General features: G+C 72.4%; 49 protein-coding genes and 2 tRNA genes (2 of these 51 cut by a window edge). 34 read left to right on the top strand and 17 right to left on the bottom strand.

Going from position 1 to position 56,709, the window contains the following annotated elements:
- The 4 genes from ACGFYY_RS02030 to moeZ all read left to right on the top strand — a co-directional run.
- Positions 1–506 carry the 3' end of a hypothetical protein gene (locus tag ACGFYY_RS02030; protein WP_393706596.1) on the top strand. It extends 676 nt beyond the left edge of the window, so only the last 506 of its 1,182 coding nucleotides appear in the window; its start codon lies off the left edge, out of view; it ends in the stop codon at positions 504–506.
- Positions 507–644: 138 nt separating this feature from the next.
- The gene (locus ACGFYY_RS02025) at positions 645–1,655 is read left to right on the top strand and encodes an NAD-dependent epimerase/dehydratase (protein WP_033218566.1); all 1,011 of its coding nucleotides are present in this window, start codon (positions 645–647) and stop codon (positions 1,653–1,655) included.
- A complete protein-coding gene (locus ACGFYY_RS02020; RefSeq protein ID WP_393706595.1) occupies positions 1,643–2,398 on the top strand; it encodes a spherulation-specific family 4 protein in 756 nt (251 codons plus the stop codon). The genes ACGFYY_RS02025 and ACGFYY_RS02020 overlap by 13 nt, the downstream gene beginning before the upstream one ends.
- 85 nt (positions 2,399–2,483) lie before the next feature.
- Positions 2,484–3,662, top strand: coding sequence for an adenylyltransferase/sulfurtransferase MoeZ (moeZ, locus tag ACGFYY_RS02015; protein ID WP_030011110.1), 1,179 nt, complete (start codon positions 2,484–2,486; stop codon positions 3,660–3,662).
- A 117-nt stretch (positions 3,663–3,779) separates the two neighbouring features.
- Here moeZ and ACGFYY_RS02010 read toward each other — a convergent pair whose 3' ends face one another.
- From ACGFYY_RS02010 to ACGFYY_RS02000, 3 genes are all read right to left on the bottom strand, one after another.
- The gene (locus tag ACGFYY_RS02010; protein ID WP_393706594.1) at positions 3,780–5,372 is read right to left on the bottom strand and encodes an alpha/beta hydrolase; all 1,593 of its coding nucleotides are present in this window, start codon (positions 5,370–5,372) and stop codon (positions 3,780–3,782) included.
- 73 nt (positions 5,373–5,445) lie between these two features.
- On the bottom strand, positions 5,446–6,708 hold the full coding sequence (locus tag ACGFYY_RS02005; RefSeq protein ID WP_393706593.1) for an SUKH-4 family immunity protein: 1,263 nt from the start codon (positions 6,706–6,708) through the stop codon (positions 5,446–5,448).
- Between the two features lie 378 nt (positions 6,709–7,086).
- Positions 7,087–9,933, bottom strand: a complete 2,847-nt coding sequence (locus ACGFYY_RS02000; RefSeq protein ID WP_393706592.1) for a YbhN family protein — start codon at positions 9,931–9,933, stop codon at positions 7,087–7,089.
- Between the two features lie 167 nt (positions 9,934–10,100).
- Between ACGFYY_RS02000 and ACGFYY_RS01995 the strand changes: the two genes are divergently transcribed.
- The 5 genes from ACGFYY_RS01995 to nudC all read left to right on the top strand — a co-directional run bounded on the left by ACGFYY_RS01995 (position 10,101) and on the right by nudC (position 20,546).
- Positions 10,101–10,460 (top strand): MGMT family protein, encoded by a 360-nt coding sequence (locus ACGFYY_RS01995; RefSeq protein WP_393706591.1) that lies wholly within the window; start codon positions 10,101–10,103, stop codon positions 10,458–10,460.
- A gap of 195 nt (positions 10,461–10,655) precedes the next feature.
- Complete coding sequence (locus ACGFYY_RS01990) at positions 10,656–14,330, top strand: ATP-dependent helicase (protein ID WP_393706834.1); 3,675 nt, start codon at positions 10,656–10,658, stop codon at positions 14,328–14,330.
- A 92-nt stretch (positions 14,331–14,422) separates the two neighbouring features.
- Positions 14,423–18,118 carry a UvrD-helicase domain-containing protein gene (locus ACGFYY_RS01985; RefSeq protein ID WP_393706590.1) on the top strand — a complete coding sequence of 1,232 codons (3,696 nt, stop codon included), beginning with the start codon at positions 14,423–14,425 and terminating at the stop codon, positions 18,116–18,118.
- Positions 18,119–18,128: 10 nt separating this feature from the next.
- Entirely contained in the window at positions 18,129–19,535 is a 1,407-nt protein-coding gene (locus ACGFYY_RS01980; RefSeq protein WP_393706589.1) for a dipeptidase, read from the top strand.
- A gap of 54 nt (positions 19,536–19,589) precedes the next feature.
- Positions 19,590–20,546: an NAD(+) diphosphatase gene (nudC, locus tag ACGFYY_RS01975; RefSeq protein ID WP_365272492.1), complete on the top strand. Its 957-nt coding sequence runs from the start codon at positions 19,590–19,592 to the stop codon at positions 20,544–20,546.
- 107 nt (positions 20,547–20,653) lie between these two features.
- Here the strand turns inward: nudC and ACGFYY_RS01970 are convergent, their stop codons facing one another.
- A complete protein-coding gene (locus tag ACGFYY_RS01970; protein WP_030011087.1) occupies positions 20,654–20,914 on the bottom strand; it encodes a mycoredoxin in 261 nt (86 codons plus the stop codon).
- A gap of 110 nt (positions 20,915–21,024) precedes the next feature.
- On the opposite strand from ACGFYY_RS01970, the gene ACGFYY_RS01965 reads away from it, so the two are divergent.
- The 5 genes from ACGFYY_RS01965 to ACGFYY_RS01945 all read left to right on the top strand — a co-directional run bounded on the left by ACGFYY_RS01965 (position 21,025) and on the right by ACGFYY_RS01945 (position 24,955).
- The gene (locus ACGFYY_RS01965) at positions 21,025–23,259 is read left to right on the top strand and encodes an ATP-dependent DNA helicase UvrD2 (RefSeq protein WP_393706833.1); all 2,235 of its coding nucleotides are present in this window, start codon (positions 21,025–21,027) and stop codon (positions 23,257–23,259) included.
- A 167-nt stretch (positions 23,260–23,426) separates the two neighbouring features.
- Positions 23,427–23,750 carry a hypothetical protein gene (locus ACGFYY_RS01960; RefSeq protein ID WP_371588414.1) on the top strand — a complete coding sequence of 108 codons (324 nt, stop codon included), beginning with the start codon at positions 23,427–23,429 and terminating at the stop codon, positions 23,748–23,750.
- A 197-nt stretch (positions 23,751–23,947) separates the two neighbouring features.
- Positions 23,948–24,319: a WhiB family transcriptional regulator gene (locus ACGFYY_RS01955; protein ID WP_365272487.1), complete on the top strand. Its 372-nt coding sequence runs from the start codon at positions 23,948–23,950 to the stop codon at positions 24,317–24,319.
- The gene (locus tag ACGFYY_RS01950; protein WP_365272484.1) at positions 24,316–24,645 is read left to right on the top strand and encodes a hypothetical protein; all 330 of its coding nucleotides are present in this window, start codon (positions 24,316–24,318) and stop codon (positions 24,643–24,645) included. The genes ACGFYY_RS01955 and ACGFYY_RS01950 overlap by 4 nt, the downstream gene beginning before the upstream one ends.
- A gap of 103 nt (positions 24,646–24,748) precedes the next feature.
- Positions 24,749–24,955 carry a hypothetical protein gene (locus ACGFYY_RS01945; protein ID WP_030711716.1) on the top strand — a complete coding sequence of 69 codons (207 nt, stop codon included), beginning with the start codon at positions 24,749–24,751 and terminating at the stop codon, positions 24,953–24,955.
- Between the two features lie 13 nt (positions 24,956–24,968).
- On the opposite strand, the gene ACGFYY_RS01940 is transcribed toward ACGFYY_RS01945, so the two are convergent.
- Both ACGFYY_RS01940 and ACGFYY_RS01935 read right to left on the bottom strand, forming a co-directional pair.
- Positions 24,969–26,297, bottom strand: coding sequence for an AarF/ABC1/UbiB kinase family protein (locus ACGFYY_RS01940; protein WP_365272481.1), 1,329 nt, complete (start codon positions 26,295–26,297; stop codon positions 24,969–24,971).
- Positions 26,298–26,369: 72 nt separating this feature from the next.
- Positions 26,370–27,503 (bottom strand): ThiF family adenylyltransferase, encoded by a 1,134-nt coding sequence (locus ACGFYY_RS01935; protein WP_393706587.1) that lies wholly within the window; start codon positions 27,501–27,503, stop codon positions 26,370–26,372.
- 228 nt (positions 27,504–27,731) lie between these two features.
- Between ACGFYY_RS01935 and ACGFYY_RS01930 the strand changes: the two genes are divergently transcribed.
- The 4 genes from ACGFYY_RS01930 to ACGFYY_RS01915 all read left to right on the top strand — a co-directional run bounded on the left by ACGFYY_RS01930 (position 27,732) and on the right by ACGFYY_RS01915 (position 31,542).
- Positions 27,732–28,271, top strand: a complete 540-nt coding sequence (locus ACGFYY_RS01930; protein WP_365272475.1) for a M48 family metallopeptidase — start codon at positions 27,732–27,734, stop codon at positions 28,269–28,271.
- Between the two features lie 162 nt (positions 28,272–28,433).
- Positions 28,434–30,068, top strand: coding sequence for a TerD family protein (locus tag ACGFYY_RS01925; protein ID WP_393706586.1), 1,635 nt, complete (start codon positions 28,434–28,436; stop codon positions 30,066–30,068).
- 20 nt (positions 30,069–30,088) lie between these two features.
- Positions 30,089–30,769, top strand: a complete 681-nt coding sequence (locus ACGFYY_RS01920) for an AIM24 family protein (protein WP_393706832.1) — start codon at positions 30,089–30,091, stop codon at positions 30,767–30,769.
- Positions 30,770–30,786: 17 nt separating this feature from the next.
- Positions 30,787–31,542, top strand: a complete 756-nt coding sequence (locus tag ACGFYY_RS01915; RefSeq protein WP_365281210.1) for an AIM24 family protein — start codon at positions 30,787–30,789, stop codon at positions 31,540–31,542.
- A 99-nt stretch (positions 31,543–31,641) separates the two neighbouring features.
- Here ACGFYY_RS01915 and ACGFYY_RS01910 read toward each other — a convergent pair whose 3' ends face one another.
- Together ACGFYY_RS01910 and ACGFYY_RS01905 are read right to left on the bottom strand one after the other, a co-directional pair.
- Positions 31,642–32,172 carry an NUDIX hydrolase gene (locus tag ACGFYY_RS01910; RefSeq protein ID WP_393706585.1) on the bottom strand — a complete coding sequence of 177 codons (531 nt, stop codon included), beginning with the start codon at positions 32,170–32,172 and terminating at the stop codon, positions 31,642–31,644.
- The gene (locus tag ACGFYY_RS01905; protein WP_393706584.1) at positions 32,169–33,575 is read right to left on the bottom strand and encodes a zinc-dependent metalloprotease; all 1,407 of its coding nucleotides are present in this window, start codon (positions 33,573–33,575) and stop codon (positions 32,169–32,171) included. Before ACGFYY_RS01905 ends, ACGFYY_RS01910 begins: the two co-directional genes overlap by 4 nt.
- Positions 33,576–33,767: 192 nt before the next feature.
- On the opposite strand from ACGFYY_RS01905, the gene ACGFYY_RS01900 reads away from it, so the two are divergent.
- From ACGFYY_RS01900 to ACGFYY_RS01885, 4 genes are all read left to right on the top strand, one after another.
- A complete protein-coding gene (locus tag ACGFYY_RS01900; protein ID WP_393706583.1) occupies positions 33,768–34,934 on the top strand; it encodes an SDR family oxidoreductase in 1,167 nt (388 codons plus the stop codon).
- Positions 34,935–35,078: 144 nt separating this feature from the next.
- Complete coding sequence (locus ACGFYY_RS01895; protein WP_365281083.1) at positions 35,079–35,540, top strand: molybdenum cofactor biosynthesis protein MoaE; 462 nt, start codon at positions 35,079–35,081, stop codon at positions 35,538–35,540.
- A 169-nt stretch (positions 35,541–35,709) separates the two neighbouring features.
- The gene (locus ACGFYY_RS01890) at positions 35,710–35,925 is read left to right on the top strand and encodes a hypothetical protein (protein WP_393706582.1); all 216 of its coding nucleotides are present in this window, start codon (positions 35,710–35,712) and stop codon (positions 35,923–35,925) included.
- 146 nt (positions 35,926–36,071) lie between these two features.
- Positions 36,072–37,145 (top strand): PDZ domain-containing protein, encoded by a 1,074-nt coding sequence (locus ACGFYY_RS01885; RefSeq protein ID WP_393706581.1) that lies wholly within the window; start codon positions 36,072–36,074, stop codon positions 37,143–37,145.
- Between the two features lie 25 nt (positions 37,146–37,170).
- Here ACGFYY_RS01885 and ACGFYY_RS01880 read toward each other — a convergent pair whose 3' ends face one another.
- Positions 37,171–37,740 carry a PPA1309 family protein gene (locus tag ACGFYY_RS01880; protein ID WP_030385939.1) on the bottom strand — a complete coding sequence of 190 codons (570 nt, stop codon included), beginning with the start codon at positions 37,738–37,740 and terminating at the stop codon, positions 37,171–37,173.
- 130 nt (positions 37,741–37,870) lie between these two features.
- Here ACGFYY_RS01880 and ACGFYY_RS01875 point away from each other — a divergent pair, with 130 nt between their 5' ends.
- The 3 genes from ACGFYY_RS01875 (at position 37,871) to ACGFYY_RS01865 (ending at position 42,922) form a co-directional block, all read left to right on the top strand.
- Complete coding sequence (locus tag ACGFYY_RS01875; protein WP_365281086.1) at positions 37,871–40,750, top strand: UPF0182 family protein; 2,880 nt, start codon at positions 37,871–37,873, stop codon at positions 40,748–40,750.
- 49 nt (positions 40,751–40,799) lie between these two features.
- Positions 40,800–40,873: transfer RNA gene (locus ACGFYY_RS01870), tRNA-Met, on the top strand.
- 336 nt (positions 40,874–41,209) lie between these two features.
- The gene (locus ACGFYY_RS01865) at positions 41,210–42,922 is read left to right on the top strand and encodes a tetratricopeptide repeat protein (protein WP_393706830.1); all 1,713 of its coding nucleotides are present in this window, start codon (positions 41,210–41,212) and stop codon (positions 42,920–42,922) included.
- An 18-nt stretch (positions 42,923–42,940) separates the two neighbouring features.
- Here the strand turns inward: ACGFYY_RS01865 and ACGFYY_RS01860 are convergent, their stop codons facing one another.
- Positions 42,941–44,017 carry an FAD-dependent monooxygenase gene (locus ACGFYY_RS01860; RefSeq protein ID WP_393706580.1) on the bottom strand — a complete coding sequence of 359 codons (1,077 nt, stop codon included), beginning with the start codon at positions 44,015–44,017 and terminating at the stop codon, positions 42,941–42,943.
- 107 nt (positions 44,018–44,124) lie between these two features.
- Here ACGFYY_RS01860 and ACGFYY_RS01855 point away from each other — a divergent pair, with 107 nt between their 5' ends.
- On the top strand, positions 44,125–44,721 hold the full coding sequence (locus ACGFYY_RS01855; protein ID WP_393706579.1) for a TetR/AcrR family transcriptional regulator: 597 nt from the start codon (positions 44,125–44,127) through the stop codon (positions 44,719–44,721).
- Between the two features lie 47 nt (positions 44,722–44,768).
- Positions 44,769–44,842: transfer RNA gene (locus ACGFYY_RS01850), tRNA-Met, on the top strand.
- A gap of 136 nt (positions 44,843–44,978) precedes the next feature.
- Here ACGFYY_RS01850 and ACGFYY_RS01845 read toward each other — a convergent pair.
- On the bottom strand, positions 44,979–45,395 hold the full coding sequence (locus ACGFYY_RS01845; RefSeq protein ID WP_393706578.1) for a Fur family transcriptional regulator: 417 nt from the start codon (positions 45,393–45,395) through the stop codon (positions 44,979–44,981).
- A 129-nt stretch (positions 45,396–45,524) separates the two neighbouring features.
- Between ACGFYY_RS01845 and ACGFYY_RS01840 the strand changes: the two genes are divergently transcribed.
- The gene (locus ACGFYY_RS01840) at positions 45,525–46,994 is read left to right on the top strand and encodes a catalase (protein WP_393706577.1); all 1,470 of its coding nucleotides are present in this window, start codon (positions 45,525–45,527) and stop codon (positions 46,992–46,994) included.
- Positions 46,995–47,063: 69 nt separating this feature from the next.
- On the opposite strand, the gene ACGFYY_RS01835 is transcribed toward ACGFYY_RS01840, so the two are convergent.
- Both ACGFYY_RS01835 and hisN read right to left on the bottom strand, forming a co-directional pair.
- Entirely contained in the window at positions 47,064–47,456 is a 393-nt protein-coding gene (locus ACGFYY_RS01835) for a CBS domain-containing protein (RefSeq protein WP_365266708.1), read from the bottom strand.
- A gap of 170 nt (positions 47,457–47,626) precedes the next feature.
- Complete coding sequence (gene hisN / locus ACGFYY_RS01830; protein WP_365266706.1) at positions 47,627–48,430, bottom strand: histidinol-phosphatase; 804 nt, start codon at positions 48,428–48,430, stop codon at positions 47,627–47,629.
- Between the two features lie 125 nt (positions 48,431–48,555).
- Here hisN and ACGFYY_RS01825 point away from each other — a divergent pair, with 125 nt between their 5' ends.
- Positions 48,556–49,098, top strand: coding sequence for a TetR/AcrR family transcriptional regulator (locus tag ACGFYY_RS01825; RefSeq protein WP_393706576.1), 543 nt, complete (start codon positions 48,556–48,558; stop codon positions 49,096–49,098).
- Here ACGFYY_RS01825 and ACGFYY_RS01820 read toward each other — a convergent pair.
- The 4 genes from ACGFYY_RS01820 to ACGFYY_RS01805 all read right to left on the bottom strand — a co-directional run bounded on the left by ACGFYY_RS01820 (position 49,064) and on the right by ACGFYY_RS01805 (position 52,667).
- Positions 49,064–49,387: a multidrug efflux SMR transporter gene (locus tag ACGFYY_RS01820; RefSeq protein WP_030711657.1), complete on the bottom strand. Its 324-nt coding sequence runs from the start codon at positions 49,385–49,387 to the stop codon at positions 49,064–49,066. The two genes, ACGFYY_RS01825 and ACGFYY_RS01820, sit on opposite strands and share 35 nt — an antisense overlap.
- A 103-nt stretch (positions 49,388–49,490) precedes the next feature.
- The gene (gene rsgA / locus ACGFYY_RS01815) at positions 49,491–50,501 is read right to left on the bottom strand and encodes a ribosome small subunit-dependent GTPase A (RefSeq protein WP_365266701.1); all 1,011 of its coding nucleotides are present in this window, start codon (positions 50,499–50,501) and stop codon (positions 49,491–49,493) included.
- An 8-nt stretch (positions 50,502–50,509) separates the two neighbouring features.
- Complete coding sequence (gene aroA / locus ACGFYY_RS01810; RefSeq protein ID WP_365266699.1) at positions 50,510–51,889, bottom strand: 3-phosphoshikimate 1-carboxyvinyltransferase; 1,380 nt, start codon at positions 51,887–51,889, stop codon at positions 50,510–50,512.
- A gap of 64 nt (positions 51,890–51,953) precedes the next feature.
- Entirely contained in the window at positions 51,954–52,667 is a 714-nt protein-coding gene (locus ACGFYY_RS01805) for a M50 family metallopeptidase (protein ID WP_365266698.1), read from the bottom strand.
- Between the two features lie 53 nt (positions 52,668–52,720).
- Between ACGFYY_RS01805 and ACGFYY_RS01800 the strand changes: the two genes are divergently transcribed.
- The 5 genes from ACGFYY_RS01800 to ACGFYY_RS01780 form a co-directional block, all read left to right on the top strand.
- Positions 52,721–53,539 (top strand): SOS response-associated peptidase, encoded by an 819-nt coding sequence (locus ACGFYY_RS01800; RefSeq protein ID WP_365266696.1) that lies wholly within the window; start codon positions 52,721–52,723, stop codon positions 53,537–53,539.
- 19 nt (positions 53,540–53,558) lie between these two features.
- Entirely contained in the window at positions 53,559–54,209 is a 651-nt protein-coding gene (locus tag ACGFYY_RS01795) for an alpha/beta family hydrolase (protein ID WP_365266694.1), read from the top strand.
- A 288-nt stretch (positions 54,210–54,497) separates the two neighbouring features.
- Complete coding sequence (locus ACGFYY_RS01790) at positions 54,498–55,142, top strand: sigma-70 family RNA polymerase sigma factor (RefSeq protein ID WP_030385954.1); 645 nt, start codon at positions 54,498–54,500, stop codon at positions 55,140–55,142.
- Positions 55,139–55,444 (top strand): mycothiol system anti-sigma-R factor, encoded by a 306-nt coding sequence (gene rsrA, locus ACGFYY_RS01785; protein WP_030012982.1) that lies wholly within the window; start codon positions 55,139–55,141, stop codon positions 55,442–55,444. The genes ACGFYY_RS01790 and rsrA overlap by 4 nt, the downstream gene beginning before the upstream one ends.
- 199 nt (positions 55,445–55,643) lie before the next feature.
- On the top strand, positions 55,644–56,709 hold the 5' portion of the coding sequence (locus tag ACGFYY_RS01780; RefSeq protein ID WP_393706575.1) for an HD-GYP domain-containing protein. 476 nt of this gene lie beyond the right edge of the window; the window shows 1,066 of its 1,542 coding nt (coding positions 1–1,066); the start codon lies at positions 55,644–55,646; the stop codon falls past the right edge of the window.

Below are 56,709 nucleotides of genomic sequence, written 5' to 3'. Positions count from 1 at the left end.
CCGCCGCCCTGGTGTGGCCCGGGCGGGCCACCGGGGGCCGATTCCCTTACCTGGCGCACCTGTTGACCGCGGCCGTCGCCGGCTGGGCCGTGTACCGCTACGGCACCGCCCTCGCCGTCGGCCTCGCGCTGGCCGTCGTCCCCGGGCACCTGGCCACCGTCGCCTTCGCCGCCGGGGCCCGGGCCCGGCTCGACGGCAGCCGCGCCCTGGAGGACTTCGCGGACCGGGCCCGTCCGCTGCTGCTGGCGGCCGTCGCCCTGTTCACCGGGGGCGCCGCCGCGGCCGCCGCGCTCGCGGGCACGCCGCTGTCCGTGGCCGTTCCGCTCGCGCTGCTGCTGTTCCTCACCCGGCTCCTGCTGCGGCACGGAGCACACCGCGCACCCCTCGGTGCGGCGCTCGCCCTCGCCCTGGTCCCCGTCCCCGCGGCGGCCCTCGCCGCCGCGGCCGGACTCCTCGTACACGCCGTACTCGCCCTGGCCCGCGCCTCCGCGCATGCGCGGCCCTGACGTCCCCGGACGTCCCCGGACCTTCGGAGCCGACGCCGAAGCGCTTTACCCGTACCCCGCCCCACCCATCCGTCCATCCGTCCGTCCACAAGGAGAAACAGACATGACCGGCCAGCCAACCAACCAAGGGGTCACGCGATGAGGGTGCTGCTGATCGGAGCCAACGGATACCTCGGCCGCTACGTCGCCGACCGGCTGCTCGCCGACCCCGCCGTCCAGCTCACCGCGCTCGGCCGCGGCGACGACGCCGACGTCCGTTTCGACCTCGCCACCGGCAGCCCCGGCGCGCTCACCCGCTTCCTCGACGCCGTCCACCCCGGCGTCGTCATCAACTGCGCCGGAGCCACCCGGGGCGGGGCCCGGGAACTCACCCGGCACAACACCGTCGCCGTCGCGACGATCTGCGAGTCGCTGCGCCGCAGCGGCTGCGGGGCCCGGTTGGTGCAGCTCGGCTGCGCCGCCGAGTACGGGCCCAGTCAGCCCGGATCGTCCACGGCCGAGGACGCCGTGCCGAGACCGGGTGGACCGTACGGCGTGAGCAAACTGGCCGCCACCGAGCTGGTCCTGGGCTCCGGGCTGGACGCCGTCGTCCTGCGGATCTTCTCGCCCGTCGGCCCCGGCACCCCCGCCGGCTCCCCGCTCGGCCGGCTCGCCGAGGCCATGCGCCGCGCGATGCAGGCGGGCGACGGGGAGCTCAAGCTCAGCGGGCTCGGCGTGCAGCGCGACTTCGTGGACGTACGGGACGTGGCGCGGGCCGTGCACGCCGCCTCGCTGTCGGCCGCCCAAGGCGTGGTCAACATCGGCACGGGCCGCGCGGTCCGGCTGCGCGACGCGGCCGCCGTCCTCGCCCGGGTCGCCGGATACGGCGGAGCCCTGCACGAGCTGGACGTCCCGCACGGCGGACCCCAGCAGGCGCACGGGCACCCCGGCCGACCGGCCGGACTCGCCACCATCGGCTCACCGCGCTCCGAGGCCACCGCCGAACAGATGGCCGCCGCGGCCCCCCAGCCGTACCCCTACCCGGACGGCTGCGGAGCCTGGCAGCAGGCGGACGTCCGTACCGCCCGGGACCGGCTGGGCTGGCGGCCCCGGATCAACCTGGAGGAATCCCTCGCGGACATCTGGATGGAGGCGGCGTGCCGCATCTGACGACGCCGCCGGGATCCATGACCGCCGCCGCGACCGAGGCCGGTCGCCTCGGTCTCGGCATCCCCGGATACGCGCACCCGCTGCTCGCCCCCGTCGAGTGGGCCGAGCTGACCCGCCCTGGCACCCCGCTGCACTGGGCCGTGCTCAACGTGGCGGACGGGCCGGGCGGGCGTCCCGATCCGCACTGCACGGAGGCGGCCGCCAAGCTGCGGCGCGCGGGCGGCACGGTCCTCGGTCATCTCGCGATGCGAGACGGAGCACGGTCCTTCGGGGAGTTGATCTCCGACGCCCACCGCTTCCGGGACTGGTACGGCGTCGGCGGTTTCTACCTCGCCGGAGCTCCGGCCGGCAAGGCGGAGCTGGCCTCGGTGTGCCGGGTCGTGGACACCCTGCGCAGCCTGGGCGTGGACCTGCGGATCGTGCTCGGACACGGCACGCACCCCTACGAGGGCTACGCGGACATCGCCGACCAACTGGTCACCTTCTCCGGGTCCTGGGCCGACTACCGCTGGTCGCAGGTGGCGGAGTGGACGGCGGACCACCCGGCGGAGCGCTTCTGCCACCTCGTCCACGGGGTGCCGCGCACGCATCTGGAGGAGGCGATGCGGGTCGCCCGCTGGCAGGGCGCCGGCACGATCTGGTTCACCGACCGGCGCGGTGTGCGCGGCAGCGACCCGTGGGCCTCCATGCCCGCGTACTGGGACGAAATCGTCTCACGGATCGGGACAGGTGTCTTGGAATGAAGACGGCCGTGGCAGTGTTACGGAGAGAACAACCATTCAGTTCGCTCCCTGCACCTGCGGGGATGCTCCCACCTCCGGAGTGCCCGTGTCGCTGCCACCGCTGGTCGAGCCAGCAGCTGAGCTCACCGTAGACGAGGTCCGCCGGTATTCGCGGCACCTGATCATCCCGGACGTCGGGATGGACGGCCAGAAGCGCCTGAAGAACGCCAAGGTGCTGGCCGTGGGTGCCGGCGGTCTCGGTTCGCCCGCCCTCATGTACCTCGCCGCGGCCGGTGTCGGCACGCTCGGCATCGTGGAGTTCGACGAGGTCGACGAGTCGAACCTGCAGCGCCAGATCATCCACAGCCAGGCGGACATCGGCCGTTCCAAGGCCGAGTCGGCCCGCGACAGCGTGCTGGGCATCAACCCGTACGTGAACGTGGTCCTTCACGAAGAGCGGCTCGAAGCCGAGAACGTGATGGAGATCTTCAGCCAGTACGACCTCATCGTCGACGGCACGGACAACTTCGCCACGCGCTACCTGGTGAACGACGCCTGCGTGCTGCTGAACAAGCCGTACGTGTGGGGCTCGATCTACCGCTTCGACGGCCAGGCCTCGGTCTTCTGGTCCGAGCACGGCCCGTGCTACCGCTGCCTCTACCCGGAGCCCCCGCCGCCGGGCATGGTCCCGAGCTGCGCCGAGGGCGGCGTGCTGGGCGTGCTCTGCGCGTCCATCGGGTCCATCCAGGTCACCGAGGCCATCAAGGTCCTCACGGGTGTCGGTGAGCCGCTGGTCGGCCGCCTGATGATCTACGACGCCCTGGAGATGCAGTACCGCCAGGTCAAGGTCCGCAAGGACCCCGACTGCGCGGTCTGCGGTCCGAACGCGACCGTCACCGAGCTCATCGACTACGAGGCCTTCTGCGGCGTCGTGTCGGAGGAGGCCCAGGAGGCGGCCGCCGGTTCGACGATCACTCCCAAGCAGCTCAAGGAGTGGATCGACACCGACGAGCCCATCGAGATCATCGACGTCCGCGAGATCAACGAGTACGAGATCGTCTCGATCCCCGGCGCGAAGCTGATCCCCAAGGGCGAGTTCCTGATGGGCACCGCCCTCCAGGACCTGCCGCAGGACAAGCGCATCGTCCTGCACTGCAAGACGGGTGTCCGCAGTGCGGAAGTCCTCGCGGTGCTGAAGTCCGCGGGCTTCGCGGACGCGGTGCACGTCGGCGGCGGCGTGATCGGCTGGGTCCACCAGATCGAGCCCGAGAAGCCGGTCTACTAGGCGGGACCCGGGCTCACCGGACGTGACCGAAGGGGCCGTACCTCGCGCGCGAGGTACGGCCCCTTCGGCATTCACGCCTGCGGACCCGGACGGACCCGGACGCGGACCCGGACCGGATCAGGCGGGTGTCGGCGGCTCCGGTGTCTCGGGCGGTGTCGGGTTCGGGGCGGCGGTGCAGACGGTGCCGCCCGCCGGCGGCGTGCCGTCCAACAGATAGGTGTTGACCGCCTTCTGCACGCACGGGTCGCCGCTGTTGTACGCGCCGTGCCCCTCGCCCTTGTAGGTGAGCTCCACGCCCACCCCCGGGCCCAGCCGCTCCACCATGTTGCGGGCGCCCTCGTACGGGGTGGCCGGGTCGCCGGTGTTGCCGATCACGAGGATCGGTTCGGAGCCCGGCGCCGAGACGTCGGGGGTCTCCCAGGTGCCGGCCACCGGCCAGCCGGTGCAGGACAGCATGGCCCAGCCGAGCAGGTCCCCGAAGACCGGTGAGGCGGCGCGGAACTCCGCCAGCTTGGCCTTCGTCTGCTCCAGCGTGTAACGCTCCTTGTCGTCCACGCAGTTGATGGCGGTGTTGGCCGCGCCGATGTTGCTGTAACGCCCCTGAGGGTCGCGGCCGTTGAGTGCGTCCGACAGGGCCATCAGCAACTGCCCCTGACCGCCCTCCGCCTCGTCGAGGCCCTGTTCCAGCAGCGGCCACAACTCCTGGGAGTACAGGGCCTGGGCGATGCCGTTCGTCGCCTGGGTCTCGGTGAGCATCCGGTCCCCGATGCCCGGGATGGGCTTGGCGGCCAACGCCTTCTGCAGCTTGATGATGTCGGCCTCGATCTCCTGGGGCGTGCTGCCCTGGAGCCGGCACTCGTCGCCGCGGTCCACGCAGTCCTGGGCGAAGTTGCCGAGCGCGAGCTGGAAGCCCTTGGCCTGGCCCAGGGCGCTCTGCTCGGCGGTCTTGGTCGGGTCCACGACGGCGTCGAAGACGGCCCGGCCGACGTTCTTGGGGAAGAGGTGGGCGTAGACCCCGCCCAGTTCGGTGCCGTAGGAGATGCCGAAGTAGTTCAGCTTCTCGTCGCCGAGGGCCTGCCGGATGCGGTCCAGGTCGCGGGCGGCGTTCTCGGTGCCCACGTGGGGCAGCAGCTCGGCGGAGTTCTTCTTGCAGGCTTCCTGGTACGCGCGGATGTTCTCGACGAAGGCCTTCTCCTCCTGCGGAGTCTCGGGGGAGGAGTCCTCACCGAAGTACTGGTCCAGCTGCTTGTCGTTCTCGCACAGGACCGGATCGCTGCCGCCGACCCCGCGCGGGTCGAAGCTCACCAGGTCGTACCGGGCGCGCAGGGCCTCGTACTCCTTCGCGGCGCCCGGCAGCGTACTGATCCCCGAGCCGCCGGGACCGCCGAAGTTGAAGACCAGCGAGCCCAGCCGGTTCTTCTGGTCCCTGGCCTTGGCCCGGATCAGGGCGATCGGGATGGTCTCGCCCTCGGGCTTCGCGTAGTCGAGCGGGACGTCGAGGGTGGCGCACTGCCAGTCCTTGGGCGGGGCCGGACCACCGCCCTGGGCGGCGGTCGGGGCCTCGCAGTCGCCCCATTTCAGGGGCTTGACCTCCGGGGTGCCGTCGGCCGTCGTCTTCTTCCCGTCGCCGTCGCCGGAACATGCGGCCGTGGCGAGCAGCCCGGCGGCTAGCGTGGCGGCGGCGGTGACCCGCCAGGCGTGTGTCGGCATGTCCCCATCCTGTGCGCCCCGCCGCGACCCCGCCCGCGCGCTGACCCGAACGGGGGGCGGGCCCGCCCGCACGTCAGTAGCCGTCCACGCTCAGCTCCGTGATCGCGGCGAACAGGTGCTCCCAGGTCTCGGCGGCGGGGGAGCCGTCGGCCGTCGCCTCGGGATCCAGGGCCTCCATCGCCCTGCGGAAGTCCCCGATGCCGTCCTCGGCCGGGTACGGGGACCAGCAGGCGCCCATGTACCGGCGCACGCCGTCGAGCATCCCGACGAAGGCCGCCACGTCCCGGGCCAGCGGGACGACGGACTCCTGGTACATGTGCACCGCCCCGGTGACGCGGTGGACGCCGACCAGGCCCGGGTCCGTGTACCCGAAGTCGAAGGTCCCGAGGTGCAGGAGGTCCTCGTCGCCCGCCTCCGGGACCCGCGCGGTCAACGGCAGCAGCGGCTCCGGGGCGACCTCGAACGAGCTGACGCCCGCGGCCCAGTGGCGCGGCAGCCCGATGCCGCTCAGGAACTCCCGCGTGCCCGGGTGCTCCAGCGCCGCCGGAAGCTCGTCGGCCGGGACGCGGGTGATCGAGGCGTCGCCGAAGGTGCGGGCGAGCCCGGCCGCGGTGAGCGGGCCGGAGCCGCGGGTGCCCGGGCGGAACCACGGGATGTCCTCGGCGGAGTCCCAGGAGCCGGAGTCGGCGGCGCCCCGGGGCCACCCGGCGAGCGCCGCGGGGTTCTCCTCCACCACCACGATCCCGCGGTCCTCGATGTACAGGTGGCGGCCGCCGCCGAGCGGGACGGGCTCCTCCCAGGTGCCGGGGCAGTGCAGTGCCCAGCCCTCCTCGTCGGCGTCGAACATCCAGGGGCCGTCCGGCTCCGCCACATCCCGCTCCACCGCCTCGCCGGCGGCCGGAGCGGGCAGTCGGCGTCCGGTGTCCAGGTCGAACCAGGCGTCCTGGCACCACAGGGCCCACACCTTCACGGCCGCACCGCCGCCGTCGAGGTCGTACACCTCGACGGCGTGGTCACCGCTGAGGTTCGGCTCCGCCACGTACGCGCCGACGGGCCGCCACCAGGCCCACACCGTCCGCCAGGGCAGCCCCGGTTCGGCCTCGGCGACGCGGGCGGCGTAGTCGTGGTGCCCGAGCACGGTCGCGGCGAACTGCAGCCAGGAGGCGAACTCGGCCCGCGTCACCTCGGCCCGCCCGAATACGGCCTCGGCCTGCGTGAACACCTCCCGCCCGAGGCCCCCGCCGGCGGCGGCCCCACCCCGCAGGACCGCCCGGTCGGCGCGCAGCACCGCGGCCGGATCGTCGAACGGGCAACGGCTGTCGCGATCTTCACTCATGGACGCATGGTGCCGGCCGCCTCCGACACACCGGCCCGCGCGGGGCACTGGATGGCCTCGGGGTTGAGAAGACGTGCCGGGTGATGGTGAAGCTCTACCCCGCCCACTTCGCGGTCGACTTCGGACGACCGGAGCCGGGGCCTCTCGAGACGCGGTTCGTCGAGGACGAGGACGGCAACGACTGACGCGCCCTGGTGCCGTGACCGGAAAGGTTCACCGGGTCGCGCTGCCCGGCACGGCACCTCGCCGCGTTGTCGGACCACGGCGGTACGTCCGGTACGAGCCGTGGCCCTCCGCCCGGGGGCCCCTCCCAGCGGTAGCTGGGGGAGATGCACCGCACCGGACAACGCGACCCGGCAAACCTTTCCGGTCACGGCACTAGATGGCTTCCTTGCGGGTCAGGAAGTTGAACGAGATCCACCCCGGCAGCACCGGCAGCCAGAAGGTCATCAGGCGGAACAGCAGGACCGCCGAGAAGGCGACCTCCTTCTCCAACCCCGCCGCGATCAGACCGAGCGTCAAGGTGGTCTCCACCGCGCCCATACCGCCCGGCGTCGGCGCCGCCGATCCCAGCGCGTTGCCCGCGAGGAACACCACGGCGATGCTCGCGTAGCTGATGGCCTCGCCGCCCCCGAAGGCGCGGATCGACGCGTCCAGGCACATCACGAAGCAGCCCGTCAGCAGCAGCATCCCGCCGATGCCCGTCAGCAGCTTCTTCGGCCGCTGGAGCACGTCCAGCATGCGCGGCACCACACCCGCGAACAGCGCCCGTACCCGGGTCACCACGAACTTCCGCAGGAACGGGACGGCCGTCACCACGAGCACCAGGACGGCCACCGTCAGCAGACCCGCGATCACGGCTCGGGACGGGGTCATCTCCGGGGTCTTCTCGGTCCCGGTCAGATAGCCGAAGGACAGCAGCAGCACGATGTGGCTGGCCAGTCCGAACAGCTGGGAGGCGCCCACGCTCGCGACGGCCAGCCCGGGCCGGACGCCCGCCCGTTGCAGGAACCGGGTGTTCAGCGCGACACCGCCGACGGCCGCCGGAGCCACCAGCTTCACGAACGACCCGGCCACCTGCGCGATCACGGTCCGCAGGAACGACACCCGCTCGGGCACGAAGCCCAGCAGGCTCATCGCCGCCGCGAAGTACGTCAGTGCCGAGAAGGCGAGCGCCGCCCCGACCCAGCCCCATTCCGCGTCGGCGATGATCGTCGCGAAGTCCACGTGGGCGAGCTGCGTGAGCAGGAAGTACAAACCGAAGGCGCCCGCGATGAACGAGACCAGCGTCCGCGGCCGGATCCGCTCCAGCCGGGCCGGCTCCACCGGCGCCTGCGGGCGGATCAGCAGCACCTGGTGGCGGATCTGGGTCAGCAGATCCTCCTCGCGGGCCCCGTCCAGCGCATCCTCCAGCGCCTTCTTCTCGGCCTTGCGGTCGGCGGCCGCCGAGGCGGACACCGGTGTCGCGGAGGCCGCGGACTCCGCCTCGCGCGCCGCCTTCGCCGCCCGCGAGGACTCCAGTACGGCCTCCCGCTGCCGCTCCGCCCGCTCCCGGGCCAGCTTGCGCAGCGTCGCCCGGGTGGAACGGCTCAGCGCGATCGGCTGGAGCAGCGGCAGGCAGTCCGCCACCGCGTCCGGGCCGAGCACCGACACGGCCGAGGCCACCGCGCGCTCGGCGCCGACCCGCAGGCCGATCGTGGTCAGGAGCTGGGCGATGTCCATGCGCAGGACCAGGTCGCCCGCGGCGATCTCGCCTCCGCGCAGGTCGGTGAGGATGACATTGCCGGAACGATCCACCACAAGGGCGTCGCCGGTCAGCCGCCGGTGGGCGATCCGCCGCGACTGCAGGGCCCGTACCTGCTTCCACGTGTGGTGGATCAGCTCGTCGGTGATCTCCTCGTCGGCCAGCGAGTCGAGGGTCCGGACGTCCAGGTGCTCGTACACGAGCATCACCGCGTCCGGACCGAGTTCGGAGGTGGCGATCAGCTTCGGCGCGTTCGCCCCGGCCGCGATGGCCGCGTACGCGAGGAGCGCCTCCTGCTCCAGCGCCTGGCGCAGCGACTGCAGGCTGCGCCCGGTGGTGATGCCGCGCAGGGTGAGCCGGCGCCAGACCCGGTAGAAGAAGCCGTGCGCCTGCTGCTCGCGGTCGACGATCGTGACGTCCAGCGGCGGCCCGTCCTCCAGCGTCACGTGGTAGCGGCGCCCCCGGTCGTTGGCCTCGGAGGGCTCGGGGCCCTCGGGCATCTCGGCGCGCATCGCGCTGACCGGCTGGAAGCCGACGCGGCGCAGTCCGGCGAGGAGGTGCTGCCCGGTGGGGCGCACGTTCGGCGAGCCGACGGCGTACAGGGTGCCGTAGGCGACGCTCCAGCCGATCAGCACGGTGAGGATGATCGAGAAGGGGGTGGTGTAGCCGTTGACCAGCATGGCGAAGGCGTTGAGCAGCAGGACCACCCACAGCGCGACGCGCCAGTGGGGCCTGCGGGTCATGCCGACCGCGGTCATGTACGCGATGACGGGCGCGAGGTAGCCGTGCACCGGGTCGGTGAGGGTGCCACCGGCCGCGGGACGGGTCAGGGCGTCCTGGATGGTGTCGGGCGCGGCCTGCGAGACCCACAGGTCGGTGGCGAGGGTGACGCCGTGCGCGAGGACGGCGGCGAGCACGCCGTCGGCGATGCGCAGCCCGTCACGTTTGATCAGCCGCTCGATGGCGAAGGCGACGGGCAGCAGCAGCACGGCGATGCTGGAGACCAGCGCGGCGACCTTGATCAGCAGGGCGGGCGCCTGGCCGGTGCCCTTGCTGATGTCCTCCTCCAGACCCACGGTGGTGCCGTGGGCGAAGGCGGCGATGGCGAGGAGGACGGCGATCCCGAGGATGCCGACGAGCAGGCGTACGAGGTCGGACGGCCGGTGCACGCGGGCGGCGAGCAGTGGTTCGTCGACCTCGACCCGGTCGGCGTCCGTGGCGGTGTGGCCGTGCGCGCCCTCGGGCGCGGCCGCGGCGGCGGCGCCCTGGGCTTCGGCCTTGGCCTTGGCCTCGGCCTTGGACTTGGCTCCTCCGGTGGCCTTGGCCCGGGTGGGCTCGGCCCCACCGGCCTTGGACCCGTCGGTCCGACCGTCGGGGCGCGGGGCCTCCGGACGGGGCTCGGGGACGGGTTCGGGGCGGGCGGCGCGGCCGTCGTCAGGGCGTGCGCCGTCGTCGGTCGCCGCGCCGTCCGGAGGGCTCACACCCTGCTCCTTCGTCGTCACATCCGTCTCTTCTTGATCACGTATCACCAGTCACCGCCCGGAAGATGGTGGCACGGACCGACGGGCCTGCGGGGCATCAGGGTGCGCGCCGGTGCGGAAGCGAGACCTCCGCCCGAGCGCGGCCGGGGTACTGCACCATGTGCTGAATGAGTGAGGAGCTGCCCGCGTACGCGGAGCGCGTACTGGAGGTGGCCGAGCGCATTCCGCCCGGCCGGGTGATGACGTACGGCGACGTCGCCGAATGGCTCGGCGAGGGAGGACCGCGCCAAGTCGGGCGTGTCATGGCCCTGTACGGGGGAGCCGTGCCCTGGTGGCGCGTGGTGCGGGCGGACGGCCTGCCGCTCCCCGGACACGAGGTGCGCGCCCTGGAGCACTACCGCGTCGAGGCCACCCCACTGCGCCTGACGGCGGGCGGCGAGCCACGCCTGGACATGCGCCGGGCGCGCTGGGACGGGTCCTCCGGGCAGGACGGACGGGACGACGGACGCGACGAGGCTCACATCTGACAGCTTCGGCCATGCGGGGCCCGGACGGGCGATCGGGCGACGCCCCGAACGTCCGTCCGGGGTACCCGGGGGGACTGCGCGGCGTCGGCCGGTTGCCGTAGCGTTGCCTCTTCGGCTTCCGCGGCGGCTTCCGCGCGAGCCGTCACGGCAGCACCGCCACGCCCCGCAGACCCACCAGGACCGGCACCCCACGTGATCACCTCTTCCTCCGACCGCTCCGAACGGCGGCGTACGCGGACCCCCGACGCGTACCGCCTCGTGCGCACCGGGCCGGAACGGGTGGATCCCCCTGTGCTGGACGCAGCGCAGCGGGCGGTGGTTGACCACACCGGCGGACCACTGCTGGTCCTCGCCGGACCGGGCACCGGGAAGACGACCACGCTGGTGGAAGCCGTCGCCGCCCGGGTGGAAGCGGGCACCGACCCCGCCCGGATCCTCATCCTCACCTTCAGCCGCAAGGCCGCGGTGGAACTGCGCGACCGGGCCGCCCTGCGCCTCGGCGGCGCGCGTGCCCCGCAGGCCACCACCTTCCACTCCTTCTGCTACGGACTCGTCCGCGCCCACCAGGACACCGACCTCTTCGCCGACCCGCTGCGGCTGCTGTCCGGCCCCGAGCAGGACGTCATGGTCCGCACCCTGCTGGAGGGCCAGCGTCGGATCCGCTCCATCCGCTGGCCGGACGACCTGCGGGCCGCGCTGACCACGCGCGGGTTCGCCGACGAGGTCCGGGCGGTGCTCGCCCGCGCCCGCGAGCTGGGCCTCGGGCCGCAGGCCCTCTCCTCGTTCGCCGACCTCATCGGCCGCCCGGACTGGAAGGCGGCGGCGGCCTTCCTCTCCGAGTACCTCGACGTCCTCGACATGCAGGGCACGCTGGACTACGCGGAGCTCCTGCACCGGGCGGTGCTCCTCGCGGAACGCACCCCGTCCCTCGCCTCCGCCTACGACGCGATCTTCGTCGACGAGTACCAGGACACGGACGCCTCGCAGCTGCGGCTGCTGCGCGCCCTGACCGGCCCGAGCGGCACCCTGGTCGCCTTCGGCGATCCCGACCAGTCGATCTACGCCTTCCGTGGCGCCGACATCAACAACATCCTGGACTTCGGGTCGGCCTTCCCCGGCGCGCGGGTCGAGGCACTCACCGTCGGCCGCCGCTCGGGCGCGGCCCTGCTGGCGGCCACCCGGCTGCTCACCACCCGGATGCCCGTCCCGAGGCTGCCGGCCGAGGCGGTCCGCGCCCATCGCGCTCTCGCGCCGGTGCGTGAGGGCGGGCGGGTGGAGGTGTGCACGTACCCGACGGCGGGCGCCGAGCTGGACAACATCGCCGACATCCTGCGGCGGGCCCACCTGGAGGACGGGGTGCCGTGGCAGGACATGGCCGTCCTGGTCCGCGCGGGCGGTCGCACCCTCCCGGCGATGCGGCGCGCCCTGATCTCCGCGGGAGTCCCGGTCGAAACGGACGGTGCGGACACCCCCCTGCGCCACGAGCCCGCGGTCTCCCCCCTCCTGACGGCCCTGCGCGTCGCAGCCGCCTCGGCCACCACCGACCCCGCCGAGGACGGCACGGCCGATCCCGCCGGCGCGGCCGAGGCCACGACCGCCGAGCCGGGCCGGCGGGACCGGGCCGACGGGATCGATCCAGGCTCCGCCGACCCGGCCGGAGCCGATACCGACGCGGCTGCGGACGGGCCCGCCGCTTCGGCCGCGGACGTCTCCGCGACCGATGCCCCGACCGGGTCCGCTGCCGATGCCCCGACCGCGGCAGAACCGGGCTCGGGTCCCGACCCCGAGGTCTCGACCGGCTCCGCCGGAGCCGAGCGGGCAGCCGGTCCGGGGACGGCCGGCGGCGTGGGCGAGCCGAGCCCCGGGGAGCCCGCCGAAGCCGAGCCCGACGCCGATGCGGACGCGGACGCGGACGCGGACGCGGACGAGCCGGAACCCGCCGACCCCGCCGGAGACGTCACGGTCGGAGGCGTCACGGTCGGAGGCGTCACCGTCGGGGGCGTGACCGTCGAGGCCGCCCTCACCCTGCTCGCCTCCCCGCTCGGCGGGATGGACGCCGCCGACCTGCGGCGACTCGGCCGTGCCCTGCGGGACGAGGAGCGCGCCGCCGGAGTCAAGGTGCCCGCGCCCTCCGACGTACTGCTCGCCCGCGCCCTCGCCGAGCCGGAGCGGCTCACCGCGCACGATCCCGCCTACGCCCGTGGCGCCCAGCGCCTCGGCCTGCTCCTGCGCAAGGCCCGGGAGCTGCTCCAAGGCGGCGGCACCGCCGAGGAGGCCCTCTGGGTCCTCTGGGACGGCACGCCCTGGCCGCAGCGGCTGGAACGCAGCGCCCGCCGCGGCGGCGCGGCCGGTCGTAACGCCGACCGCGACCTCGACGCTGTCTGCGCCCTTTTCGACACCGCCGCCCGCGCCGAGGAACGTACCGGCGGCAGTGGCGCGCTCAACTTCCTCGAACAGCTGGAGGCGGAGGACATCGCCGCCGACACGTTGACGGTCCGCGCCACGCGCTCCGACGCCGTGCGGCTGATGACGGCCCACCGCTCCAAGGGACTGGAGTGGGCCCTCGTCGTCGTCGCCGGCGTCCAGGAAGGCCTCTGGCCCGACCTGCGCCGCCGCGGCTCCCTGCTGGAGGCCGACCGCATCGGACGCGACGGCCTCGCCGAGCCCCTCACCCCCGGCGCCCTGCTCGCCGAGGAGCGCCGCCTGTTCTACGTCGCCGCCACCCGCGCCCGCGAACGCCTCGTCGTCACCGCCGTCAAGGCCCCCGCCGACGACGGCGACCAGCCCTCCCGCTTCCTCACCGAGCTCGGCGTCCCCCCGCGCGACGTCACCGGCCGTCCCCGCCGCCCGCTCGCCGTCGCCGCGCTCGTCGCCGAGCTGCGCGCCACCACCGTCGACCCCGAGGCCTCGCCCGCCCTGCGCGACGCGGCCGCCCGCCGCCTCGCCCGCCTCGCCTCGCTCACCGACGACGAGGACCGACCCCTGGTCCCCGCCGCGCACCCGCAGCGCTGGTGGGGCCTGTACGAGCCCACCCGCAGCAGCGTCCCGCTCCGCGACCGCGACCGGCCCGTCGCCCTGTCCGGCAGCGCCCTGGAGCAGCTCGCCAACACCTGCTCCCTCCAGTGGTTCCTCGGCCGCGAGGTCAAGGCCGACACCCCCTCCACCGCCGCCCAGGGCTTCGGCAACGTCGTGCACGTCCTCGCCGACGAGGTCGCCTCCGGCCGTACCCCCGCGGACCTGGCCGTCCTCATGGAACGCCTCGACTCGGTGTGGGACGCCCTCGCCTTCGACGCCCCCTGGAAGTCCCGCCAGGAGAAGGACAACGCCCGGGCCGCCCTGGAACGCTTCCTGCGCTGGCACACCACGGACCGCGGGGGCCGCGAGGCCGTGGCCACGGAGCACGAGTTCGACGTCACACTCGAAGCCGGTGAGGTCGCCGTCCGCATCCGCGGTTCCATGGACCGGGTCGAAACGGACCCGCAGGGACGTGCGTACGTCGTCGACTTCAAGACGGGCAGGTCCGCACCCACCAAGGACGACGTCGCCCGCCACCCGCAGCTCGCCGTCTACCAGCTCGCCGTGCGCGAGGGCGCCGTCGACGAGGTCTTCGACGGCCTGCGCCCCGCCGCCGGCGGCGCGGAGCTCGTCCAGCTCCGCCAGGGCGCCCCGATCCGCGAGGGCGGCGACGCCGTACCCAAGGTGCAGGCCCAGCAGCCGCTCGACGGGGAGTGGGTCGGCGACCTGCTGGCCACCGCCGCGGGCCGGGTCCTGGACGAACGGTTCGCACCCGCCGCGGGCCGCCACTGCGACCACTGCTCCTTCCGCAGCTCGTGCAGCGCCCGCCCGGAGGGCCGCCAGACCGTCGAGTGAGCTCGGCGGCCGGGACGGGCGGGACGGCCGGTGAGGGCTGTCGGCCGATGCCGTCGGTCGGGGCTGTCGGTGGAGGCGGCTAGCCTTTTTACGTGCCCGCGCGTCCGCCCGCCCTCTCCGACCCCGAGCAGCTCAAGGAGCTCCTCGGGATCCCTTTCACGCCCGAGCAGATGGCCTGTGTCACCGCCCCGCCCGCCCCACAGGTCGTCGTCGCGGGCGCCGGCTCCGGCAAGACCACCGTCATGGCCGCCCGCGTCGTCTGGCTCGTCGGCACCGGTGCGGTCGCACCCGAGCAGGTGCTCGGCCTGACCTTCACCAACAAGGCCGCCGGTGAGCTGTCCGAGCGCGTACGCAAGGCGCTGGCGCGGGCCGGCATCACCGACCCGGACCCCTCTCCGGCCGACGCGGACGCGGTCGGCGGCGAGCCCCGCATCTCCACCTACCACGCCTTCGCCGGGCAGCTCCTGAAGGACCACGGCCTGCGCATCGGCCTGGAGCCCAGCTCCCGCCTGCTCGCCGACGCCACCCGCTTCCAGCTCGCCGCGAAGGTGCTGCGCGAGGCCCCCGGCCCCTACCCCTCGCTCACCAAGTCGGTCCCCGACCTGGTCGGCGACCTCCTCGCGCTCGACGGGGAGCTCTCCGAGCACCTGGTCGAGCCGGAGCACCTGCGCCGGTACGACACCGAGCTGCTCGAGGTGCTCGCCGACACCAAGCTCACCAACGAGGACCTCCGCAAGGTCCCGGAGGCCGTGCGCGGCCGCCTCGAACTGCTGGAACTGGTCGCCCGTTACCGCGCCGCCAAACGCTCCCGCGACCTCTTCGACTTCAGCGACCAGATAGCCCTCTCCGCGCAGCTCGCCACCACCCGGCCCGAGGTGGGGGCGCTGCTGCGCGAGGAGTTCCGGGTGGTCCTGCTCGACGAGTACCAGGACACCTCCGTCGCCCAGCGGCTGCTGCTGTCCGGCCTCTTCGGCGCGGGCTCCGGCCACGCCGTGACCGCCGTCGGCGACCCCTGCCAGGCGATCTACGGCTGGCGCGGGGCCTCCGTCGCCAACCTCGACGACTTCCCGGAGCACTTCCCGCACGCCGACGGAAGCCCCGCCACCCGGCTCTCCCTCAGCGAGAACCGGCGCAGCGGCGGCCGCCTGCTCGACCTGGCCAACGGTCTCGCCGCCCCGCTGCGCGCCATGCACGAAGGCGTGGAGGCGCTGCGCCCGGCGCCGGGGGCGGAGGCCGCCGGGCAGGTCCGCTGCGCCCTGCTGGAGACCCACGCGCAGGAGCTCGACTGGCTCGGCGACTCCGTCGCCCACCTGGTCCGCACCGGGACGGAGCCGCGCGAGATCGCCGTACTGTGCCGGTCCGCCGGGGACTTCGCGCAGATCCAGGCGGTACTGGTGGACCGGGACGTGCCCGTGGAGGTCGTCGGGCTCTCCGGGCTGCTGCACCTGCCCGAGGTCGCCGACCTCGTCGCCGTCTGCGAGGTCCTCCAGGACCCGGGCGCCAACGCCTCCCTCGTCCGGCTCCTGATCGGTCCCCGCTGGCGGATCGGCGCGCGCGACCTGGCCCTGCTGGGTCGCCGGGCGCGGCTCCTGGTGGGCCGCGCGCCCGCCGGGTCCGACCCGGACGAACGGCTCGCGGCGGCCGTGGAGGGCGTGGACCCGGCGGAGATCGTGTCGCTGGCCGACGCCTTGGAGACCTTCCTCGACGGCGCCGGACAGGCCCCGGACGACCTCCCCTTCTCGGCGGAGGCCCGGGTCCGCTTCGCGCACCTCGCCCAGGAACTGCGCGACCTGCGGCGCTCGCTCGCGGACCCGCTGATGGACGTCCTGCACCGGGTGCTGACCGCCACCGGCCTGGAGGTGGAGCTGTCGGCCTCCCCGCACGCGCTGGCGGCCCGCCGCCGCGAGACGCTGTCGAACTTCATGGACGTCGCGGCCGGTTTCGCCGCGCTGGACGGCGAAGCCACGCTGCTGGCCTTCCTGGCGTTCCTGCGCACGGCCGCCCAGTACGAGAAGGGCCTGGACCACGCGCTGCCGGGCGGCGAGAACACGGTCAAGGTGCTCACCGCCCACAAGTCCAAGGGCCTGGAGTGGGACGTCGTGGTGGTCCCGGACCTGTGCGCGGGCGCCTTCCCGAAGGAGAAGCCGCCGGAGGCCTGGACCTCGTACGCGAAGGTGCTCCCGTACGCGCTGCGCGGTGACGCCCCCACCCTGCCCGGGGACCCGGCCTGGACCTCGGCGGGCCTGAAGGCCTTCAAGGCCGCGCTCAAGGACCACAAGTCGGTGGAGGAGCTCCGCCTCGGATACGTGACCTTCACCCGGCCGCGCTCCCTGCTGCTGGCCTCGGGCCACTGGTGGGGGCCGAGCCAGAAGAAGCGCCGAGGCCCGTCGCGGTTCCTCGAAGCCCTGTACGAGCACTGCGCGGCCGGGTTCGGCGAGATCGAGGCCTGGGCGGACGAGCCCGACCCCACCGACGAGAACCCGGCCCTGTCCGGCGAATCCACCCCGGACCACTCCTGGCCCCTCCCGCTCGACCCGTACTCCCTGACCCTGCGCCGCGCGGCGGCCGCCCTGGTGGAGTCCTACCTGGCGGCCCCGCCCCCGGAGGAGGACGAGGAGTACCTCTGGCCCCCGGACTGCGAGGAGCCGTGGCCGGCCGAGGACCCCTGGGAGCCGCCCCCGACCGACGACACCTGGCCCCAGGAGGTCCCGGCCGCCACCAGGCCCGCAGAGGCCACCGCCGACGCGGCGCGGGCGACGCCGACCGCGTCCGACGCACCCGACGGCGCCGGCCCGGACTTCGACGACCCCTGGGCGGCCGAGGCCTGGGCCGGGGCCCTCCCCGAGGGCGACGACCTGTGGGCCGGGGAGGCCACCACCGCCGCGAGCGCAACCGCGCCGACCCCCCGAGCGGGAGCCGGCGTACCCGCCGGGCGGCCGTCCGTACCCGTCGGCGACGACCCGTGGGCCGGCGAAGCCACCAGCGGCGCGGGCGCGGTCGTGCCGCGTCCGCGTCCCGTGGCGGCCGACCCCGCCGGAGGCGATCCCGCCGGAGGCGACCTCGTACCCGAAGAGGCGCGTGCCATCGCCTCCTGGGACCGCGACCTCGACGCCCTCGAGGGCGAGCTCCGCCGTGCCCGCGCGGCCGTCCGCGACGTCGAGCTGCCCGCCGCCCTGTCCGCCAGCCAGCTGCTCCGGCTCGCCGCCGACGAGCAGGGCTTCGTACGCGACCTCGCCCGCCCCATGCCGCGCCCCCCGCAGCCCGCCGCCCGCCAGGGCACCCGCTTCCACGCCTGGGTCGAGTCCCGCTTCGACGAGCTGCCGCTGCCCTTCCTCGACGCCCTCGACCCCGTCACCGACCTCCCCGGCGCCGGTTCCGACCAGGAGATCGCCGACGAGGCCGACCTCGACTCCCTCAAGGCCGCCTTCGAACGCAGCCCGTACGCCGACCGGCCGCCCCACCGCATGGAGGCTCCGGTCCAGCTCACCCTCGCCGGTCGGGTCGTGCGCGGCCGGATCGACGCCGTCTACAAGAACCCGGACGGCTCGTACGAGATCGTCGACTGGAAGACCGGCCGCACCACCGAGGCCGATCCGCTCCAGCTCGCCGTCTACCGCGTGGCCTGGGCCGAGGCCACGAACACCCCGCTCGACCGGGTCTCCGCCGCCTTCCTGCACGTCCGCAGCGGCCGCGTGATCCGCCCCCGCGACCTCCCGGACCGGGCCCGCCTTGAGCGGATCCTCCAAGGCGAATCGGACCCGGACGGTGACCATCAGGCGGACAGCTAGGCTCGTGGGCATGAGCGACACCCCGCCGGACAGCGTCGTCCGCACGTACATCGACACCCACCGCGCCGCCTTCCTCGACGACCTCGCCGAGTGGCTCCGCATCCCCTCCGTCTCGGCCCAGCCCGAGCACGCGGGCGACGTACGCCGCAGCGCCGAATGGCTCGCGGCCAAGCTCAAGGAGACCGGCTTCCCGGTCGCCGAGGTGTGGGAGACCCCCGGCGCGCCCGCCGTCTTCGCGCACTGGCCGAGCGAGGACCCGCACGCCCCGACCGTCCTCGTGTACGGGCACCACGACGTGCAGCCCGCCGCCCTCGCCGACGGCTGGCACACCGACCCCTTCGAGCCGGTGATCCAGGACGGCCGGATGTACGGGCGCGGCGCCGCCGACGACAAGGGGCAGGTCTTCTTCCACACCCTCGGAGTACGGGCGCACCTGGCCGCCACCGGCGAGGCCGCTCCCGCCGTGCACCTCAAGCTCCTCATCGAGGGCGAGGAGGAGTCCGGCTCCCCGAACTTCCGCGCCCTCGTCGAGGCCCGCGCCGCCGAGCTCGCCGCCGACGTCGTGATCGTCTCCGACACCGGCATGTGGTCCGAGAACACCCCCACCGTCTGCACCGGCATGCGCGGCGTCGCCGACTGCGAGATCGACTTCCATGGCCCGGACCAGGACATCCACTCCGGCGCCTTCGGCGGGGCCGTGCCCAATCCGGCCACCGTCGCCGCCCGCCTGGTCGCGGCCCTGCACGACGCCGACGGACGGGTCACGATCCCCGGCTTCTACGACAACATCGCCGAGCTGACGGACGCGGAGCGCGCGCTCATCGCCGAGCTGCCCTTCGACGAGTCCGAGTGGCTGCGTACGGCCAAGTCCCACGCGGCCGCGGGCGAGGCCGGCTACTCCACCCTGGAGCGCGTCTGGGCCCGCCCCACGGCCGAGGTCAACGGCATCGGCGGCGGCTACCAGGGCCCCGGCGGCAAGACCATCGTGCCCGCCTCCGCCCACCTGAAGCTGTCGTTCCGCCTGGTGTCCGGGCAGGACCCGTACGAGGTCGAGGCCGCCGTCAGGGACTGGGTCGCGGCCGCGATCCCGGACGGGATCCGCCACTCCATCACCTTCGGCGCGCCCACCCGCCCGTGCCTGACCCCGCTGGACCACCCGGCCCTGCAGTCGGTCGTCCGGGCCATGGGCCGCGCCTTCGGCGAGAAGATCCGCTTCACGCGGGAGGGCGGCTCCGGTCCCGCCGCGGACCTCCAGGACGTTCTGGACGCGCCCGTCCTCTTCCTCGGCATCTCGGTACCGTCCGACGGCTGGCACTCACCGAACGAGAAGGTCGAGCTGGACCTCCTGTTCAAGGGCGTCGAGACGACCGCGTACCTCTGGGGAGACCTGGCCGCCCACCACCGAACCACCGCCTGACACCCGACGCACACACCTGCCGTACCGAGCCTGCCTGTCCCACCACCGGGGGAGTTGGAAGTACCTGTGAGCACCCATACCGAGCGCCCTCTCACCGAGCGCCCTCTCGCGCTCGCCGCGCCCAGCGGGATCGACCGCGCCGCGCACCACCGCCTCGACGAGGCGTGGCTCGCCGCGGCCTGGAGCCACCCGACGACCCGCGTCTTCGTCGTCTCCGGGGGTCAGGTCCTGATCGACGACACCCCCGACGGCGGCAGCGGCATCGTGATGACCCCGGCCTTCGAGGCCCCGGTCACCGAGACCCACCGCTACTTCCTGGGCACCGACGAGGACGGCGTACGGTACTTCGCGCTGCAGAAGGACGCGCTGCCCGGCCGCATGGACCAGTCGGCCCGCCCCGCCGGCCTGCGCGAGGCCGGACTGCTGCTGTCCCCGCGCGACGCCGGGCTGATGGTGCACGCCGTGGCGCTGGAGAACTGGCAGCGGATGCACCGCTTCTGCTCGCGTTGCGGAGAGCGCACGGTGGTCGCGGCCGCCGGGCACATCCGCCGCTGCCCGGGCTGCGGCGCCGAGCACTACCCGCGCACCGACCCGGCCGTGATCATGCTGGTCACGGACGAGCACGACCGTGCGCTGCTGGGCCGACAGGTGCACTGGCCGGAGGGCCGCTTCTCCACGCTGGCGGGGTTCGTGGAGCCGGGCGAGTCGATAGAGCAGTCCGTCATCCGCGAGGTGTGGGAGGAGGCGGGCGTCAAGGTCGGCGAGGTCGAGTACGTGGCCAGCCAGCCCTGGCCCTTCCCGTACAGCCTGATGCTGGGCTTCACGGCCCGCGCCACCACCTCGGAGATCACGGTGGACGGCGAGGAGATCGAGGAGGCCCGCTGGTTCTCCCGCGAGGAGCTGCGCGCGGCGTTCGCGTCGGGCGAGGTGCTGCCCCCGTCGGGCATCTCCATCGCCGCCCGGCTGGTCGAGCTCTGGTACGGCGAACCGCTGCCGAAGGCGGCCGCGTAACCTTCGTCACTTCGCCTTGGTCACCTGCCGCATCGTGACGACGGAGGGCCCCCGCCTCGGCGGGGGCCCTCCGTCGTGCTCCGGTCTCGCCCGGTCCGCGCCGCCGATCAGACGGCGAGGGCCTGCTTGACCTGGGCCAGGCTGGGGTTGGTCATGACCGACTCGCTGCCCGCGGCGGACTTCACGAGCACGGTGGGAACCGTCTGGTTGCCGCCGTTGGCCTTCTCCACGAACGCGGCGGACTCCGGGTCGAGCTCGATGTTGATCTCGTTGTACGCGATGCCTTCCCGGTCCAGCTGGGTCTTCAGCCGACGGCAGTAGCCGCACCAGGTCGTGCTGTACATCGTGACGGTGCCCGTGTCCTGCATGCTGCGCTCTCCTTCGTGAGGGCTCGGTGGTCCGAGTACTCGAACGTACGGGACCCCGCGGCCATTCCCGGACGGTCACCCCCGAGGACCCGGTGTGACTGATACGACTGATTCGTGCCGCCTGTGGACAATTTTCCCGCCCGACTCACGAGACCTGGCAGCATGGCGGGGTGACAGCAGCAACGCACTCCTCACCGTTCCCGGGTGGCCCCGACTCCGCCGACTCGGCCGACGCGGTGCTCCTGGGCCTCGACCCGGAGCAGCGCGAGGTCGCGACGACCCTGCGCGGCCCGGTGTGCGTGCTGGCGGGCGCCGGTACCGGCAAGACCCGAGCGATCACCCACCGCATCGCCTACGGCGTCCGCTCCGGGCAGCTCATGCCCGCGAGCGTGCTGGCCGTCACCTTCACCAACCGCGCCGCCGGCGAGATGCGCGGACGCCTGCGCACCCTGGGCGCGGGCGGGGTCCAGGCCCGCACCTTCCACTCCGCGGCCCTGCGCCAGCTCCAGTACTTCTGGCCGAGGGCCGTCGGCGGCGAGGTGCCCCGACTGCTGGAACGCAAGATCCAGTTCGTCGCCGAGGCCGGCGCGCGCTGCCGGATCCGCCTCGACCGCAACGAGCTGCGCGACGTCACGGGCGAGATCGAGTGGGCGAAGGTCACCCAGACCGTGCCCGCCGACTACCCGGTGGCCGCCCTGAAGTCCGGCCGCGAGGCCCCCCGGGACCTGGCCGAGATCGCCCAGATATACGGGACGTACGAACAGCTCAAGCGTGACCGCGGCATGATCGACTTCGAGGACGTGCTGCTCCTGACCGTCGGCATCCTCCAGGACCGCCACGACATCGCCGAGCAGATCCGCACCCAGTACCAGCACTTCGTCGTCGACGAGTACCAGGACGTCAGCCCGCTCCAGCAGCGGCTGCTGGACCTGTGGCTCGGTGAGCGCGACAGCCTCTGCGTCGTCGGTGACGCCAGCCAGACCATCTACTCCTTCACCGGCGCCACCCCCGACCACCTGTTGAACTTCCGCACCCGCTATCCGCAGGCCACGGTGGTCAAGCTGGTCCGCGACTACCGCTCCACCCCGCAGGTGGTCCACCTGGCCAACGGGCTCCTGAACCAGGCCAAGGGGCGGGCCGCCGAGCACCGGCTGGAGCTGATCTCGCAGCGCGAGACCGGCCCTGACCCCGTCCACACCGAGTACGCGGACGAGCCCGCCGAGGCGGAGGGCGTCGCCCACCGGATCCGGGACCTGATCGCCGCGGGTGTCCCGGCGGGCGAGATCGCCGTGCTCTACCGCATCAACGCCCAGTCCGAGGTCTACGAGCAGGCCCTCGCCGACGCCGGCGTCCCGTACCAGCTGCGCGGGGCCGAGCGGTTCTTCGAGCGCCAAGAGGTCCAGAGGGCGCTCGTCACGCTGCGCGGATCCGCCCGCTCCGGCGGGAACGACCCGCTGCTCGACGACGTCGTGGAGCTGGGTTCCCAGGTCCGGGCGGTGCTCAGCTCCATCGGCTGGGCCGCCGAGCCGCCGGCCGGCTCCGGCGCCGTGCGCGACCAGTGGGAATCGCTGGCCGCGCTGGTCCGGCTCGCCGAGGACTTCGCCCGGAGCCGACCCGGCGCCACCCTCGCCGACCTCACGATCGAGCTGGAGGAACGCAAGGCCGCCCAGCACGCCCCGACCGTGCAGGGCGTCACCCTGGCCTCGCTGCACGCGGCGAAGGGCCTGGAGTGGGACGCCGTGTTCCTCGTCGGCCTCACCGACGGCATGATGCCGATCACCTATGCGAAGACCGACGAGCAGGTCGAGGAGGAGCGGCGACTGCTCTACGTCGGCGTCACCCGGGCACGGGTGCACCTGACCCTGTCCTGGGCGGTCTCCCGCGCCCCCGGCGGTCGGGCCTCCAGACGCCCCAGCCGCTTCCTGAACGGCCTGCGGCCGGGCTCCGTGGCCCCAGGAGCCCGAGCGGGCTCCGCGGCCGAGCGAGGGCCGCGCAAGCGCGGGCCCCGCGGGCCGGTGCTGTGCCGGGTCTGTCGCAAGACCCTGACCGACGCCGGCGAGCTGAAGCTGATGCGCTGTGAGGACTGCCCGTCCGACATGGACGAAGGCCTCTACGAGCGGCTGCGGGAGTGGCGCGCGGCCGAGTCGAAGCTGCAAGGCCTGCCCGCGTACTGCGTCTTCACGGACAAGACGCTGATGGCGATCGCGGAGGCCGCGCCGTCCGAGGCGGGGGAGCTCTCGATGATCTCCGGAGTGGGCGGCCGTAAGCTTGACCGGTACGGAGCCGAGGTCCTGGCCATCTGCGCAGGTCAGGAGGTCGGGTCCGGGCATCCTGACGACGCGTAGAAACTCGTCGGAAAAATAGTTTGCACATGCCCAGCGAAGACCCATAGGTTCTTAGCAACGGAAACGGTGGCTTCTCCGAAGCCCTGGATCCGTGCTGTACTTATCCGAATACGCATGGGACAGGCCCTCGGGCCGAGTCCCCGAGACGCCGAGAGGAGGCGAGACCAGTGACCAGCTTCATGACCTTCACCAAAATGACCGATCGCTCGGTCGACGCTTCCTGCCTGCTCGGTTCCGTCTCCCTCCTGGGTACCGGTGTGTCCGCGATTTCCGCCGACCGCCCCGCCCTGCTGGCGACCCTTCCGGTCAGTGAGCGCAATGAGCGACCGACCCAGGCACCGGTGGCAGTACTGGCAGCAGAAGCGCAGACGCATGGCGCCTATGGATTCGCTGCCGCAGCCGGTGCCGGATCCCTGAAGAAGCAGACGAAGCAGCAGCACCACCTGATGTGGGCCTTCCGCGGGCTCGAACCCTGGAGTGATCCAGCCTGATCGCATGATCAGGCCGGCGCCTTCAGGGCCGCGGAACCCCACCCGGGATCCGCGGCCCTTCTGTTTGTCCCCGACCGGGGGCGACGGAGCGAAGGGGTCTCGGGACTGGCCTTGCCAGTCGGTGTGAGAGCACAACCCAGCCGAACCCGGCCGACCGGCCGGAACGACTAGCCGAACAAGACGAGGAAGAAACCACCGTGCAACTCGAAGCGCACGCCCCGTCCGTACCGCAGACCCAGCTGAACTCCCCGCCCGCAGTCCCGGAGGACCACACCTTGACCCCGCTCACCGCGCTGACCGCGCTCGACGACGCCATCGAGAACCTCGGCGTCCCCGTCCCGTGCCGCACCTTCGACCCCGAGGTCTTCTTCGCCGAGTCCCCGGCGGACGTCGAGTACGCCAAGTCCCTCTGCCGCACCTGCCCGCTGGTCGAGGCCTGCCTCGCCGGTGCGACCGAGCGCCGCGAGCCCTGGGGTGTCTGGGGTGGCGAGCTCTTCGTCCAGGGTGTCGTCGTCGCCCGCAAGCGTCCCCGTGGCCGTCCGCGCAAGAACCCGGTTGTCTCGGCATGACCGCCATCGGCACCATCGACCGCCCCCTGACGCACGACCCCTTGAAGCAGGCCCTCATGACCTCCTACTCCACGAGCGAGCAGCCCCACGGCGCCGCCCACGCAGACTTCATCACCGCCGGCGCGATCACCTCGCGTCAGAACAGGACCCGCGAAATGCAACTCATCCCAGAAGCCCTGGCTCGCGCCCATATGGACGACCGCATGCGTGAGGTGGACGCCGAGCGTCACGCCGTGCGCCTGGTCGCCGCCCGCCGCATGCAGCGGCGTGCCGAGCGCGTCTCCATGCGCGCCCGGCGCGCGCTGGCCATGGCCGTCATGCACTAAGAGCTGAAAGCAGCATCCATCCCCCGGGGGGACCGGTCCGCACGGACCGGTCCCCCCGGTGCGTTGCGGGGCTGTCCGCCCCGGACGGGGATATCGTCTGGAGGTGGACCAGCCGACTCCCCACCCCGGCCCGTCGGGATCCGAGGCCCAGCCCGTCGTCTGCACGGGCTGTGGCGCGAAGGCCCCGGGCGAGATCCCACCCACCTGGACCTGCTCGGTGGAGAACGGGACCAGACAGTACTTCTGCGTCGACTGCGCGCGCGCCAACCTCCGGGCGATCGAGGGCAGACTCGACTCGTCCTGGTGGTGACGCGCCCACGCGGTCACTCGTCGGAGGCGAACCCCGGCAGCCAGGTGTCCAGTTCGTCCCGCAGCCGCACCGTCGCGCCCAACTGGCACAGCACCCCGATGGTGCTCAGCGTCACGCGGTGGATCAGCAGGTAGGAGGGCGGCAGGTTGATCTGCCGCCCCAACTGGTGCGCGGGGGAGCGAGGATCGGCGATCCGCGCCGCCTGGCCGCGCAGCCACGGCCGGGTGAAGGTGAACTCCTCCGCCTCGGCGGGCTCGATGATCGGCTTCAGGTAGTCCAGCACCGCGTCGGGGTCCAGCTCGACGGACTCCCGCACGAACCCTTCGGCGCACAGGTGCCCGTAGACCCCTTCGGCGTCACCGTCGAGCGTCATCCGCAGCGACCTGCCGATGGGCCTCGGCCAGCCCCCGGGCAGCCGGTCGACCGTGCCGAAGTCCAGGACGCCCAGTCGCGTCCGGCCGTCCGCCCCGGGTATCAGCCGGAAGTTGCCCGGGTGCGGGTCGGCGTGCAGCAGGCCGGTGCGCGCCGGACCGGAGAACAGGAACCCGGCCAGCAACTGCCCGGCGCGGTCCCGCTCCTCCTGGGTGCCGTCGGCTATCACCTCCGACAGCGGGGTCCCCTCCATCCACTCGGTCACCAGCACCTGGTCGCCCTGGTGCACGACGTCCGGCACGACCACGTCCGGGTCGTCCACGAAGGCGTCCGCGTGCGTCCGCTGCGCCTCGGCCTCCAACTCGTAGTCGAGCTCCTCCGCGACCCGGTCGCGCAACTCCTTGATCAGCGGCTTGATCTCCATGCCGGGGATCAGCGGCCCCAGCAGCCCCGCGAACCGGCCCAGCTGCTTCAGGTCCGACAGCAGCGCCTCACCGGCCCCCGGGTACTGGACCTTGACGGCCACCTGCCGGCCGTCGTGCCACACCGCCCGGTGCACCTGCCCGATGGAGGCCGCCGCGGCCGGCTTGTCCTCGAACTCCTCGAACAGGTCCCGCCAGTCGGCGCCGAGACGATCCGTCAACACCTGATGCACCGTCGCCGCGGGCAGCGGCGGCGCCGCCTCCTGGAGCTTGGTCAACGCCGCCCGGTAGGGCCCCGCGACCTCCTCCGGCAGGGCCGACTCGAAGACCGACAGGGCCTGCCCGAACTTCATGGCACCGCCCTTCAGCTCCCCGAGGGTGCGGAACAGCTGCTCGGCGGTGCGCTGCTGGAGTTCGCGCGCCACGATCTCCGCGGACTTGCCCCCGATCCGCTTGCCCAGTCCCCACGTGGCCCGGCCCGCGATGCCGAGCGGCAGCGCGGCCAGCTTGACGGTACGGGTGACCGCCTTCCGGGGAAGATCAGACATACGCCCCTCCATGTCCCAGACAGCTGCGCCGCGAACGGCGGATACAGGAAGGGCTCCGCCGACCCGACAGCCTCAACGCATCCTGTCATGGCCCTCCCGGACGCTCCCCGCCCGATCCTCCTCAGGCGACCCGCCCGCCCCACAAGGGCAGTCGGGATGCGGGCGGACCGGACCGGATTCCCAGTGCAGGGTGGGGAGGGCCGCCTCCCAACGGGAGCCGGTGGAAGCGGGTAACCCTCCGTCGAGGAAGGCGAGCGCGTGGGCCGCGGCCAGCCCGGCCACCGCCGTGGACAGGCCCAGGTCGCAGGCCGCACCCGCCCGGCGGCGGTGGGCCGAGCGCCACTGCACCAGCATCCTGGGCCAGGCCGCGTCCCGGTCCACCCGGTCGCGCTCCATGCACCCCGCACAGGCCGTCGACCCCGGCAGCACCAGCGGCCCGACCAGCCCCGTCCCCTCCAACACCCCCGCGTACAGGTGCGGGATGCCCGCGGCGAGCCAGTCCGCCGCGGCGTCCGGATCCGGGGCCCAGGCCTGGAGCCCGTCCCGGGGCGCGACGATCACCAGGGCCAACGCCGGCTCCGCCCCCTGCTCCTCCGCGACCCGCGGGGTGCGCCCCGGGGCCGACTCGCGCACCAGCCGGCCCGCGGACTCGGCCCGCGGCCGGCCCACGCTCCCCGGGTCCAGCCCGCCCGGTGCCACGTCCGTCGGCTCCACCCGGCCCCCGTCGAGCACCTCGACCCGACCCACACCGGCCCCCGCCAGGACCGCGGCGATCACGGCCCCCACCCGGCCGCTCCCGCGCACCCGGACCCGTATCGCCCGGCGGGCGGCGATCCCCCGTAGGCCCCCGCCCGGCTCCCGGTGGACCAGGGACAGCGAACCCAGGTCGGGCCCCAGCCGTTCCACGGTCTCCGGAAGCGCGCGCACGGCCTGGGCCCGGGGGCCGCCCGCCGTGGCGTCGTCGAGCAGACCGGCCCCCGCCAGCGTCCTGACCACCTCGTCGGCCCGGCCGTCCGGCAGCCCCATCCCCGAGGCCTCGGACCGCAGCGACTCCATCCCCCGGGTCCCGTCGATCCGGTCGATCAACAAGCCCGTGGCCGTGTCCACGGGGCCGAGCACCACCGCGTGGGCGGGCGTCACCCCGAACTGGACCGTCTGAAGATCGCGCCAGGCCCGCGCCAATGCCGGCTTCACCCTCGGATACATGTCAGGTCCCCCTCGATATCCCGTGCGCATGCGCACCGATCGCCCGTTTCCCGTTCTTCCGCCACAGTGCCCGCCCGCCGGAATCCGTGCAGGAATTTGTCCACAGGTGAGAGGTATTAGGCATATGAGATGAAGGGAAATGGGGTTCCGGAAATCGGCTGTGAATCCCTCGTGTTCGAACCGCGGACGGGCGGGACTTCCGCCACCACGACCGGGTACCGTCGTGGCGTGTCCGCCGACCCACCGCAGAGCGCCGTCGAAGTCCGCCGGAGCGCGCGCCGCCGCAGGACCGTAAGCGCCTATCGCGAGGGTGACCGTACGGTCGTGCTCATCCCTGCCCGGATGTCCGAGGCGGAGGAGCAGCGCTGGGTGGGGGTCATGCTCGACAAACTGGCCGCGCAGGAGAGCAGGCGCACCTTCGGGGACGCGGAGCTCACCGAGCGGGCCGCGCAGCTGTCCGAGCAGTACTTCGACGGCCGCGCCCGCCCCCGCACGGTCCGCTGGGTCACCAACCAGAACACCCGCTGGGGCTCCTGCACCCCCGCCGAAGGCAGCATCCGGCTCTCGCACCGGCTCCAGGGGATGCCCGAGTACGTCGTCGACTACGTGCTCCTGCACGAGCTGGCCCACCTCCTCGTACCCGGTCACGGACCCCGCTTCTGGGAACTGCTGGAGGCGTACCCGCGCACCGAGCGGGCCCGCGGCTACCTGGAGGGCGTGGTCGCCGCCGAACGACTGCCCAAGGTCCCCGCCGCCCGCGAGGAATGAGCCCGTCGGCCCGGCCCCCGGTCCACCCGTCGGCCCGCCGACCGTCCCGCACGCCGCACGCAGGGTTTTGTACCGGGTCGGTACCGGCTTGGCCGGATGTCGGCAATTGCCGTTAGCCTGAGCGGCACGCATTCACAGTCGGGATGGGGGACGGTCGTACGTATGGCCAGGGAATTCCAACGCGGCCACAAGGCCAAGATCAGTGATCTCACGGCGGGCACCGATCTGTACGTAGGTGTCCAGATCGCAGGATCAGGACTCGCCTTCGACATCAGCTGTTTCGGCCTCGACGCCAACGAGCAGCTGTCGGACGACCGTTACTTCGTCTTCTTCAATCAGCCGAAGTCGCCGGAAGAGTCCATTCAGCAACTCGGTGCGCAGTCGGGCGACACCGAATCCTTCCGGGTGACGCTGGATCGCATTCCGGCATCCATCCACAAACTGTCCTTCACCGCCACCATCGACGGTGCCGGACAGATGTCGCAGATCGGCCCCGGCTACATCCGGATCGTGGCCGGCGGCGAAGAGGTCGTCCGGTACGCGTTCACCGGTGCGGAGTTCACCACCGAGCGGGCCGTGATGCTCGGCGACTTCTACCTGAAGGACGTGTGGCGCTTCGCCGCCGTCGGCCAGGGCTTCGACGGCGGCCTCGACGCGCTGCTGCGGAACTTCGGCGGCGAGGTCGCCGAGGAGGCGCAGCCGGCGCAGCAGGCTCCGGCCGCCGCCTCGCCCGGGTTCGCCCCGCCGCCGCAGGCGGCCGCCCCGGCGCCGGCCTTCGGCGCCCCGGCCCCGGCTCAGCAGGCCCCGCAGGCCCCGGCCCCCGCGCCGTCCTTCGGCGCGCCCGTGCCCGCGCCCGGTGCCGTCCCGCAGCCGCAGTACCAGCAGCCCGCGGCCCCGGTGCACGCCGCGCCCACCATGGCCGCGCCGCTCGCCCCGCCGGCCCCCGCCCCGTACGGCCAGCCGCCGCAGCCGCCGCAGCCCTCGTACGGGCAGGTCCCGGGGCAGTACCCCGGCCAGGTCCCGCCGCCCGCCCCGGCCCCCGCCCCCTACGGGCAGCAGCCGGGCTACGGCCAGGTGCCCGGCCAGGTCCCCGGTCAGCAGCCGGGCTACGCCCCGCAGGGCGTACCCGCCGCCGGCGCCGGCCTCGCCGCCGCGCTCCAGCCGTACAAGGAAGCCCCCACGGGCACCCGCTGGACCCCGCAGAACCAGCAGCTCATGCGCGTCGACCTCGCGATGGGCGGCCAGGCCGTCCTCGCCCGCCAGGGCAGCATGGTCCTGTACCAGGGCAAGGTCGACTTCAGCTACAAGGGCGCGGGCTTCGCCGGCCGCATCGTCGGCAACGCCACCGGCCAGGAGATGCAGCTCATGCGCTGCACCGGCCGCGGCCAGGTCTTCCTCGCGGAGAACGGCGCCCACCTGCACGCCATCGAGCTCCAGGGCGACGGGATCTGCGTCTCCGCCGAGGCCGTCCTCGCCTTCGACGAGTCGCTCCAGCACGAGGTCCGCCGTATCGAGGGCCACGGCATCCCCGGCGGTGCCCTGTTCACCATGCAGTTCCAGGGCACCGGCACGGTCATCGTCAAGACGCACGGCGTCCCGGTGGTCCTGCCCGTCACCCCGACCACCTTCGCGGACAGCAACGCCATCGTCGCGTGGTCCTCCGCCTCGCAGGTGATCATCTCCAGTCAGGTCCGGCTGCGGCGCAACGCCTACCCCGGCCACAGCGGGGAGACCGTGAACCTCCAGTTCCGCGGCGCTCCCGGCAACTTCATCGTCGTCCAGCCGTACGAGGTCTGAGGGAGCCCGACATGAACGCAATGAACCAGCAACTCGCGGGCTTCGCCCCGACCCCCGTCATGGCCCGCATGGAGAACCACGGCCGGGCCATGCTCAAGGTCGCCATGCAGAGCGGCCAGGACCTGTTCGCCCGCACCGGCTCGATGGTCGCCTACGAGGGCTTCGTCCAGTACGAGCCCAACCCGCCGGCCGTCCGTCAGATGGCCTCGCAGTGGATCACCGGCGAAGGCGCCCCGCTGATGAAGTGCACCGGCGACGGCCTGCTCTACCTGGCCGACTACGGTGCCGACGTGGTCGTCATCAACCTCAACAACGACTCGCTCTCGGTCAACGGCACCAACCTGCTGGCCTTCGACGCCCACCTGCAGTGGGGCGTCGAGCGGGTCAAGGGTCTGGCCAAGTTCGCCGGCCAGGGCCTGTTCAACGTGCAGATCGCGGGTACCGGGTGGGTCGCCCTGACCTCCCGCGGCACCCCGATCGTGGTCGACTGCGGCCGCGGCGAGGACGAGACGTACGTCGACCCCGACGCGCTCGTCGCCTGGTCGCCGAATCTCAAGGTCAAGGGCAAGCGCAGCTTCAAGGCCTCGTCGATGATCGGCCGGGGCAGCGGGGAGGCCTACCAGATGGCCTTCTCCGGCCAGGGCATCGTCGTCGTACAGCCCAGCGAGGACAGCACCGACCGGCTCCGGGCCCGGGGCTGAGGGGGAGCGGACACATCATGCAGAGCGCACTTTTCGCCCACGCCGAGGCGCAGTCCCAGGAGCGGTACGCCATCCAGAACCCGCAGCTGCTGCGGGTCTCGCTGACGGGCTCCGACGACGTTCTCGCCCGTAAGGGCGCGATGGTCGCCTACCAGGGACTCATCGACTTCGACGGCGAGTACCAGACCAGCAGCCAGCGCAACGCCCGCCGCCGCACCGGCGAGGGCCTGGACCTCATGCGCTGCTCCGGGCAGGGCACGGTCTACCTGGCCAACCTGGCCCAGTACGTGCACGTCGTGGACGTGGACCAGGACGGCCTCACGGTCGACAGCAGCTATGTGCTGGCCCTGGACTCCACCCTGCACACCGAGGTCATCGCGGTGGACAGCCAGTACGGGATCTCCGGGTCGGGCAAGTACCAGCTCAACATCTCCGGCCGCGGCAAGGTCGCGCTGATGACCTCCGGGCAGCCGCTGATGATGCACGTCACGCCCGACAAGTACGTCAACGTCGACGCGGACGCGATCGTGGCCTGGTCCACCTCGCTGCGGGTCCAGATGCAGGCCCAGACGCACTCCAGCGGAGTGTGGCGGCGCCGTGGCAACACCGGCGAGGGCTGGGAGCTGAGCTTCCTCGGCACCGGCTTCGCACTGGTGCAGCCCAGCGAGGTGCTGCCGCCGCAGAACGCCCAGCTCGGCCAGGGCGTCGCCGCGCAGTTCGGCATGGGCCAGCACGGCTCGCACGCGCAGAACCAGAACAACGCCTGGAACTGATCCTTCCTGGCACGGCGAAGGGGCGGCCCCACCGGGGACCGCCCCTTCGCCGCGTCCGCGTCCGCGTCCCCGGACGGGTCCACGTCCGCGGCGGCGGCCTCAGCCGCCGAGCCGCGCCAAGGTCGCCTCCAGCAGCCGTACGACGGACGTGTCGGCCACCGCCGCCACCTCCTCGTACGGGAACCAGCGCAGGTCCAAGGACTCCTCGCTGATCTCCGCCACCGCGCCGGCCGGAGCCAGCGCCGCGTACTGCACGTCCAGGTGCCAGTTGCACGGCGCCGGGATCGGATGCCGGTCCAGGCGCACCGGGCCGCCTTCGAGGAGCGTCAGCCCCGAGGCGATGCCCGACTCCTCACCGGCCTCGCGCAGCGCCACCTCGGCGAGGGTCCGGTCGCCGGCCTCGCAGTGGCCGCCCATCTGGAGCCACATGCCGAGCTTCTTGTGCAGGGTCAGCAGTACGCGCCCCCGCGCCGGGTCGATCACCAGGGCGCTACCCGTGACGTGCCCGGTCTCGCAGGGCTTGTAGACCCCGTCCGGGTGCGCCGCCAGGTGCTCCAGGTACAGATCGCGCAGCTCCGTCTGGTCCTCGTACGCCTTCAGTACCAGGACCGCGTCTTCGTGCAGGCTCACTTCTTCTCGTCGCCGTCCTGTTCGCGCTTCTCGGCGGCCTCGCCGAGCATCTTGTCGATCTCGGAGAAGTCCAGCTGCTCGCGGTGCACGAAGCCGTCCGGGTCGTCCAGGTCGGAGGCCGTCGGCAGCATGTCCGGGTGCTCCCAGAGGCCGTCGCGGCCGTCCACCCCGCGCGCGTCCGTGAGCGAAGCCCACAGCCGCGAGGCGTCGCGCAGCCGGCGCGGGCGCAGCTCCAGGCCGATCAGCGTCGCGAAGGTCTGCTCCGCCGGACCGCCCGAGGCACGCCGCCGGCGCATGGTCTCGCGCATCGCGTCCGCCGAGGTCAGCCGGGGCTTGGCGGCCTCGTGCACCACCGCGTCGACCCAGCCCTCGACCAGCGCGAGCGCCGTCTCCAGGCGGGCCAGGGCGGCCTTCTGCTCGGGGGTGTCCTGCGGCTGGAACATGCCGCCCTGGAGCGCCTCCTGCAGCTGCTCCGGATTCGACGGGTCGAGTTGGCCGACGACGTCCTCCAGCTTCGAGGTGTCGACCTTGATGCCGCGGGCGTAGCCCTCGACCGCGCCGAACAGGTGCGAGCGCAGCCACGGCACGTGGGCGAAGAGCCGGGCGTGCGCCGCCTCGCGCAGGGCCAGGTAGAGCCGCACCTCGTCCGAGGGCACGCCCAGGTCCTTGCCGAAGCTCTCGATGTTCAGCGGCAGCAGGGCGGCCTTCCCGGCCGGACCCAGCGGCAGCCCGATGTCCGTCGAGCCGACGACCTCGCCCGCGAGCGTGCCGACGGCCTGGCCGATCTGCTGACCGAACATGGCACCGCCCATGGAGCGCATCATGCCGAGCAGCGGGCCCGCCATGGCCTGCATCTCCTCGGGCAGCACGCCGCCCATGGCCGCGCCGACCCGCTCCGCGACCGGGTCCACGAGCTCCTTCCACACCGGGAGGGTCGCCTCGACCCACTCGGCGCGGCTCCACGCCACGGCCGTGGTGGCGCCCGACGGCAGCGAGGTCACCCCGTCCAGCCAGTGGTCGGCGAGGCGCACGGCCTCCTCGACGGCGGACCTCTCGGCGACGCCGACGCTCGTGTCCTTCACGCCGTCCGTGGTGCCCTGCGCGACGGTCTGGCGGGCGATGTCCTTGGCCATGTCCCAGTTCACGGGACCGCCCTCGTAGCTCAGCATCTGGCCGAGCTGCTGGAAGGCGGCGCCGAGGTCGTTCGGGTTCATCGCACCGAACATCGCGGCGAACGGGTTGTCCGCTCCGGGAGCGCCCGCCCCGCCCGGCAGACCCATGCCGGGGAACCCGAAGGGATTCGCCGGGCCGCCCTGGCCGCCCTGGTTGCCCTTCTTCTTGCCATCGTCGCCGTTCTCCGGCTCCTCCGGCGGAAGGCCGAATCCGAATGGGGTGTCGCTCACGGGTTTCCTCGGCTCGTAGGGCCGCCGGCGGGAGCCGACGGGCAATGGTCCGACAACACCACCCAGCGTAGACACCAGGCCCGCATCCGGGCTCGGTGCTCCGCCGACTGCTGGGCTGCGGCAGGATGGACATCACCTGGTGGGTGCGCGTCACGGCGCGTCCCTACTGAAGACAACCGCTGGAGACGCCCGGTGAGTTCCCCAGATCCGCAGTTTCGCGCGATGCCCGACGACGAAAACAGCTCCGACCACGGTGACGGCGCCCCCGGCGTTCGCCGGCCGCGAAACCCGGAGGGCATCCGCCGGCGCAGCCCGGTGATCGCCGTGACCGGCGCCGCGTCCGGAGTCGGCGCCGCCCTCGTGAGCCGCCTGGCCGCCTCCGACGAGGTCAAGCAGGTCGTCGCCATCGACGAGCGACGCGGGGACTGCGCGGCCGCGCAGTGGCACATCCTCGACGTACGGGACCCCGCGATCGCCGAGAAACTGCGCGGCGCGGACGTCGTGGTCCACCTCGCGCTGGACCTCGACCTGGAGACCGACCCGGCCGCCCGTACGGCGTACAACGTGCGCGGCACCCAGACCGTCCTGACGGCCGCCGCCGCGGCCGGCGTGCACCGGGTCGTGCTCTGCACCTCGGCGATGGTCTACGGAGCCCTGCCGGACAACGACATCCCGCTGTCCGAGGACTCCGAGCTGCGCGCCACCGCCGAGGCGACCGGCGTCGGCGACCTGCTGGAGATCGAGCGCCTGGGCCGCCGCGCCCCCCGCGCGCACCCCGGACTGAACGTCACCGTGATCCGCCCGGCCGTCCTGGTCGGCGGCACGGACACCGCCCTGACCCGGTACTTCGAGTCCCCGCGGCTGCTCGTGGTCGCGGGCTCCCGCCCCACCTGGCAGTTCTGCCACGTCGACGACCTGGTCAGCGCCCTGGAGTACGCCGCCCTGGAGAAGGTCGAGGGCGAGCTGGCCGTCGGCTGCGAGGGGTGGCTGGAGCAGGAGGAGGTCGAGGAGCTGAGCGGCATCCGCCGGATGGAGCTCCCCTCGGCCGTCGCACTGGGAGCGGCGGCCCGGCTGCACCGGATCGGCCTGACCCCGTCCCCGGCGGGGGACCTCGCCTACACGATGCACCCGTGGGTGGTCAGCGTCAGCGGGCTGCACGCGGCGGGCTGGCGACCGCGCTGGACCAACGAGGAGGTGCTCGCCGAGCTCCTCCAGGAGGTCTCGGGCCGGCACACGGTCGCGGGCCGTCGGCTGGGCCGTAGGGACGCCGCCACGGCCGCCGGGGCCGCCGGCGCGACGGTGGCCCTGCTGGGCGCGGCCGCGGCGGTCCGCCTGGCGCGCAAGCGGCGCGGGATCTGACCGGCCCCCGGCGCCGCACACGGCGTCCGGCCGGGCGGACCGCGGGTTCCGCGAGCCCGCCCTGTAGGAGGCTCCCAAGGCGGCTCCCGCGCCCCGGGCGAATCTGCTATTTCGCCGTCTCGGCGGCTAGGGCACGATGAAGGCATGGCACCGCACTTCGACCACCCCGGTGAGCAGGCCGCTTCGGACCCGATCCGGCTGCTCCAGATCCGCGAGACCGCCCTGTCGATCGACGAGGTCTTCCAGGCCGTCGGCGACGACGCGTCGGGCGGTACGACGCTCTTCGTCGGCACGGTGCGCAACCACGACAGCGGGGCGGACGTCGACGCGCTCGGCTACTCCTGCCACCCGACCGCCGAGGCCGAGATGCGCCGCGTGGCCGAGCGCGTCGTGGCCAAGTACCCGGTCCGCGCCCTGGCGGCCGTGCACCGCGTCGGTGACCTGGCCGTGGGCGACCTGGCCGTCGTCGTCGCCGTGTCCTGCCCGCACCGCGGCGAGGCCTTCGAAGCCGCCCGGATGCTGATCGACGACCTCAAGCACGAGGTCCCGATCTGGAAGCACCAGACCTTCAGCGACGGCACGGAGGAGTGGGTCGGCGCCTGCTGATACGCGTGGGTCGGCGCCTGCGGAACCCCCGGTCAGGGAGTGCCACCCGGAAGGCGGTAGCCTCGCACCCGTTCGGCCGCGCAACACGCCCTCGATTTGCGTAACCCCCCCACGGGCACGAGCGTTGAAGCCACCAACGAAACGTACTTCGGGGTAGGGAGGCAGGCCCATGGCGTCTTTGGCGTGGTTGCTGATTCCGCTGTTCGCCGCGATCGGAGCGGCGATATGGGGCAGCTGGGCGGCACGCGACCGCACGCAGGGTGACATATCCGAGCTCGCGGGTTACGCACGCTTCCGCGAAGCCATGGCCAACGCCGATCAGGTCAGGGTGAAGGCCGATGCCCATGCCGCTCCGTCCGCCCACTCCGCCTCCGACGCCGTCTGACCCGGTCCGACGCCGTATGACGCTCCGCGTCCGGCCCGCTCCGGTGTGCCGCCCTCGGTGAGATTCCGCTGAGAGTTTCCCGTGCGGACCCCGTACGGACCGGCCCCGAGGGCCGCCCGTCAGGGCCGTCCCGTACTGTCGGATCCATGCCACGCCGCACCGCGACGATGCTCGCTTCCACCCTGGTGCTGTTCGCGCTGCTCTGCGCAGGGGTGTTCATCAAGGTCCCGTACTCCGAGATGAGCCCCGGCCCGACCGTGAACACGCTCGGGGACTCGCAGGGCGCGCCCGTCCTCAACATCGCGGGGCGCAAGACGTACCCGACCAGTGGTCACCTCAACATGACCACGGTCCGCGTCACGGGCGCCGACTACGACATGAGCCTGGTGGAAGCGGTCTACGGGTGGCTGGCCGGCGACAACATCGTCCTCCCGCACGAGAACCTCTACCCGAACGGTAAGACCGAGGCGGAGTCCACCCAGGAGAACGCCGAGGAGTTCAGCCAGTCCCAGCAGAGCGCCAAGGTGGCGGCCCTGAAGGAGCTCGGCATCCCGGTCACCGCCCGGGTGATCGTCTCCACCGTGGTCAAGGCCAGCCCCTCCGAGGGCAAGCTGCACGCCGGTGACGTGATCAAGTCCGTGGACGGCACCGCCGTCACCGCGCCCGAGGACGTGGCCAAGCTCGTCACCCTGCACAAGCCCGGCGAGCCGGTGGAGTTCACCATCGTGCCCGCCGAGGCGGCGAAGGCGGGCAACGAGAACCCCGCCGCCTCGAAGGTGACGATCACCGCGGGCAAGGCGGAGGGCGACGGTCACGCCATCGTCGGCATCCGGGCGGGCACCGACCACACCTTCCCGTTCACGATCGACATCAAGCTCGCCGACGTCGGCGGCCCGAGCGCCGGGCTGATGTTCGCCCTCGGCATCGTCGACAAGCTGACCCCGGAGGACCTGACCGGCGGGAAGTTCGTCGCCGGCACCGGCACCATCACCGACGAGGGCAAGGTCGGCCCCATCGGCGGCATCCAGATGAAGACCATCGGCGCCCGCCAGGCCGGCGCCGAGTACTTCCTGACGCCCGCCGAGAACTGCGCCTCCGCCGCCTCGAACGTGCCCGACGGGCTGACCCTGGTCAAGGTCTCCACCATCGGCGACGCCACGAAGGCCCTGGAGAAGATCAGCAAGGGGGACACGGCCGGGCTGCCGAAGTGCAAGCCCTGACCGCGCCGTCCCCCTGACGACCGGGCTACGAGAAGGTCGCCGCCAGAGCCTCCGCCAGGCCGGGCACCAGGCCCGCGCCGGTGAGGACCTCCGTCGAGGAGTCCTTCTCGCGCAGCCGTACGGCCGACTCCCGCGAACCATCGCGCAGCACGGCCACGGTGAGGCGGACCTCCTGCCGCTCCGGGTGCCCCGCGACCCACTTCGAGAGCTGCTTGTCGTTCAGGCCCTCCGGTACGGAGGCCTCCGCGGACGGCGGCAGCATCAGCCGCTCCACCGTCAGCGCGCAGCCGACGACGGCGTCGGGCCAGGCGATGGTGCCGAGGAACTTGTCGAGCGGGGTCCCCTTCGGGACCTCGTCCTGCTCGATGGGGGTGAGGGAGGACTTGCCGGCGTCGTCCTGGTCGAGGCCGAGCTGGCTCGCCAGCCGCGGCTCCTGCTTCTTGAGCCGGGCGGTGTCGACGAGGGCGAAGAGCCGCGCGGGCTTGTCCCAGCCGAGACCGGCCGCGTACTCGTCGATCTCGAGGCAGGCGCGGGTCAGCGGACTGGCCGCCATGGGGGTGCCGGGGGAAGGCGAAAGGTTGGACATGGGCAACATCCTGCCTCCTTTCCATCGATTACCGGGAACTGACCAAAGCCTCAGTAAGTTGCATGAGTGGGCTCTACGATCGGGGGCCCGTTCATTACCAGACTCAGCGACTTTCGAGGTGCGCACCTTGGCTTTCCAGATGCCGGACCGCGGCGGAGGCCCTTCCGGGCCACGGATGAGAGTCGGCCGCCCCTCCCGGCGGTCCCGAACTCTCCTGATGACCTTGGGCGTGCTGGCCGTCCTGGCCATGCTCTTCATCATGTTCGCGGGCTTCTGGACTGACTGGCTCTGGTTCCGCTCCGTGAAGTACTCGACCGTCTTCACCACCACCCTGTGGACCAAGATCGGCCTCTTCGCCGTGTTCGGTCTGCTGATGGCCGGTGCCGTCGGTTTCAACATCTGGCTGGCGCACCGGCTGCGGCCGCCGCTCAGCGCGATGTCGATGGAACAGCAGAGCCTCGACCGTTACCGGATGAGCATCGCCCCTTACAAGAAGTGGCTGCTGCTGGGCATCGCCGTGCTCGTCGGCCTGATCGCGGGCGCTTCGGCGGCCGGCCAGTGGAAGACCTGGCTCATGTACGTGAACGGGGTGGCCTTCGGTACGAAGGACCCGCAGTTCCACATGGACGTGTCCTTCTACACCTTCGACCTGCCCTGGTACCGCTTCCTGCTCGGCTTCGGCTTCGCCGCCGTCGTGCTGTCGGTGATCGCCGCGGCCGTCGTGCACTACCTGTACGGCGGACTGCGCGTGACCAGCCCGGGCGCCCGGGCCACCGCCGCCGCCACCGGGCACCTGTCGGTGCTCCTGGGCCTGTTCGTCACGCTCAAGGCGATCGCCTACTGGCTCGACCGGTACGGGCTCGCCGTGAAGTCCAGCGACTTCAAGGCCGCCGACAACTGGACGGGCCTGCGCTACGTCGACGCGAACGCCTACCTGCCGGCGAAGACGATCCTGGTCGCCATCGCAGCGATCTGCGCCGTGCTGTTCTTCGCGACGCTGTGGCGTCGGACCTGGCAGCTGCCGGTCATCGGCTTCGGCCTGATGGTGCTCTCGGCGATCCTGATCGGCGGGCTCTACCCGGCGATCGTGCAGAAGTTCCAGGTCCAGCCGAACGAGCAGGCCAAGGAATCCCCGTACGTCCAGAAGAACATCAAGGCCACGCGCGACGCCTACGGCATCGCCGGCGCCGAGGTCACGGACTACCCGGGCGTCCCGCAGACGGAGGACCGGACCAAGCTGCGGCCGCAGGCCGACACCACGGCCAGCATCCGCATCCTCGACCCGAACATCGTCTCGCCGGCCTTCCAGCAGCTCCAGCAGGTCAAGGGCTACTACGCGTTCCCGTCCACGCTCGCCGTGGACCGGTACAGCGGCCAGGACACGGTCATCGGGCTGCGCGAACTGAACATCGGCGGCATCCCGAAGAACAACTGGATCAACGACCACTTCAAGTACACCCACGGCTACGGCGTGGTCGCCGCGAAGGGCACCACCGTGAAGGAGGGCGCTCCCGACTTCACCCAGTCCGACCTGCCCTCCAAGGGTGTGTTCGGCACGGACTTCGAGCAGCGCATCTACTACGGCGAGCAGACGAAGCAGTACTCGATCGTCGGCGGGCCGCAGAAGGAGCTCGACTACTCGGACGACAAGGGTGAGAAGGAGACGAGCTACAAGGGCGACTCCGGCGTCAATCTCGACAACCCGGTCAACCGGGCCGCCTACGCGCTCACCTTCAACGAGCCGCAGATCCTCTACTCGGGCGCCATCGGCGACGGCTCGCGGATCCTCTACAACCGCACGCCCAAGCAGCGCGTCGAGGCGGTCGCCCCCTGGCTGACCATCGACGGCGCGCCCTACCCGGCCGTGATCGACGGCCGGATCAAGTGGATCGTCGACGCGTACACGACCACCAACGGTTACCCGTACGCCTCGCGGACCACGCTGGGCCAGAGCACCGCGGACTCGCTGACCAACAGCCAGCGCGCGGTGGTCGCCCAGGAGAACCAGGTCAACTACATCCGCAACTCGGTGAAGGCCACCGTCGACGCGTACGACGGCTCGGTGGACCTGTACCAGTGGGACACCCAGGACCCGGTCCTGAAGACCTGGATGAAGGCGTTCCCGGGCACGGTGAAGCCCAAGGCCGACATCTCCAAGCCGCTCATGGACCACCTCCGGTACCCGCAGGACCTCTTCAAGGTCCAGCGCGAGCTGCTGACCCGCTACCACGTCACCAACCCGCAGACCTTCCTCAGCGGCAGCGAGGCGTGGGCGGTCCCGGACGACCCGACGACCAAGGCCGGTACGGCCGTTCCGCCGTACTACCTGTCGATGAAGATGCCGGACCAGAAGGAGAAGGACCAGGTCTTCTCGCTCACCACGACGTTCACGCCGAACGAGCGGCCCAACCTGAGTGCCTTCATGGCGGTCAACGCCGATCCGGGCACCCCGGAGTACGGCAAGATCCGCATTCTGAAGATGCCGACCAGCAAGCCGCCGGACGGCCCGAGCCAGGTGCAGAGCAAGTTCCAGTCGGAACCGAAGATCGCCGAATCCATCCGCCTGCTGCGCGGTGGTGACTCGGAGATCGAGTACGGCAACCTCCTCGCGGTGCCGCTCGACGGCGGGATGCTCTACGTGGAGCCCGTCTACGTCCGCAGCTCCACGCTCAAGTACCCGCTGCTGCGCAAGGTGCTCGTGACCTACGGCAACCAGACCGCCTTCGAGGACACCCTGGAGAAGGCGCTGAACGTGGTCTTCGGGGCCGAGGCGCCGACGGTTCCGGTGCCCCCGGTCCAGCCCCCGGGCGACGGTACGGTCACGCCGCCGACGGTCCAGGACCCCACGGTCAAGGCGGCCCTCGGTGACGCGCAGAAGGCCATCGAGGATGCCGAGAAGGCCCGGCAGGCCGGCGACTGGGCGGCCTTCGGCAAGGCCCAGGACGAGATCAAGGCGGCGCTGAAGCGCGCGATCGACGCCGAGGCGAAGACCACGACCCCCGCGCCATCGGGTCAGTGATCACTGGGTAATGGTTCCACCCCGCGTCGTGATACTGTGGTTTCACCGACGCGGGGTGGAGCAGCTCGGTAGCTCGCTGGGCTCATAACCCAGAGGTCGCAGGTTCAAATCCTGTCCCCGCTACTGAAGATGAAGGCCCGGATCCATGGGATCCGGGCCTTCGTCATGTCCGGAGCGGACACGCGGTAGCCGGGGAGGGTGACTTGTGGGTGGAGCGTGTTTGACTTACCCCACTGTGGGCATGTCGACAAAACGCTGTAGTGACCTCACTGGCTGCGACATACCAGGTGTACGCGGGTAGCAGGTGATGCGACGATGGGATTCATGGGGGACAGGTCAACTCTGCTGGAGACAGGGCGGTTTGTGAGGGCGGAGTCCGGGACGGACACAGAGGCCGAGGGGGCGGCTCCGGTCGTCGACGCACAGACCGCACTGACCGATGCGGATCTCGCTGAGGAGATGTTCGCCGAGACCGACGCGGCGAGCGACGCCGAGCTGGAAGCCCGGCACCGGGTGGCCGCCGACAAGGGCGACCCCGGAGCCATGAGCGTGCTCGGTGCGCTGCTGCTGCGCCGCGGCGACCTCGACGGTGCCGAACCCTACCTGCGGGGAGCCACGGGTGAAGGGGACCGCGCCGCCGCGAACAACCTCGGCGTGCTGCTCCACCAGCGGGGATACCCCGAGGACGCGGCCGGTTGGTGGCGCGTCGCCGCCGTCGCCGGATCGGCCCCCGCCGCGCACGCCCTCGGCCGCTACTTCCGTGAGCGCGGGGACGAGCCCGCCGCCGAGTACTGGATGCGGCAGGCGGCCGAGTCCGGCCACGCGCTGGGTGCCTACGGGCTTGCGGACCTGCTGGAGCACCGCGGTGACAACGGTGTCGAGCGGTGGTTCCGCGCTGCCGCCGAACAGGGGCACCGCGAAGCCGCGTACCGACTGGCGAGGCACCTGCGCAAGGGCGACCCCACCGAGGCCGAGCAGTGGTACCGGCAGGCCGCCGCGCGCGGCCACCGGCGGGCCGCCCTGCACCTGGGCGCCCTGCTGGAGGCGCGCGGCGAGCTCAAGGAGGCCGGGCGCTGGTACCTGACCTCCGCCAAGCAGGGGGAGGCGCGTGCGGCGTGCGCGCTCGGCTTCCTGCTGCGCGACGCCGGTGACGAGGAGAGTGCCGCCGTGTGGTGGCACCGGGCGGCGCAGGACGGTGACGGCAACGCCGCCAACGCGCTGGGCGCGCTGCACGCCGCGCGCGGCGAGACCCAGACCGCGGAGCGCTGGTACCGGACCGCCATGGACGCGGGCGATCAAAACGGGGCGTACAACCTTGCTCTGCTGTGCGTTGCACAGGACCGGACCGCACAGGCCGAGCAGTGGTACCGGCGCGCCGCCTACGCCGGTCACCGCGAGGCGGCCAACGCGCTCGCGATCCTGCTGCTCCAGGGCGGGGACGCGGCGGGCGCGGAGCCGTGGTTCTCGAAGGCGGCCGAGGCGGGCAGCGTCGACGCCGCCTTCAACCTCGGCATCCTGTTCGCCAGCCGGGACGAGGACCGGACGGCGCTGAAGTGGTACGAGCGGGCCGCCTCGGCCGGTCACACCGACGCGGCGCTGCAGGTCGGCATCGCGCTGGTGCGGGACGGCGAGGACCGGGCGGCCGAGCGGCACCTGCGCTGCGCGGCGGGCGGCGGCAGCGCGGAGGCGGCGTTCCGCCTGGCCGCGCTGCTGGAGTCGCTGGCCCCGCCGCCGGAGCCGGTGGCCTTGGGCGAGCCCGTGGGCGGCGCCCCGCGCACCGAGAGCGAGGAGTGGTACGAGCGGGCCGCCGAGCTGGGCCACCGCCGGGCCCAGGTGCGGGTCGGCATGCTGGCCGCCGCCCGTGGCGACCTGGCGGCCGCAGCGCGCTGGTACCGGGAGGCGGCCGAAGCCGGCTCCCGCAACGGCGCCTTCAACCTCGGGCTGCTGCTGGCCCGTGAGGGCAACGAGCCGGAGGCCGCCCTGTGGTGGACCCGCGCCGCGGTGGCGGGCCACGGCCGCGCCGCCCTGCGCCTCGGCCTGCTGGCGGCCCGCCACGGGGACCTCGCGGAGGGCCAGAAGTGGTGCGTGCGCGCCATGGAACTGGGCCCGGCCGAGGTCTCGCAGCGCGCGGCCCGACTCCGCGAGGCCCTGGCCGAGGAACTCTCGGCCTAGGGGTGTCTCCTCCGGCTCTCAGCGGTAGAGCCAGGAGGTGGAGCGGGCGTAGACGTGCCGGAAGGCGAGCGGCATCAGCAGGTCGTTGACGCGGCGCTGGACCGTGCCCGGGGTCTTCGAGTCGCGGTTGGTCGCCGCGGCCCGGGTCATCCGGGCCACCCGGGGTCGACGTACGCGGGTGTACTCGGCCAGGGCGCCGGCCACGCCCGGTGCGTCCGCCACGCAGCGCGCCAGGGCCACCGCGTCCTCGATCGCCATCGACGCGCCCTGTCCGGCCCCGACCGGGTGGGCGGCGTCGCCGATCAGTACGGTGCGCCCGTCGTGCCAGACGGGCACGTCCGCCAGCCGGTGCATCGGCAGGGGGCGGTCGACGCGGGTCGCCGCCCGGATCAGGGACAGCGGCAGCTCCTCCTTGCCGTACAGCTCCGCCAGCAGGTCCTGGGTGACCTCCCCCGGGTCCGGCGGCTCCGGCGAGGGCACCTGGGCCGACCACCAGACCGTGCCGTCCGCCGCCGGGACGCAGAGGAACGCCCCGCGCCGGCCGAAGACGAAGTGGTAGGTCCCTGGCGTGAGGCGCACGCCCGCGGAGACCCCCGAGACGCTGTAGAGCCCCGCGTACCGCACCGCCGGCGCCGCCGGGTCCAGCGCCGAGCGGGTGGCGGACCAGATGCCGTCGGCCGCCACCACCAGGTCCGCGTCCAGGTCCGCCGGGACCACCCGCCGCCCCGTCTCGATGCGGGCGCCGGCCCGGACCGCCTCGGCGCGCAGCACCTCCACCAGCCGCCCGCGCAGCAGCGTCGTGCTGTGCAGGCTGTCCGAGGCGAGCCGGCCGCGCGGCACCTCCCCGAGGAGCTTGCCCGAGGAGGACCACATCCGCTGCAGGGCGACCGGGAACCCTGCCGCCTGGACCTCGGCGAGGCAACCCAGCGCGTCCAGCCCCCGCATCCCGTTGACGGCGAGGCTGAGGAACGAGCCCACCTGACCGGCCGGGTCCTCGTACGCCTCGTGGACCGTGACCTCCGCGCCGGTCGCGCGGCGCAGGGCGATCGCGCTCGCCGCTCCGGCGACCCCGCCCCCGATGACTGACACACGCATGACCTACCTCTTTCGCTGAATTTACATTCACTGAACTTCGATTCGGTGAAACTTGGTTCAGTATGATGAGGTCCGGAAGACGGCGTCAAGTGGGAACGGAGATCGCGGTGGGAGTGCGCAAGGAGCGGGCGGCCGGCACGGAGGCGGCGCTCAAGGAGGCGGCGCGGGCCCTCTTCCTGGAGCGCGGCTACGCGCAGACGAAGATCACCGACATCACCAAGGCCGCCGGCCGGTCCACCGGTTCGTTCTACGAGCACTTCGCGGGCAAGGACGAGCTGCTGGACGCGCTGCTCGCGGACATGGGGGCCCAGGTGGACGTCGAGGTCGGCGCCCATGACCACCCCCGCGAGCACGACCTCTCCGACCGGGCGCAGCTGCGGACGCATGTAGCGGTCACCTGGCGGATCTTCCGGGACCATCTGCCCGTCGTGGTCGCCCTCTTCCAGAAGTCCATGGCCGAGCCGCCCGGCTCGGGGCAGGCCTGGGGGCGGCTCCTGGGGGACACCGCGCCGCTGCGCGAGCACCTCGCGTACATGCGCGAACAGGGCCGTGAGCTGCCTGGGGACCCCGAGCTGGTCGCCGCGGCGATGGGGGCGATGATCTCGATGCTGGGGTACGCCGCCATGACCGGCGGGGCCGGGCTCGACGACGACGAGGTGGTCGAGACGCTGACCTCGCTCCTGCACCGCGGGCTGGCCGGTTAACCGATTTGCATCTGCCGTGGGCCTTCACGTAACGTTGGGTTCACCGACGCGGGGTGGAGCAGCTCGGTAGCTCGCTGGGCTCATAACCCAGAGGTCGCAGGTTCAAATCCTGTCCCCGCTACTGAAGGCTCAGGGCCCGGATCCTATGGATCCGGGCCCTGAGTCGTTTCCGGCCGTTTCCGCCTGTACGAAGGCGAACGCAAAGGGCCCGGACCCCCGAGGGGTCCGGGCCCTTTCGTGTGTCTGTGTGTCTGTGCTCAGGCGGTCGCGCAGTTCGGGCAGACCCCGCGGTACGTCACCTCGACGGCCGACACCACGAAGCCGAAGCGTTCCGTGTCGGGCAGGTCGGCCAGCGGGTTGCCCGCCGGGTGCACGTCGCGGATCGCGCCGCACCGGGCGCAGACCAGGTGCTGGTGGGGTCGGTGGGCGTTCGGGTCGTACCGCTTGGCGCGGCGGTCCGTGGAGACCTCCAGCACCTCGCCGAGGCTGACGAGCTCACCCAGGGTGTTGTAGACGGTCGCGCGCGAGATCTCGGGCAGCTTGGCCACCGCGAGCGCGTGCACCTCGTCGGCCGTCAGGTGCACGTGGTCGCCGTCGAGCACCTCGGCCACGACGCGCCGCTGCGCCGTCATGCGCCAGCCACGTCCGCGAAGTCGATCCAGCAGGTCACTCATGGACACCAGCCTAACAGCGAGGGGACTCGGTGTAACTCCCGAATCGATGCGGACTTGGATTCTTACTTGACTTAGACAAAGTCCATCGTAGGATCGGTCACGGCAGACGCCAAGGACAGGACGCAGGGAATGACGCAGGAGGCGCACGTGACGCAGGGACCGCTCACCACGGAGGCCGGAGCGCCGGTCGCCGACAACCAGAACAGCGAGACCGCCGGCCTCGGCGGCCCCGTCCTGGTCCAGGACCAGCTGCTCCTCGAGAAGCTCGCGCACTTCAACCGCGAGCGCATCCCGGAGCGCGTGGTGCACGCCCGCGGCGCCGGCGCGTACGGCACCTTCACGCTCACCCGCGACGTCTCGCAGTGGACCCGGGCGAAGTTCCTGTCCGAGGTCGGCAAGGAGACCGAGACCTTCCTGCGCTTCTCCACCGTCGCGGGCAACCTCGGCAGCGCCGACGCGGTCCGCGACCCCCGCGGCTGGGCGCTGAAGTTCTACACCGAAGAGGGCAACTACGACCTCGTCGGCAACAACACCCCGGTGTTCTTCATCAAGGACGCCATCAAGTTCCCCGACTTCATCCACACCCAGAAGCGCGACCCGTACACGGGCTCGCAGGAGGCGGACAACGTCTGGGACTTCTGGGGTCTGTCGCCCGAGTCGACCCACCAGGTGACCTGGCTGTTCGGTGACCGCGGCATCCCGGCGTCCTACCGCCACATGAACGGCTACGGCTCGCACACGTTCCAGTGGAACAACGAGGCCGGCGAGGTCTTCTGGGTCAAGTACCACTTCAAGACCGACCAGGGCATCAAGAACCTCACCCAGGACGAGGCCAACCGGCTCGCCGGTGAGGACCCCGACTCGCACCAGCGCGATCTGCGCGAGTCCATCGAGCGCGGCGACTTCCCGAGCTGGACCGTGCAGGTCCAGATCATGCCCGCGGCCGAGGCGGCCCAGTACCGCTTCAACCCGTTCGACCTCACCAAGGTGTGGCCGCACGAGGACTACCCGCCGATCGAGATCGGCAAGCTGGAGCTCAACCGCAACCCGGAGAACGTCTTCGCCGAGGTCGAGCAGTCGATCTTCTCCCCGGCGCACTTCGTCCCCGGTATCGGTCCCTCCCCGGACAAGATGCTCCAGGGCCGCCTCTTCGGCTACGGCGACGCCCACCGCTACCGCGTCGGCATCAACGCCGACCACCTGCCGGTGAACCGCCCGCACGCCACCGAGGCGCGCACCAACTCCCGCGACGGCTACCTGTACGACGGCCGTCACAAGGGCGCGAAGAACTACGAGCCGAACAGCTTCGGCGGCCCGCACCAGACGGACCGCCCGCTGTGGCAGCCCATCGAGGTGACCGGTGGCACGGGCAACCACGCCGCCGCCGTCCACAGCGAGGACAACGACTTCGTCCAGGCGGGCAACCTGTACCGCCTGTACTCGGAGGACGAGAAGTCCCGCCTGATCGAGAACCTGTCCGGCTTCATCGCCAAGGTCTCCCGTGACGACATCGTCGAGCGCGCGATCAACAACTTCCGCCAGGCGGACGGTGACTTCGGCAAGCGGCTCGACGCCGCGGTCCAGGCCCTCCGCGGCTGACACGGAGCGCTTGCCGTCGTAGGACGCCGGGCCGCGACCCTCCTCGGAGGGTCGCGGCCCGGCGTCGTTTCACGCGGGGACCGTGCGCCGTACCGGGACCCAGCAACGGATGACGTCCCGTACGGACACGATGCCGACAGGTCCGCCGTGCTCCAGCACGATCAGGTGCCGGAAGCCACCGTGGGCCATCGCCTCGGCCGCTTCCTGCACGGTGGCCTCCGGGGTGCAGAACACGACGTTGTTGGTGGTGTGCGCGCCGACGGACTCCCGGTCCGGGTCGTGGCCCGCGCCGATCGAGTTGAGGATGTCGCGCTCGGTCAGGATGCCGATTCCGCTGTGGTCGGGGTCGAGGACGACGGCCGCGCCGACGCGCCGGCCGGACATCAGGCAGGCCGCCTGTCGGAGGGTGTGCGCGGGTCCGAGGGTGAGGATCACGGTGCTCATGGCGTCACGGACGAGCATGAAGAGAGCCACCTCCTGGGGTGAGTCCCCCCGCCCGGGTGGGTGCGCCGGCGGAGCCGCCTCAAGAGAAACGCTTCACAAGCGCACAAGCGTGGGGAGTATCAGATTCCCACGGACCCGCAGGGCCGACAAGAAGGCGCGTGACGGAGCGCGACGGGCGCTCGGGGCCGTCAGGCGCGCGGGCGCAGCAGCTCCAACATCTCCGCGTGCAGCAGCCCGTTCGAGGCTGCGGCGTTCCCGCCGTGCACCCCGTCCACGCCGTCCAGGCTGGTGAAGCGGCCGCCCGCCTCCTGGACCACGACCGCGATCGCCGCCATGTCCCAGAGGTTGAGCTCCGGCTCCGCGCACAGGTCCAGCGAGCCCTCCGCGACCATCATGTACGGCCAGAAGTCCCCGTAGCCGCGGGTCCGCCAGCACCGCCGGGTCAGGTCCAGGAACCCGGCGAGCCGGCCCTGCTCCTCCCAGCCGCTCAGCGAGGAGTACGCGAACGAGGCGTCGCCCAGCCCGCCCACCTCGGAGACACCGATGGCGGTGGTCCCACCGAGCGCGCCGCCCGCGAAGGCGCCGCCGCCCCTGGTCGCCCACCAGCGGCGGCCCAGCGCGGGCGCGGACACCACGCCGACCACCGGACGGAACTCGCCGTCGGCGTCCTCGGCCATCAGGGAGATCAGGGTCGCCCAGACCGGGACCCCGCGCACGTAGTTCTTCGTACCGTCGATCGGGTCCACCACCCAGCGGCGCGGACCGCTGCCCCGGAGCCCGTACTCCTCGCCCAGGACGGCGTCGCCCGGACGCGCGGCCGTGATACCGGCCCGGATGATCTCCTCGGCCGCCTTGTCCGCCTCGCTCACCGGGGTCATGTCCGGCTTCGTCTCGACCCGCAGGTCGAGGGCGCGGAACCGCTCCATCGTGGCGGCGTCCGCCGCGTCGGCGAGTTCGAGGGCAAGGCGCAGGTCATCGTCATACTCGGGCATGCCCGAACAGTATCGAGACTCCCGGAGCCCGACCAACGCTGTCCACGGTGCGGCCCCCACGCGCCCTTGACAGGATCTGGCGACCCGTCAACTCTGGCCGGGGAGAGCCGAACGGGGAGGCGCGGATGCCGGCAGCCCGGGAGTCCTTGCTGGAGGCGGCGGGAGCGGCGCTCTCGGCGCGCCCCTGGCCACAGGTGCGGATGGTCGACGTGGCCGCCGCGGCCGGGGTGTCCCGGCAGACCCTCTACAACGAGTTCGGCGGCAAGGCGGGCCTGGGCCGCGCCCTGGTCCGCCGCGAGGCCGACCGCTACCTCGACGGGGTGGACCGGCTCCTGTCCGCCCCGGACCGGGCCGCCGAGCGGCTCGCCGCCGTCGCGGAGTGGACCGTACGGGCGGCCCGCGCCCAGCCCCTCGTACGGGCCCTGCTCACCGGCGCCTGGGACGCGGGGCTGCCCGCGGCGGGCCGCCGGGCACCCGGCCCCGGCGAGCTGGCCCGGGCGGTCCGGGACCGGGCCGCCGCCGCGTTGACGCCGGGGGAGGGCCCGCAGCGCTGCGAACTCGCCGTACGCCTGGCCCTGTCCTACGTGATCGCCCCGGGGGAGGAGCCGGGCCCGGGCGAGCTGCGCCGGATGCTCAGTGCGCCGACCCGGACAGCTGGAGCCCGATGACACCCAGGATGACCAGCGAGATCGAGACGAGTTTGAGGGTGGAGACCAGGTCGCCGAGGAAGACCATGCCGTAGATCGCCGTCCCGGCGGCGCCGATGCCCGTCCACACCGCGTACGCCGGCCCCACGTCCAGCTTCTTGAGCGCCAGGGTCAGCAGACCGAAGCTGCCGAGTGCGAAGCAGGCGAAGGCGATGGTCGGCCCGAGCCGGGTGAATCCGTGGGAGAGCTTGAGGCAGACCGCGAAACCGGTCTCCAGGAGTCCGGCGACCACGACCAGCAGCCACGCCATGTCGAATGCCTCCCCGCGTCACGTGACATCGCGTCACTTGGTGCGATTATGCATTTATCCAGACAGAGCCCTCGACAAACGCGGCCGGATCTCCGCCCGACGGTCAGTCGCCCTCGCGGCGTTCGCGCGTCTGCAGCAGTCGGCGCAGCGAATACAGCCGCGCCGGGTCCGCGTGGCCGTCCTCCACCCACTTGTCGAGCGCGCAGTCCTGCTCGTCGTGGCTGCACGCGCGCGGGCACTCCTCGGTCCCCGGCACCAGGTCCGGGAAGGCCAGGATCACCCGGGACGGATCCACGTGGTGCAGGCCGAACGAGCGCACGCCCGGGGTGTCGATGACCCAGCCGTCGCCGCTCGGCAGCGGCAGCGCCAACGCCGAGGTGGTGGTGTGCCGGCCGCGGCCGGTCACCGCGTTGACGTGCCCGGTGGCGCGCTGGCGGCCCTCGGCGACCAACGAGTTCACCAGGGTGGTCTTGCCGACGCCCGAATGTCCGACGAAGGCGGTGATCCGGCCGGTCAGCCGCTCGCGGACGCGGTCGGCCGCGTCGCCCGTGGCCAGTTCCTCGCGGTTGGTCACCACATAGTTCAGGCCGAACGTGGAGTAGATCTCCAGGATCTTGTCCGCCGAGGTCAGGTCCGACTTGGTCAGCACCAGCAGCGGCTCCAGCCCGGCGTCGTACGCCGCCACCAGGCAGCGGTCGATCATCCGGGGCCGCGGCTCCGGATCGGCCAGGGCCGTCACGATGGCCAACTGGTCGGCGTTGGCGACGACCACCCGCTCGTACGGGTCGTCGTCGTCGGCGGTGCGCCGCAGGACGGACTTGCGCTCCTCGATCCGCACGATGCGGGCCAGGGTGTCCTTCTTGCCGGACAGGTCACCGACGATCCAGACCCGGTCGCCGACCACCGCCGCCTTGCGGCCCAGTTCGCGGGCCTTCATCGCGTGCACCGAACGGCCCTCGACCAGACAGGTCAGCCGGCCGCGGTCCACCGTGAGGACGAAGCCCTCGGCGGCATCCTCGTGCTTGGGGCGGATGCTGGTCCGAGGCCGGTTGCCCTTGGGGTTCGGGCGCTGGCGGATGTCGTCCTCGTCGGTGTGCTTGCCGTACCTGCGCATGACGGGCCCTACGCTCCCGCTCCCGTACCCGCACCGGGCGCCCCGGAGCCGTCCACGTCCCCGGCGAGCATGTCCGTCCACATCTTCGGGAAGTCCGGCAGGGTCTTCGCGGTCGTCGCCACGTTCTCGATCTGCACACCCTCGACCGCCAGGCCGATCACCGCGCCCGCGGTGGCCATCCGGTGGTCGTCGTACGTGTGGAACACGCCGCCGTGCATCCGGCGCGGCCGGATGCGCAGACCGTCGGCGGTCTCCGTGACATCGCCGCCGAGCCCGTTGATCTCCTTGGTCAGCGCGGCCAGCCGGTCCGTCTCGTGCAGCCGCAGGTGCGCGACACCGCGCAGCACCGATTCGGAGTCGGCCAGGGCCGCCACCGCCGCGATGCCCGGGGTGAGCTCGCCGACCTCGCTCAGGTCCACGTCGATCCCGTGGATCTTGCCGGTGCCGGTGAAGACCAGGCCCGCGTCGGTCAGCTCGCAGGAGCCGCCCATCTCGGTGAAGATCCGGCGCAGCGCGTCGCCCGGCTGCGTGGTGCGGCGCGGCCAGTCCGGGACGGTGACCGTGCCGCCGGTGATCAGGGCGGCGGCCAGGAAGGGCTGCGCGTTCGAGAGGTCCGGCTCCACGATCATGTCGCGGCCCAGCAGCGCGCCGGGGGTGACCCGCCACACGTCCTTCTCGCCCCCGGCCTCGGGGGTGTCGACCTGGGCGCCCGCGGCGCGCAGCATCTCCACGGTCATCCGGATGTGCGGCATCGACGGGAGGTTGCCACCCACGTGCCGGACCTCGACGCCCTGGTTGAAGCGCGGGGCGGAGAGCAGCAGCGCGGAGACGAACTGCGAGGAGTTGCCGGCGTCGATCTCGACCGTGCCGCCCTCCAGGGCCCCGCCGCCCAGCACGGTCATGGGCAGCGCGCCCCGGCCGTCGTCGTCGATCCGGGCGCCGAGGGTGCGCAGGGCGCTGATGACCTGGCCCAGCGGCCGCTCGTAGGAACGCGGGTCACCGTCGAAGCGGATGTCGCCGTCGGCGAGGGTGGCCACGGGCGGCAGGAAGCGCATGACGGTGCCGGCGTTGCCGACGTCCACGGTCGTCGGGCCGTGCAGGGCCGCCGGGATGACCCGCCAGGCCTCGCCGCTCGCGCCGGCACCGGCGGAGCTGGACGAGACGGTCTCCTCGATGCCGACGCCCATCGCGCGCAGCGCGTCGGCCATCAGCTGGGAGTCGCGCGAGCGCAGCGGGCGGCGCACCCAGCCGGGCTCCGCGGCGAGCGCGGCGAGCACGAGGGCCCGGTTGGTGACCGATTTGGATCCCGGCACCGCGACGGTGGCGTGGACCGTCCCATCGGCGAGCGGAGCGGGCCAGAGGGCAGGGAGCGCGGGGGTCTCGGTCATGGCCACCACTTTAGTGGCTTCCCCCGACCCCAGATCTTGATCCGGGCCCCGTCTCAGGGAGCGGTCACAGGGCGAGCAGCCAGCGGGCGCCGCCGATCAGCGAGCACAGCGCGACGACGTGGAAGAAGAGCAGCCACACCACCGGGTGCAGGTGGGTGAGCCGGCCGAGCTGGTCGGCGTCGGAATCGGGTGCCGCGCCGCCCCGCCGCTTGGCCCCCAGCTCGAAGACCGGCCGGACCCCGCCGAACAGCAGGAACCACACCACCAGGTAGGCGAAACCGGCCTGCACCTCGGCCGGGGTCAGCCAGGACACCAGCAGGAAGGTGCCGCCGGTCAGTACCACCGTCAGCGCCCCGTACGCGTTCCGGATCATCACCAGCATCACCAGCAGCAGGGCGGTGGCCGCCCACAGCAGCAGCGTGATCCGGTGCGCGGACAGCAGCGCCGCCCCGCCCAGCCCGAGCAGCGAGGGCGCCGTGTAACCGCCCGCGGCGGTCAGGATCATTCCCAGCCCGGTCGGCCGGCCCCGGCTGACGGTGACCCCGCTGGTGTCGGAGTGCAGCCGTATCCCGCTCAGGCGTCGACCGGTCAGCAGCGCCAGCAGCCCGTGCCCGCCCTCGTGCGCGATGGTGATCGCGTTGCGTGACAGCCGCCACACCGGGCGGGGCCCCACCGCGGCCAGCGCGACCAGCCCCGTCGTGATCACCAGCCACAGGTCGGGCGTGGTCTGTATGCCCGTGAGCCGGTCCCACAGACCGGCCGTCGTGCTGCTGTCCATAAGGTGGCGGACTCCTTGCGGTGAGGTGCGGTTGGCATGGCAGTGTGACAGCCATGTGCGGACGGTATGCGGCGAGTCGTAGGCCCGAGGACCTCGTGGAGGCCTTCGGCATCGAGAAATGGGAGCCGGAGGAGGCCCTGGCCCCCGACTTCAACGTGGCGCCGACGAAAGAGGTCCACGTGGTCCTCGACCGTCCCCTCAAAGACGCCTCGCACCCACGTCCGGTTCGCCAGCTGCGCGTCCTGAAATGGGGACTGGTCCCCTCCTGGGCCCAGAACCCCGACGGCGCCGCCCGGATGATCAACGCCCGGTCGGAGACCCTGCACGAGAAGCCGTCCTTCCGCCGGCCCTTCGCGCAGCGCCGCTGCATCGTCCCCGCCGACGGCTACTACGAGTGGGTCACCGCCCACGACGAGCGGCAGCTGGAGGTGGAGGGCAAGAAGAAGCGGGCCCGCAAGCAGCCCTACTTCGTGCTCCCCTCCGACGGCTCCGTCTTCGCCATGGCCGGGATATACGAGTTCTGGCGCGACCGGACCCTGCCCGACGAGCACCCGCTCTCCTGGTGGGTCACCTGCTCGGTGATCACCACGGAGGCCGAGACCGGTCCCCTGGGCGTGGCCCCCGCCGATGGGCCGCGCTCGCTCGCCGACATCCACCCGCGGATGCCGCTGATGCTGACGCCGGACCGCTGGGACGCCTGGCTGGACCCGGCGAACTCCGACACCGAGGGCTCGCTGCGCGAGCTGCTCGCCCCGCCGCCCGGCGGGCTGATGCGGGCCTACCCGGTGTCCACCGCCGTGAGCAGCGTGCGCAACAACGGCCCGGAGCTGCTGACGGAGTTGGCCGCGCCGGAGGAGGGCACCCTCTTCTGAGCCGGGCAGGATGGGACGCATGACCCCGCGTACCCAGAGCGTCGACACCCCGGCGGGCGAGGCCCGCATCACCTGGCACCGCGCGCCGGAGCCGCGACTCGTGCTCGCCGTGAGCCACGGCGCCGGCGGCGGCATCGAGGCCCGCGACCTCCAGGCCCTGGCCGCCGCCCTGCCCGCCCGCGGGATCACGGTGGCTCTCGTGGAACAGCCCTGGCGGGTCGCCGGGAAGAAGGTCGCCGCCGCGCCCAAGGTGCTGGACGAGGGATGGCGCGGGCTGTGGCCCGCGCTCGCGGAGCCCGGGCTGCCGGTGGTGGCGGGCGGGCGCAGCGCCGGGGCCCGGGTGGCCTGCCGGACCGCCGCCGAGCTGGGGGCCGCCGGGGTGCTGGCGCTGGCCTTCCCGCTGCACCCGCCGGGTCGGCCGGAGAAGTCGCGCGCCCCGGAGCTGACCGGGGCCGGCCGCCCCACCCTCGTGGTCCAGGGCGACCGGGACCCCTTCGGGCGGCCCGCGGAATTCCCGCCGCCGGGCGCGCCGGATCCGTACGAGCTCGTGGAGGTGGCGCACGCCGATCACGGCTTCGCGGTGCCGAAGAAGGCCGACACCACCCAGGAGGAAGCACTCCTGACGATCACCGAGGCGGTGGGGGAGTGGCTCGGACGGCTCCCCGGCTGAGGCCCGCGGGCCGCGTCACGGCGCACGCCGAAAACCCGTTCGGCGCCCGGGAATGTGCCGCCCGCTCCTTCTGTTGTCTCGGATGTCGGAACGTACGGGAACTCGTCGGAGGAGAGGGAGCGCATGACCCAGGTCATCAGCCAGAACCGTCGGCAGGCCGCTGACCTGGACTGGACCGTGCTGCCGGCGCCCAAGCGCAGCTCGCTTCGGGCGGCGGAGGGCCGGGAAGGTCGACTATTCTCCGATTCGAGCGGATCCGCTTTCGGAGCCGCCACGCTGTCGGAGGAGGTGGGTCCTGTCGCTGGGACCGACGAAGGCCACGCGGAGGAGACGACCCTGGAGCGCAACGCGCGCTTCGAACGGGACGCCCTCGGCTACCTCGACCAGATGTACTCGGCCGCGCTGCGCATGACGCGCAATCCGGCCGACGCCGAGGACCTGGTCCAGGAGACGTACGCGAAGGCGTACGCGTCCTTCCACCAGTTCCGCGAGGGCACCAACCTGAAGGCGTGGCTGTACCGCATCCTGACCAACACCTTCATCAACTCCTACCGCAAGAAGCAGCGTGAGCCCCAGCGCAGCGCCGCGGAGGAGATCGAGGACTGGCAGCTGGCACGCGCCGAGTCGCACATGTCGACCGGGCTGCGCTCCGCCGAGTCGCAGGCGCTCGACCACCTGCCGGATTCCGACGTGAAGGAAGCCCTGCAGGCCATTCCGGAAGAGTTCCGCATCGCGGTCTACCTTGCCGACGTAGAGGGCTTTGCGTACAAGGAGATCGCGGACATCATGGGTACACCCATCGGTACGGTCATGTCGCGACTGCACCGTGGCCGCCGTCAACTCCGCGGAATGCTGGAGGACTATGCCCGTGAGCGCGGGCTGGTTCCCGCGGGCGCGGGAGAGTCGAACGACCGGAAAGGCTCGGGCTCATGAGCTGCGGAGAGCCGCACGAGACAGAGTGCTCCGAGGTCCTGGATCACCTGTACGAGTTCCTCGACCAGGAGATGCCGGACAGTGACTGCACGAAGTTCGAGACGCATTTCGGCGAGTGCAATCCCTGCCTGGAGAAGTACGGCCTGGAACAGGCCGTGAAGAAGCTGGTCAAGCGTTGCTGCGGGTCGGACGACGTGCCGACCGACCTGCGGTCGAAGGTGATGGGCCGGATCGAACTGATCAGGTCCGGTCAGGCGGTGCCCGACCACGATGTCACCGCCGACAATCCCGCTCCCGGCTGACCCCGCGGCCGACCGGTCGGCCGTTTGAACAGCCGCCCTCGGATCAGCACTTCCTTCACCCGAATGTGCTAATCCGGGGGCGTCCGCATGGCCCAATGCGGAAATATGGCCCGCCTTGCTCGGGGCCCCACCTATTCTCCCCATTCCGTGCTGGTTCGATTCGGCGAACGGTGTGCACGGCACAGGGGAGGAGAGCGCCATGCGGGCACTTCCGCCGGCGGCGCGCGGCTACATCCTGTGCGTCGTCCTCGCGGCCACCGCGTGCGTCACCCCCGCCCTCGCGGATTCCGCTACGCCGTGGACGACCGTCGTCCTGCTCGCCGCCCTCTACCTCGGCTGTGAACTCGTCAAGGTCTGCCCGCTGCTGGGCGGCCGGGTGCCCGAGGGCATCGGCTCCTTCTTCCCCGTGGTGCTCGCCGCCGTCCTCCTGCTGCCACCCGCCGCCGCCGCGCTCGTCGCGCTGCCCGGGGGACTCGCGGGGACCGTCGGCGGGCGGCCCGCCGGCGTACGCCGCGTGTGGCACGGCGCCCAGCAGGCGACGGCCGCCTGGGTCGCGGGCCGGGCCTACGGGCTCCTGCACGGTCCGGCCACCCTCGGCGGCGCGCCCGCCACCGGATCCGGGACGTCCGCGGGACCGGCCGACTTCCCCTCCGCGCTGCTCCCCGCGACGGCCGCCGCCGTCGCCTTCTGCCTGGTGCTCACCGCCCTCGACAGCGGCATCCTGGCCGCCGCCGAACGCCGACCGGCCGCCACCGCCTGGCGCGGGTCGGTGGTCTCCTCCCTCGCCCCGCACTGCGTCCACGGCCTCGCCGGGCTGATGATGGCCGTCATGTGGCGCAGCCCCTACGGGCCCCCGGCCGCCCTGCTCGTCCTGCTGCCGATGTACATCTCCTGCTGGGTCTTCGCCCAGTACCACCGCGAGCGCGCCGCCCACCAGGCCACCATCCGTGCCCTCGTCCAGGCCGTCGACATCAAGGACCGCTACACCCGCGGCCACAGCGAACGGGTCGGGCAGGCCTCCACGATGATCGCCCGGGAGCTGGGCATGACCGAGGACCGGCTGGAGACCGTGCGCATCGCCGGGATCCTGCACGACGTCGGCAAACTCGGCGTCCCCACCCGGCTGCTGCGCAAGGACGGGCCGCTCACCCCCGAGGAGCGCCGGATCATCGAGCTGCACCCCGAGTACGGGCACGAGATGGTGCGCGGCATCGGCTTCCTCGGCGAGGCCCGGTCCGCGATCCTGCACCACCACGAGCGGGTCG

Origin of the sequence: Streptomyces sp. NPDC048331 (genome assembly GCF_043201215.1) — a bacterium.
Taxonomy (GTDB): Bacteria; Actinomycetota; Actinomycetes; order Streptomycetales; family Streptomycetaceae; genus Streptomyces.
The sequence above is the reverse complement of the archived record's forward strand: the minus strand, read 5'-3'. Positions and strand labels throughout refer to the sequence as shown.

Excerpts from the sequence above, each read along its gene's own strand:
- ACGFYY_RS02025 (WP_033218566.1), top strand. The coding sequence starts at position 645 with ATGAGGGTGCTGCTGATCGGAGCCAACGGATACCTCGGCCGCTACGTC.
- ACGFYY_RS02010 (WP_393706594.1), bottom strand. The coding sequence starts at position 5,372 with ATGCCGACACACGCCTGGCGGGTCACCGCCGCCGCCACGCTAGCCGCC.
- ACGFYY_RS02005 (WP_393706593.1), bottom strand. The coding sequence starts at position 6,708 with ATGAGTGAAGATCGCGACAGCCGTTGCCCGTTCGACGATCCGGCCGCG.
- ACGFYY_RS01995 (WP_393706591.1), top strand. The coding sequence starts at position 10,101 with ATGAGTGAGGAGCTGCCCGCGTACGCGGAGCGCGTACTGGAGGTGGCC.
- ACGFYY_RS01980 (WP_393706589.1), top strand. The coding sequence starts at position 18,129 with ATGAGCGACACCCCGCCGGACAGCGTCGTCCGCACGTACATCGACACC.
- ACGFYY_RS01970 (WP_030011087.1), bottom strand. The coding sequence starts at position 20,914 with ATGCAGGACACGGGCACCGTCACGATGTACAGCACGACCTGGTGCGGC.
- ACGFYY_RS01950 (WP_365272484.1), top strand. The coding sequence starts at position 24,316 with ATGACCGCCATCGGCACCATCGACCGCCCCCTGACGCACGACCCCTTG.
- ACGFYY_RS01940 (WP_365272481.1), bottom strand. The coding sequence starts at position 26,297 with ATGTCTGATCTTCCCCGGAAGGCGGTCACCCGTACCGTCAAGCTGGCC.
- ACGFYY_RS01935 (WP_393706587.1), bottom strand. The coding sequence starts at position 27,503 with ATGTATCCGAGGGTGAAGCCGGCATTGGCGCGGGCCTGGCGCGATCTT.
- ACGFYY_RS01925 (WP_393706586.1), top strand. The coding sequence starts at position 28,434 with ATGGCCAGGGAATTCCAACGCGGCCACAAGGCCAAGATCAGTGATCTC.
- ACGFYY_RS01920 (WP_393706832.1), top strand. The coding sequence starts at position 30,089 with ATGAACCAGCAACTCGCGGGCTTCGCCCCGACCCCCGTCATGGCCCGC.
- ACGFYY_RS01915 (WP_365281210.1), top strand. The coding sequence starts at position 30,787 with ATGCAGAGCGCACTTTTCGCCCACGCCGAGGCGCAGTCCCAGGAGCGG.
- ACGFYY_RS01895 (WP_365281083.1), top strand. The coding sequence starts at position 35,079 with ATGGCACCGCACTTCGACCACCCCGGTGAGCAGGCCGCTTCGGACCCG.
- ACGFYY_RS01890 (WP_393706582.1), top strand. The coding sequence starts at position 35,710 with ATGGCGTCTTTGGCGTGGTTGCTGATTCCGCTGTTCGCCGCGATCGGA.
- ACGFYY_RS01885 (WP_393706581.1), top strand. The coding sequence starts at position 36,072 with ATGCCACGCCGCACCGCGACGATGCTCGCTTCCACCCTGGTGCTGTTC.
- ACGFYY_RS01880 (WP_030385939.1), bottom strand. The coding sequence starts at position 37,740 with ATGTTGCCCATGTCCAACCTTTCGCCTTCCCCCGGCACCCCCATGGCG.
- ACGFYY_RS01875 (WP_365281086.1), top strand. The coding sequence starts at position 37,871 with ATGCCGGACCGCGGCGGAGGCCCTTCCGGGCCACGGATGAGAGTCGGC.
- ACGFYY_RS01865 (WP_393706830.1), top strand. The coding sequence starts at position 41,210 with ATGTTCGCCGAGACCGACGCGGCGAGCGACGCCGAGCTGGAAGCCCGG.
- ACGFYY_RS01860 (WP_393706580.1), bottom strand. The coding sequence starts at position 44,017 with ATGCGTGTGTCAGTCATCGGGGGCGGGGTCGCCGGAGCGGCGAGCGCG.
- ACGFYY_RS01845 (WP_393706578.1), bottom strand. The coding sequence starts at position 45,395 with ATGAGTGACCTGCTGGATCGACTTCGCGGACGTGGCTGGCGCATGACG.
- ACGFYY_RS01840 (WP_393706577.1), top strand. The coding sequence starts at position 45,525 with ATGACGCAGGAGGCGCACGTGACGCAGGGACCGCTCACCACGGAGGCC.
- ACGFYY_RS01835 (WP_365266708.1), bottom strand. The coding sequence starts at position 47,456 with ATGCTCGTCCGTGACGCCATGAGCACCGTGATCCTCACCCTCGGACCC.
- hisN (WP_365266706.1), bottom strand. The coding sequence starts at position 48,430 with ATGCCCGAGTATGACGATGACCTGCGCCTTGCCCTCGAACTCGCCGAC.
- ACGFYY_RS01825 (WP_393706576.1), top strand. The coding sequence starts at position 48,556 with ATGCCGGCAGCCCGGGAGTCCTTGCTGGAGGCGGCGGGAGCGGCGCTC.
- ACGFYY_RS01820 (WP_030711657.1), bottom strand. The coding sequence starts at position 49,387 with ATGGCGTGGCTGCTGGTCGTGGTCGCCGGACTCCTGGAGACCGGTTTC.
- rsgA (WP_365266701.1), bottom strand. The coding sequence starts at position 50,501 with ATGCGCAGGTACGGCAAGCACACCGACGAGGACGACATCCGCCAGCGC.
- aroA (WP_365266699.1), bottom strand. The coding sequence starts at position 51,889 with ATGACCGAGACCCCCGCGCTCCCTGCCCTCTGGCCCGCTCCGCTCGCC.
- ACGFYY_RS01805 (WP_365266698.1), bottom strand. The coding sequence starts at position 52,667 with ATGGACAGCAGCACGACGGCCGGTCTGTGGGACCGGCTCACGGGCATA.
- ACGFYY_RS01800 (WP_365266696.1), top strand. The coding sequence starts at position 52,721 with ATGTGCGGACGGTATGCGGCGAGTCGTAGGCCCGAGGACCTCGTGGAG.
- ACGFYY_RS01795 (WP_365266694.1), top strand. The coding sequence starts at position 53,559 with ATGACCCCGCGTACCCAGAGCGTCGACACCCCGGCGGGCGAGGCCCGC.
- rsrA (WP_030012982.1), top strand. The coding sequence starts at position 55,139 with ATGAGCTGCGGAGAGCCGCACGAGACAGAGTGCTCCGAGGTCCTGGAT.